Raw genomic sequence first — 57,671 nt, 5'->3', positions numbered from 1 at the left:
GGGCTGAATCTGCTGTTACATAATAAACAAGTCCTTGATATTGACTACTGGAAGTACTTCCTCCATCAGGATCAGGTTTACCGTCTTTACCACCTTTCTTCTCTGGAGAGTGATCTTTAGAAGACACACCTGTCTCCTCTAAATCTGATGTATCTGAGGTGGTATCACTGTCACCTGAACTTACTATAAGATTTTCTCTTTCAACTTTTTGTTGTTCTCTCAATACACTCATAGCCTGAGAAAATAAAAGAGGATGTTGTACTGAAGCTTCTTCATGATGTTTTTCTTGTAACTTTGTTATGTCTTCACCTTTAGAGATTGCTTCTTCAAGTTCCTTCTGATGTCTTGTCTCCATTAATAAACGACGTTTTTTAAAGTCTTTATAAACATCTTGCTGCTGTTGCTGGTGCTTTTCTTCCAATTGTTTTTCTTTTTTTCTTTTTTTCTTCTGTTTATGCTTTAATTTCCTATCAGAATGCTGTTGTACTTCATCTTTCTGCATTGTAGTTGAAGACTTAGAACCATATGATGCCGTACTACCAGTGCCTGACTTACTTTCAGTTTCTTCTTGTGAATGCTTTCTTCCTTTAACTTTTGAAAAGAACTTTTCAAAAAAACTAGATTTCCGTCCAGTAGTACTAGTACTGCTACTTGTATCATCTATACAAGGTTTATTCACTTCCTCTGGGATCGCCTGAGAAAGATATTCTGTAAGACTACCTTGATAAGAAAAGCTTTCATCTTTTACTAACAACTTTTCCTCTGTTACTTCTTCTGCTTCTGTTACTACTACTTCTTGTTCTGTTACTACTTCTTGTTCTGTACTTTCATTTCCACTTGTATAAACCTCTTCTTTAGTTTCAAGATCCATTTCAAGAGAACTATATTCTGTATCAGAATATGTTGTTACACCACTACTTGAGCTCCCTTCAATTGGAGGTAACCCTACACTTTGTCTTTCTTGGTTTTGTCGTTGAAGCAGGTTTCCTAATTCACCTAACATCTGTTCACGGTAAAAATCTTCTTCCTCTTGTCTATGTTTCTTCTTAATATCTTCTAAGTTCTTACCCTGAGCAGAGGCTTCATCTAATTCTTCCTGCTGCCTCTTTTCCATCACCTCTATACCTTTTTGATACTTCTGACGAGCCTCTGCTCTTTCTTTTGCTTGTTGTTCTTCTAGTGATGTTCCATATTTCTTGACTTTCTTCTTACGCTTTCCTTTAAGTAACGCCTCGTGTTTTTTCTTCATCTTTGCATGTTGACTCTCGTGATGATTATAAAATTCTACTTGTCTCTCACGTTGTTCAACTAGCAACAATTCTAAATCTTTACCTGACTGTCTAGCAGCCTCATATTCCTCTTCTTGCTCTTGAAGAAACTGTTTTTTACATTTCTCTCTATTCCTTAAAAAAGCTTCTTCTTCTTCTTTACATTTTTGTTTCAATAGTTCTCTATTTTTTCTTTTCTGTTCAACTTTTTCTTGTAACCTCTTTTTAGCTTCCTCTTCCTCTGTTGTATGCTTCTTTTTATCTTTATGTTTTTTTAGAGAACTTTTTTGATCTTTACCATGACTATCATCTAGTTTCTTAGATTTTTTATCCTCACCATCACCTGGATCACCTGCTCCCCCTGAAGCACCCTCTACTCCAGATGTCCCTTGCCCTTCAAAAGGAGTAGAAGGCCCTTGTCTACTTGATTTCGATGTTTGATCTGAACCAGATGGTTGTTGTCTTTTACTACCAGTATGTTCACTAGAAGAAGACTGAGCGCCAGCAGCAGTTCCCCCCTTACCTGTAAAGACAGAAAGTAAATAAGTTGTAACTTTACTTGATTGATTACCACCAGTTTCTTCTTTTTTATCTGATGATACTGGGACTTCTGGCGATTTATGACCATCAGACTTCATTGTAGCATCAGTGTCTGAAGAAGATGCTCCTCCTATACATTGTGAGTCTGCACCAGATACAGGAGGAGAAGGTGGTGGAGATATAGGTGACGATAGACTTTTGCTATCTTCTTGATCATCACTTTGACTGCCTTCATCTATTATGTCTTCATCTGATGATGAACTAGATATAGAAGAACTAAGCCCTCTCTCTTTCCTCTGTTGTTTTATTAAACTATGTAAGTTTAAGCCCCATTGTCGACTTTGTGCTTGTTGTTCTTGACGATGTTTATCTTGTAATGGTCCAACTTCCTCAGGTGCTACTCCTATGAGTTCTTGTTGTTGTTTAGCTAAAAGAGCATTTCTTGCTGCTTGATGTTGATCAAAAAATTCTTCTCTCTCTTTTCTCTGCTTTTCTTCTATTTCACATTTCTGCTTTTTTTGTTCTTGAATCTCACTTACTTTCTCTGAACATTCTTGTCCTAAGAGTGTTACTTTTGCAAAATATTGTGCCATAAGAGCTCTCTTTGCTCGAGATATTTTTTCCCTTTGACTCCTTTTATGTTTTTTATGTCTCTTTCTTTTCTTTTTCTCTATGTGTGAAACTGCACCCACATCTTCAGATTCAGCCATACTACTCAAAGAATGTGCACCTGCAGAAGGAATCTTTGGCACTTCTTGCTGATCTTTTCCTTCACTATCACTACCTTTGAGTGTTTTTATTTCTCTTGGCATATCTTTTTTAGGCCAAGACCATTCAGTATCTGATGAAGCTGAACTATCTGTACCTTTTTCTTCTATTTCTTGTAATTTTTTATCCATCTCTTGCTGTAAACAAGCAACTTTTGATGAATACTCATCCAAAACTAATTGTACTTCTGGATCTATTGTTGCCTCATCAGTACTAGCTTGTACTTGAGAACTTTCAAATGAGACTTGTTGCTCCTCTACCTGACATGGTTGTTCTTGTAATGGTTCAGAAGAAAAATAACTTAAGAGGCTACTTAATTGTGTAGGTTGAGGTAATACAGTTACTGTAACTTCCTCTAGTGTAAGGCCTTTTACCGTACTAGGTAGTGATGGAATAGGTGTTTCATTTGTAGCTGTTTCTTTTGATTGAACTGGTGTTTCTTGATCACTGCTACTTGGTGTCAGTGTTACTATTTGCTTAGTATCTAAAACTAAATGAGATGTTGACTCCTCTGGATGATAAGGATGAGGAGTATGATGATGCTTACGTTGCTCTCTTTGTGCATTTCGTTCAGCTTTTGTTTTTATAACTTTTTTCTTCTTTCTTCTATCCACATCGCTTTCATCTTCATCTGAGGATGGGAATTGTTGTAATTCTTTTTGCTGCTTTTCCCTCATTTTCTCTAATAATACAGTAAAGTTCCCAACAGCTACTTTAGATTCTTTTTCTTCCTGTTCTTGTAACTCCTCTAATGTACATCCAAGAATATGGCGATTAGCTTTCTTTTCTTTATACTTTTGCTCTATCTTTTGGACTGTAGTTTCATACTGTGACATCCACAGATTAAGTTCTTTCTCATGCTTCCTTTGTACTTCCTCTTTTTTCCTCTTCTTCTCTTCTCTTGTTAAGACTTTCTCTTTATCACTGTCTCCTCTCTCTTCTACAATTTGTACTTTTTCTTCTAGAACCTGAATTTCCTCTTCTTTCACTTCTACAAATTGGCTTGTCTTCTGTTGCACAGCATATGTTTGACTTTCTTCTGTACCTTGTGGACCTGTCTGTTCTGTTTGTATTTCTTGTTCTATCCTTCTAACAGATTGATCATCTGACTTGCCCTCTGTATCTGAATCACTACTACTTATCTCTCTCCTAGGATGTCTGAATCCACCTCCACTAGGTCCATGAGGTTTTCTACTAATACCTTCTGGTACAGAAGATTCTTCTGAACTCTCTTCTGAAACACTTGTATAATCTGACTCAGTAAAACAAAGATCTAACACAAAATCTTCTTGCAAAGCTTCAAGTTCTTTCTGTTGTTCAACCTTTGACAATTGCTGTTTTACGATTGTTGAAGAAGTGAGGTCTTTTTGAAAGATAGAATCTTCTTCACTTAATGCTTCTTTAAGAGCCGTCAGGTGTTTAGACTGAGTTATTAATCGCTCTTGCTGAGCTTTTCTCTCTGGATATGAAGAAACAACATCTCGTTGTTTTTGTCTTTCTTCTTTCTGCCTTTTTTCCAGTTCTTTTGCCTGAACTTCTAATAATTTCTCAAGTTCTTTTGCTTCTTGTTGATGTTTGTGTTGTAAACAGGTTAATTGTTCTTTTTGTTGTTCCCTATACTTTTCTATCTGCTGACGTTGGGATACGAAGTGCTGCTCTTGTGTTTGTCTATCTTCATCACAAAGGAATGGTAATTGTTGAAGAAATATTGCATATGCTGCATCACATTCTTCTTCTAATTGTTTAAGCTCTTTTTCGCACTCTTCTTCTAATTGTTTAAGCTCTTTCTTTTGCTCTATTCCCAATATAAAGCTACAATTTGCCTTATGATTCTCAAAGAAACCTTTTTCTATAGCTTGTTCAGCAGCAAGTCGACCACATGTTTTATGGCTTGGATGTGTATATTTTTGGGGTGAAGAATCATGTAGTGAAGATTGGCTTAAAGATAGACCCTCTTTTTTTCTGACTGAAGGAGTCCGTTGAGTAAAAAAAGCCCCTACTTTAGCTCTGATTAAATCTTGACGTTGTCTTTTTTCCCTTTCTTCTCTCTGTCTTTTTTGTTCATCTAATAGGGCACTCATTTCTCCTTCATGATATAATGCTACAAGTTCTACTAAAGATGTACCTTCTTGCCCTCCATGGTACTCACTGACTTTCTTTAAAAGTACAGAAGGAACTTGCCCTTGAGATATCATCCTTTTTTCTTCTTCTTGTTTTTTCTCCAAATGAGTTTTACGGTTTTGATGAATAATTTTTTGGCGATTTTTTGCTTGTTTGTGTTCTAAAAGAACGGCTTTAACTTTAGGATGTAATTTTCTCTTAGGACCACGTTTGCTTGAAGAACGTTTATGTTTATTTTCAAGATCTTTTTGTTCTTGTTTATGCTTTTTTAATAGTTCCTCTTTTTTCTTTTGATGTTCTGCAGCAAGATCGTCTTCTTCTTGTTTATGAACTTTTTCTAATGTTTCCAACAAGATTGTACCAACTAACGATTCTTTATTTTTCTCATGCATTGTCTGTAAAGCAGTCTTTTCATCCTCACAACAGAACATAAGCACTGCCAACTCTTTACGTTGTTGTCTTCTCAGTTCTTCAACTTCTTGAGTTACTGGTTCTTTATATACGGCAGCTTCACTGCCACTTTCTAAAATTTCTGATACAGAACTTTCATCACTTGTCACTGTAGTATTTGCAGATTCTCCTCCACCTTTAGATATAAGGTATAGTCTACACCGTTCTTTATTTTGTTTATCATGAAGGTCTGCTACCTCTCTTCTATTTCTTACATAATGCTCTTCTTCATCTTGCATGTGTCTTTCTGCTAATGCTTCAAGGTCACCTCCTTTTTTTGCTACTTCTGCACGCTCTTTGTCCTGGAGAGCAAATACTTGTTGAACCCCACGTGTAAACTGCTCTTTATATAACTCTTTTTCTTCTTGATGTTTCCTCCTAAGTTTATTTCGTTCATGAGCTAAACGTTTTCTACAGAATCTTTTGTGGCTATGCTTCTTCTTTTTCTTTTTAGAATCAGAACTACCATCTCTTTTAGATCCTTTATCTTTTTTAAAATGACTATCATCTCCTGATCCATCACCTCCACCTGGAGCACCACTGGATTCAAGTTTTTTACTATCATCTCTACTAACTAAATTCTTTTGGCTATTAACATCTAGTGATTGAAGAACTCCTCCTGTTTGAGGAAAACAAACACCATGTATCATAGAACTTTTACGCGTTCGTAACTCCTTCTTAAAAAATGAAACAACAGGGCCCACAAGATTAGATTCATCACTTTTTTCACACTGTGGGATCTTGCTCTCTCCTATAGAGGTTAATGTTAAGCTAAGCCTACTTGTTGTTGATGTTCTTTTAGGCCTCTTCTTTAATCCTACTAATGGTTCTTCCTCTAGCCTTTTTTGATTTTCATGATGATTTTCTTTTCCTTTTTTAGATGGTTCATCTCCTTCCTGCTTCCTTTTAAAGATACGTTCTAATAGACTTGATTTCCTCCTAGGTTCTTCTTTTTTCTTATTTTCTGACTCTTCTATTGATTGTTGTTCAAGTTCTGTCTGTTCATCCATTGCATCAACTGCTGCTAATGCCTGACGTTCTTCTTCAAGGGTCTGTTCAAATAGACTCAATAGATGTTGTAATTCGTCTTTTAAAAGAAGAATTAACTGATAATCAGCATCCTCTCCTCTTCTATCTTTTTCCTGCTCTGTTCGTAATACATCTTCAAGTTCTATCTCTTTCTTTCGTATCTTCTTATATATATTGTGATAGCTTTGTGTTACATTATGACTCAATGCTTCTTTTTCTTTTTTTGAAAGAAGCATTAATTTTGGAGTGCTTCTAGTAAGTTTTTTCTGTTTTTTTGATGTATCAGATACATCTTTATATTCTTTAGGCTGATATTTTCGTGCACCACCAATAGGACGATGTGTTTCATCTTGTGTATTATTACTATTTTCACTAGTGCCTACGCCAAAATTTTCATCTATTTCAATACCTATTTCCACTTCAGGCTCACCTGAAGGCATAGAACTATAAAAATCACCAGTACTATAAGAAGAGCTTGTAGAATCATAATAAGTGGAGCTAGAAGGGATACTATCAAACTCATCTGATGATTCTACACATTCTTTTTTCTCATCCCCACTTGTAGTATGGGAGGATTGCTGTTGAAGTAATATTTTTATTTGCTCTTCAAGCAACCCTCTATCCTTACTTTGTTTCTCGAATAGCTCTTTTACTTCTTCTTCATGCTGCTCTTCTAAAACCTCAACCTCTTCCATATCGAGAATTTGACCTAACTCTCTTTTATGTTTCTCCTCTAAAAGGTCTCTCTCGTCTATTTGCATGGAATATAAAGTTCTTCTACGCCCAGAACAATATTCTTGAAGTTCCTTTTCTTCTGGTGTTATTGTATGTTTTTTCTTTTTAATTTCTTCCTTTTTCTTTCTCTTCTTTTCTTTTTCTGTTTTTTCTTTGCGATGCTTCTTAGACAGTTTAAGATTCTCTTCTTGATGTTTTCGTATAAGCTTATCTTTCTCTGCAAGCTGTTTGTTATTTAGCTTTACCTTGCTTTTTAAAATATACTGGTTGCCTTCTTTCGTTTGCTGCTGAAGAATTTCTTCTTCCTCTTGTTTTTGTTGTCTACTTGCACCTGGTTGTTGTTGAGAACTCAATTTAGCAAGACATTTCTGTACCTTTGCTGCTTCTTTTTTATATTCTTCTTTTTCTTTCTCTTGTTTTTTCTGAAGCTCTTCTTTCTCTTTTTGTTGACTAGTTACACAATGTATCTTTTCCTCCTGCTGAGAACTACTTAATAAACGCTTATAAGAAATATCAGTTAACAAACATGATGGAACATCCTTTTCTTCCCTCTGTTTTTTACTATCTTTTTTCTCTACTTGTTGTTCCACCTGAGAAGATTGCTTGCCTACTTGTTGACTCTTTTTCTTATGAGACTTTTTGGGTCTTTTAGATGGGAAATGGACTTCTCCATCAGAGTCTGTAGAATGCTCAGCATTTTGTCGTTTATGCTTTGCTTCTAACAATATCCTTTCATGATGTTGATTAGATTCAAACTCTTGCTGTTCTCGTTCTTCCTTTCTTATTTGTTCTGAAAGATCCTCTTTTCTTTGAATACTAAACAATAACGCTCTATTTCTTTGTTTCTCCTGTTGCTTTTTCTTTTCATTCCATTGACTATGTGCAAGACTTTTTTTCTCTAAAAGTTGTCTTTCATGCTGTCTTTGCTTCCTTTTACTAACTTTTTTATGTTTCCTCTTCTTTCTCTGATCTTTTATACCTCCTTCTCCTTCACTATCCCCGTCTTCTGCTTTTGTATCTGTTAAGTCAGTTTCACTTACAAGAAGAATGCTCTCTTCTTCTTCTTCTTCGTTAGAACTATTATCATCTGGAGGATTGTTATCATCATCTGACCCTCCTGAACCTCCTTCTGCCCCTCCTGAACCTCCTGCAGCTCCTGAGCCGCCCTCAGCTCCATTAATATTATCATTACTATGACCATCTGTTCCATCATCATCACTACTATGATGACTTGAATTATCTGTGTATTGAGTACTCTCATTACAACTATTATCGTTACCTGTATTGCCTAACCATTGCTGTGTACCTGTCTTGGTATTACCATTTTCAGTGTCTTCTAAGTCAGTAATTAGAGAAGATGATACTTGAAGCCGAACTAGTGATGACATACTGCCACTACCTTGAGATCCTTCCTCAGTAGTAAAACTACTACGACTACTACTGATCCCTGAGCTAGTTACACCCTGATTAAAACATCTAGAGTCAACCTCAGTATTACCATCTCCAACGTCTTCCAAGTCAGCAGTTAGAGAAGGTGGTACTCGAAGCTTCACTGGTGGTGGTGGCGCTTCATCCCCTTTAGGTTCCCCCTCTCCTTGAACAATTACTGTATGATACCGAAATCCATTTTCATCATCTGAACCATATTGATCTCTGGTTTGCTCAGAAGATGATTGTGTAAAGAATATAAAACTACCCTCTCCATACTTAAATGGATTATAAAAAGTTGAAGGGTCTTCAAGAGGTTTAGGTTCTTCCTCACTATCTTCAGATGAAAGGACTTCATCTATAGATCGAGCACCAGAAGGAGCATCAACTTCATCACCATAAAAACTTGCTTCAAGAGCCTTCATTTCTTGTTCTTGACGATGGAATAAAAGCTTATACTGATCTTTTTGAATTTTGAAGAAAATTTCTGCTTGTGCTTGTAGCTCTTTTACCTTTGCTTCAACATCACCTCCAGAGGCTTCTACTATTAAAAGTTCTTCCTGATCCAACATCTCCATCTTTTCTTTACAATTTTTATAACTCTGTAAAAATTGCTCTCTAGCTTTAATGTGTTGTTGCTGTAGCTTACTTATTTCTTTTTCTTTCTTCTTTTCTTTCTTCTCCTTTTTCTTTTCTTTCTTTTTCTTATGATCTTCCTTTGCTTTTTGTAATTCTTGCTCTTTTCTTACTTTTTCTTCTTCTTGATTCTTACACAAAATCTGAAACTGCTCTTCACACATTGATGTAAATTGTGCATTTTCATCCTCATGTTTCTTTTCTAATGCTTTTAAATCTTGTTTTTTATTCTCTGCAGTAACAAACTCATCTCGCTGTGATTTAAAAAGTTCTTCTTTACAAAAAGTTACTTTAACTTCAAACTCACTTCTTGCTTTTGCTTGCTCTTTTTTTAATTTTTCTAGTTCACTCTCTAACTTACGTTCTTTTTTACTCTTTTTCTTTTTTTTCTTCTCTTTATCTGTATAACTATCTTCTTCTTTTTTTCGACCACCATCTACATCATCAACTGCTTTGCCTTTCTTTTTCTCAGGTTCTTCACCTCCAACAGCACCATAGACACCATCAACACAATCTGACCCTTCATCTAAAGATGTTTCAAAACTGGATACATCTGCTTCATCACCACTACTACTACTACTACTACTACTTTCAATAGAAGAAGTTATGATATCATCGTCTGAAGAAGAGGAAGTATTCCCTAAAGAAAGCTCTTCAGAAGGAGGGCCTGCACCACCAGTATCCCCACTTTGCATTTCACCACTATCGCCTGAAACAAAAGAATAAAATGGGAAAGGCGGTGGTGCCTCATCCCCTTTAGGTTCCCCCTCTCCTTGAACAATTACTGTATGATACCGAAATCCATTTTCATCATCTGAGCCATATTGATCTCTAGTTTGCTCAGAAGATAATTGTGTAAAGAATATAAAACTACCCTCTCCATACTTAGATGGATTATAAAAAGTTGAAGGGTCTTCAAGAGGTTTAAGTTCTTCCTCACTATCTTCAGATAATTGAGGTTTTAACATTCGATCTACAAGAAATTCTTCTATAGATCGAGCGCCAGTAGGAGCATCAACTTCATCACCATAAAAACTTGCTTCAAGAGCCTTCATTTCTTGTTCTTGACGATGGAATAAAAGCTTATACTGATCTTTTTGAATTTTGAAGAAAATTTCTGCTTGTGCTTGTAGCTCTTTTACCTTTGCTTCAACATCACCTCCAGAGGCTTCTACTATTAAAAGTTCTTCCTGATCCAACATCTCCATCTTTTCTTTACAATTTTTATAACTCTGTAAAAATTGCTCTCTAGCTTTAATGTGTTGTTGCTGTAGCTTACTTATTTCTTTTTCTTTCTTCTTTTCTTTCTTCTCCTTTTTCTTTTCTTTCTTTTTCTTATGATCTTCCTTTGCTTTTTGTAATTCTTGCTCTTTTCTTACTTTTTCTTCTTCTTGATTCTTACACAAAATCTGAAACTGCTCTTCACACATTGATGTAAACTGTACATTTTCATCCTCATGCTTCTTTTCTAATGCTTTTAAATCTTGTTTTTTATTCTCTGCAGTAACAAACTCATCTCGCTGTGATTTGAAAAGTTCTTCTCTACAAGAAGTTACTTTAACTTCAAACTCACTTTTTGCTTTTGCTTGCTCTTTTTTTAATTTTTCTAGTTCACTCTCTAACTTACGTTCTTTTTTACTCTTTTTCTTTTTTTTCTTCTCTTTATCTGTATAGCTATCTTCTTCTTTTTTTCGACCAGTATCTACTTCATCAAATGCTTCTACTTGTTGTTCCAATGGATAAATACCAGAAGCTTCTTGGGATCTAACAAAATCACTTCCAACAAATGTAAATATGGGTTCACCTACTCGTCCCATACATCTATCTGGAGAATAAAAACCTTCAAGATCAAACGAGCCTTCATCACTAGAACTTTCATCTCTACCTAAAAGACAAACAGTCTCAGATAAATTTTGGAGTAAACATTGTTCTAATATTCCTTTATGATGGTCAAAAAAGTCTTCTTTCTCTTTTCTATGCTTTTCATCTAGTTTTGAAAGATCTTTACCTAATTTTTCTGCTTCTTGACGTTCTTGTTTTTGTGCATCTTCTAATTGTTTAAGACATGATTCTTGTCTTTGCAGAAGTTTTTCTAATGTCTTAGCATGGCTTTTTTCATGTTCTTTTTGAGAAGAAGAAACATCAGCTCCATGTGAACCTTGAATTAAGGTCTTCATCTCTTGACGTTGTTGATGTAACAACTTTTCATACTGACTTTTTTGAGCTGTTAAAAAACACTCTTTTTCTTTTTCATATTCCTGCATCAAGGATGTATCATCGCTACCCTTTTCATGCACAACTTTAAGGTTTTCTTGATGTAACCTTTGCAGTTGTTCTTTACAAAAATTAAAAGTTGTAACAAAACATTTTCTATCTTGTACATGTTCTTTTTTAAGCTGCTGTTTTTGTCTCTCTAATTCTCTTTCTTTTTCCCTTTTTACTTGCTCCTGTTTCTTTTTCTGCTTTTCTCTTTCTTTTTCTTCTTGCTTCTGTTGCTGTTTCTTTTTATGCTGTTTTCTTTTTTCCTTTGCCTCTGTTAATCTAATTAACTTTTCTGTTCTCTGTCTTTCTTGTTCTTTAAGTAACAATTCCTGCTGACTAGCAACCATACTTTCAAAGGCTCTGCGATCTTCTTCCCCACCTTCTCTGGCACTATCTTTGGGTTTAGCTTTTTGCAAAAATAGGACTTGCTTTCTACAAGCTTCAGTTTGTAACTCAAATGCTTTCCACTCTTCCTCTTGTTTTTCCTCAAGTTCTTCCAACTCTTTTTCTAAACTTTCGATCTCTTCCTCTAAAAGCTTAACTATATTATCTATGCCATGCTCATAACATGTAGGGGTATCCTTTTCTCTAGTAGCTTGTTGTTGTTTCTCTAACTCTTTCTTTCTTTTTTCTTTCTCATTTCTCTGGGATTCATGTTCTTTGATTAATAATTCCTTTTGACTAGTAAACAACTCTTCAACTTTACAGTCCTCTTCTGTATGCTTGTTTTGAAGAGCACAAAGGTCTCCTCCTGCATCTTTTATACTGTTCACTTCTTCTTTTTGAAAAAATAAAATTTGCTGTCTACATGCGTCACTCTTCTGATCAAAATCTTGTAATTCTTTAGTTTGTTGCTCCTTAAGTGCTTCCAACTCTTTTTCTAACTTTTTACTCTCTTTTTTTAACTTACTAGCTTTTTTCTTATACCCTTTAGAAACTCTATGTTTACCGTCAACAGAATCATATTCTTGTATCTTTTGCTTAAGCAGTGCCTTCTTTTCCATCACTGCAGACAACTTATTCAATACTACCTGTTTCTTTGTGTAATAACTTTCTGTTAATTGTTCATATTGACGACGATATCCATCTTCAATTTTTTTTATTTTCTCACTATTCTTTTTACAAAGAGTATCTTGCTCTTCTCTAGATTTACCAATCAATTCTTCTGCTTGAGCCATCAATAGGTTACACTTAACGTCTTGATACCTGTTTTGACAGTCTGCAATTGATTTATGGTACTCCTTTTCAAGTTGTTGCAACTTATCTTTTAGCTTCTTAAGCTTTTGATTTAATGCAACGTTATGGAGTTTTTTCTTAACCTTCTTAAATTTTTTCTTATGATAGCCGTTGCCTTTCTTTTTCTCAGGTTCTTCACCTCCGACAGCACCATAGACACCATCAACACAATCTGGACCTTCATCTGAAGATGTTTCAAAACTAGATACATCTGATTCATCACTACTACTACTACTACTGCTACTACTTTCAGTAGAAGAGACTATGATATTATCATCTTCATCTGAAGACGACAAAATATTCCCAAGAGAAAGCTCTTCAGAAGGAGGACCTGCACCACCAGTATCCCCACTTTGCATTTCACCACTATCACCTAAAACAGGAGGGGGAAATGGGAGAGGTGGTGGTGCCTCATTCCCTGGGGGTTCTCCCTCCCCTTGGACAAATACTGTATGATACCTTATATCATCTTCGTCTTCATCACTATCATCTTTTGTAGAAAACCTACCTTGCCGTTCTTTTTGCCTTGAGCTTTGTTTTTCTTCAAAGTATTTTTTTCTTTCTAACTCCTCTAACATCTGCATCTTATCTTGAAAAAATATTTCTTCTTCTTCAGCCAATAGTTGCTCTAACACTACTAGAGATTTTCCAGATTCTTCCCATTCTTTACGACGCATATCATGATTTTCTCTCATTCGAGCTTGATCATCTTTAAAAGCCTTCCAAAATGGAGATAACTGTTTTTCTAATTCTGCTATCCTTTTCTGTTCTTCTCTCCTTTCTTTCTCTTCTCTTTCTTTCTTTTGTCGCTCTTGCAATGATTCCCAAAAAAGCATTTTTGTTTCAAAAACTGCTTGTTGCTCCTCAATAAAAATCTCTTCTAATGAGGCTATTGGTTTCCCCTGTTTTCTCCACCGATCTCGTCTTTCACTTTGTTCTTGTTCAATAAACTTACTATCAACCCTACATTTTTCCCAAAAACTCTTCCTTTCTTGTTGATGTTTTCTATCAAGAGGAGATTCAATTTTATCTTCATCCTCTGGCTCTACACCTCCAACAGCTCCTTGCATATTTTCCAATGTCCAACCTAACTCTTCTAGTTCCTCTTCTTTCTTTTGTTGTTGTTTTAACTCAGCAAAAGTGTTCATCTGGCTTTTATACATAGCTTCTTGTTCTGCAAGAAACATCTCTTCCATTGCTTGTTTCTCTTTGCTATCCTCACTGCTCTGATCACGACGTTCTTGCTGAATCTCTTTTAGTGTCGACAATTTTTTCTTATAATTACGCCAAAAGTCAGCTAGTTCTTGAGTATGCTTTTCATGAAGTCTATCACTTTTCTCATATGACTCATCTGAAGACCATATGAAACATATCTCTTCATCTGAAGAAACATCTTCACCTTCTTCCCATCTATTTCTCTTGTCTTCTTGACGACGTTCCAACTTCTTAAACTGGGCTTCACTAGTAGAATCTAATTTCTGATTTTGCTTTATAAATTTTTTTTCTAGTTCTAGCAGTTCATCCAATGAAGCAGAACAACAAGCTTCGCCATACTTTTCTTCTAATTCATTTTTTGCTTGCTGAACCTGTCCTAAAAAACAATCCTTCTGTTCAGCTTGTTTTCTGTTAAAATCATCAAGCTCTTTTTCTGATCTCTTCTTCTTTGCACTTTTGTCTTCTGTTTGCTTAACTTCATTTATAGATAACAATGGTGAAGAAGTAACAACACTAGAAGTTTCATCTACACTTTCTTCTTCCTGCTGTGGTGAAGGACTTTCATTAGACCCACTAGGACTATTTTCTTTTTTTTCTTCTTCTTCTTGCTGCGGCTGTTGACTTTCTTCTATGGTTTCACCAGATGAATCTCCTAATGTTGCTTTTTGTTCCTGTTCTTCTTTATCATCCTTTTTTGGCTTATCTTCTTCAGATATTCCATCAAAAACTTCTCCTTCTACTCCCTCTACTTTAACCTCTGCATGCTCTTCTTTAGTCCCTTCTTCTGCCTCATTATCTAGTGTGTCCCATAACAAAATAAGATCTTCTTCTTCAGCAACGTCCTCACCTTCTTCCCAACGTCTTCTTTGCTCGTTTTGCTTTTGTTCTAATGTTTCATATTGGTAACAACTTACACAGAGGAAATCCTCCATTGTTACTTTTTGTTCTTTTACTAACTTGTCTTTTTTATATGAAGGAAGCCCAGGAGGACATTGTTTCTCAAAGGTTAAAAGTAATTCTTTCTTTTTCTCTTCAATACTCTGTAATAAATTATGCCGTTGTTGAACTTGTTTTTCTTCAAAAGCCTTACATTCCTCTGGAGATCTTTTACTTTGTTTATTTGAAGAACTAGCCTTTTCTCCATTACCGTCACCACCAAAAGATAGAATGCCAGATGAAACCATTAGAGAATAAAGAGTACTAGTTTTTCCTCCACCTTGTGATAACGACCCTTCTTCCATAGTCACTGGCATAGATATACTGGATTCAAGCCATTTATGTATTGCTCTTTCTCCACTTGATGATAAATAAACAACTTCCTCTTTACTTCCTGGAGATGAGACCTCTCCTGTTGCTCCTTGATTAGAGTCTAAATCTTCAGAAGCTCCAGGAGCCTCCTCCACTTCTTCTTCAATCGTAGATAATCCTACCATTCCTTGAGTAGCGCCTGAACCCTGTACATCCTCTAAATTTTGTTCTGTCTCTTCTTCAATTGGAAATAATCCTTCAGCTCCTTCTACAGAAGTAACAAGAGTAGTAGTTGTTGTTATTGTTGATTGCCCTATAGGACGAGCTTGCTTTATATTACCTGAAAGCAATGTAACTATGTCTTCATCTTCAGATGATGAAGATGTATCTTCTGTTGAACTTTCGGAGGGAGATTCCTGCTGAGAAGAACCTTCTGGATTTGGATTAATCTCGCTAGAATCCTCTCCATTTTGTGGGGAATCTTGAGGAGGATCATATGGGAAAGGTGGTGGGGCATTATTATCATCAAATTGTGTGGGAGGACCAAAAAAAGTAAGTGAAAAAACTTTTTCTCCGTCTGTCTCATCTCCTAACTCATCACTCTCTTTTTCTTTTGCTCCTGATATACCCCCTTTTGAAGGTTGTCCTTCTTCCTGCCGTCTTCTTTCTTCTTCCTCTTCTTGCTTATGTTTTTCTTGTAAATTCTGCCATTCTTTTTTCTTCTTTTTACGAAAATCCTCACGTTCTTTATCTAATTGATTTTCCAATGCTTCAGCAGTATTTCTTAAGCCTTTACTTTGGCGTTGAGCATCTTGGAAATCTCGTAATAATCTACACTGTATACCATATTCACCCCAAAAACATTCTATTTCACTTTCATGCTTTTCTTGAAGTTCTTTACTTTTTACATAACAACTCTCTGTAACAATTCCCCCAACAGCTCCTTCTTCTTTATTGAAGCTACTTCCGACAGACTGGAAAAAGGATATTACTTTTTGCAATAATCCATTAGAACTTTTAGATTCACTTGTCTGTTCTTCAGATGAATCTTTTTTATCTTCTTTGTTTATCTCTTCTTCACCTGATTCAACACCTAACTCTTTAAAAGTCACTAATGAAGTGTTTTCCCTATGAGGAGTATCTCCTTGGCTAGATGTTATAGAGTCCCTAGAGGCTGGTGTTTCTTCATTCTGCTCTTCTAATGGGCCTTGTATTATACTAGACTCACTATCCTTATCTTTTTGTTCTTTTTGTTTACGTTCCTCTTCCTCTTCTCTTTTGTGCTTTTCTTGTATACTTGCTAAAAGACATTTTTGCATTTGATGTAATGCTTCTTCTTCCTTTTCAAAAGTATCCTTTAACTCATCTTCTGGTTTACCACTCTCTACCCACTCTTGATGATGCTGTTTTTGCTTTTCTCGTAAAATAGTTAACTTTTCTTTATATCCTACCCAAAAACACTGCATCTCACTTGCATGCTTTTCTTGCAAAACCTTACTTTTAGATTTGCTTGTAGGCTGCTCTAAACTAGTTCCACTATCCTCTTGTCCTTTTTGTCTACGCTCTTCTTCCTCTTCTCTTTTATGCTTTTCTTGTAAACTTTTTAAAAAACATCCTTGTGTTTGATGTAATGCTGCTTCTTCTTCTCCAAAAGTATTTTTTAAATCATGCTCTGGCTTACCATCATTTATCCACTTTTGAAGACGTTGTTCTTGATTATCATGCAATGTAACTAGTTGTTCTTTATATTCTTCCCAAAAACACTGTATCTCACACTCATGCTTTTCTTGCAGCTCTTTACTTTTAGAAGACACTGTACCGCTAGATTCACCTTCTAAAGGATCATTCTCTCCTCCTGTTCTGACCTCTTTAGGTTGTCCTTTAGTATCAGTTTCAGTGTTTGTACCAGCATCAACGATTACTTCAACTGCTACATTGGTTTCATCTTCTGAAGATATTGTATCTGAATCATCTCCACGTGGTTCAAACACAAAATTACACCAAAGTGAACATTCTTCTTCAGATGAAACATCCTCTCCTTTTAACCAACGTTTTTTCTTTTTCCCAAGTTTTTCTTGCAAAAATAAATGTTGAGCCATTCCCATATGAGAAAGTGCCCCAAATTTTCTTTCATGTTGTTTTGCTAGTTCCTGTTGTTCCTCTAATGATGTTGCATTGTTATGCTCTTCTTTACAAATTGCTTTTAAACACTCATAAGCTGCATTGTATTTTCTTTTACAATCCTCTATATACTGCCTTTGTTTTTCTACAAATGCATCATATTCTTCAGTAGTTCTTTTTTTCCTTTTTTTCCTTTTTTTCTTCTTCTCTTTTTCTTTGGATTTAACTACTACCTCTTCTTCTCCTCCTCCACAACTTGCAGTAGAACTTGCTATAACACTAACTACATCTGCACCTCCTATAGCACCTGTAATAATATCTGTAGTGCTACTTGGTTGTCCTATTACCTCTTCTTCCCCTTTCCCTTTTGCATCACCATAAGATATTCCTACATCATGGAGAGGAAACCAACTTGGTATCAAATCATCATCTTTATCATCTTCATAATCACCATCTGAGAAATCAAACAGATCACCACTTTCACTACTGTTGCCATTACTATCTAAATCTTCATCAGCTTCTTGGGCTATTTCATCAACATCTTGGTCTTCACTTGTAGCATCTGTAAAGGATGCTCCTTGTACCTCCCTTGGTAATGGATCAAATGGGAACATATTATCTGTTCCTTCTCCGTTATCAGAGAAATCTAATCTAAGAAACATCCAGCTACTATTTGTAGTTCCTTGGCTTTGACTATCAAATGTATCTTGTGGTACTGCTGCTGTACCCTCATGTTGTTGGACAACTGCTTGTTGTAACCCTATGGTTGAAGAGATAGACTGTAATAATGCTCGTTTATTTCCTCTATATTGTTTTCTTTCTTCTTTCTGTTGTTGTAACAACTTTTCATATTCTTCCTTCTGTTGAAGAATAAGCACTTCTACTTGATCTCCATCTTTACGGTAAAGGCTACAAGCTTGAGCCTCACTGTCTTCCTTACATGTAAGGTAAAGTTTGTTTACCTCCTCTTTACAGATAGTTTCTAACTTCTCTTTTGTTTCTTGGTCAGCATTTTCCATTTCTTCTTGAAATTTTTGTTGTAACTCTTTCTTTTTCTTTTTGTAATCCTTAATATTTTTTCTAAGTGTTTTATTCTTTTTCTGTAACTGACTTTCTCTTAACTCTTCTAGCTGCTGTTTATGTTTTCTTCCCAGAGCTTTAACGGCTTCAGATTGTCTCTGTTTCAATATGCTATACTGGTTAGATATATGTTGAGCCTTTTTAGAACTTCCTATTGCTCCCTCTATTACACCTTCTAAAAAAATATCTGAACTACTGGCAGATTCTTCCAACCCTTCATCCAAAAGTTTCATAGCATCAATAGCAAATCCACATTCAAGCTCATCTTCAAGAGACAATGGAATCCCTTCTAATACTGGCGAGCCAGTCAATAAACTTAAAGGATGTGTAAGCCATGGAGGTGGAGCATAATTGCCTTCAGGCTTTCTATCTCCTTTGACAATTATTGTATGATGTTTCCAAGCACCTTCTTCACTATCACTTACTGTATTATTATCTTTGTCATGTTTACCATCTTGGCCTCCTTTCTTGACTAGTGGTTCCTTTTCCTCTTGACTATCTTCAGATGTTATTTGTTCACATTGATGAGACGAACTTGTTTGACTTTCTTTATTTTGTTGCTCTTGTGTCTGAGTTTCAGTACTAGTCCCCTGTTCTTTCTTTTTTCTTTTATGTTTCTTCTTTTTTTTCTTTTTATGTCCAGATGACTCCTTTTTATCCTTATCATCATCTGGCTCTCCAAGACTTTCACCTGAACCTCCCCCTGTAGCACCACTAGGACTTTGACCAGATCCATCTGAATCACTTAGAGAATCTTGATTTCCTTCTATTGATGTATTTCCACTATTCTCTCCGAGAATATCTATATCCTTAGAATTTTTATTTTTGGATTCATTAGGATCAGAAGTTACAGCGGCTTCAACGTTTGTTACCCCCCAGCCACTAAATAAAACTTTCAAATATGAACTAGAAAATAAAGAAGTTACACTTGCAGTTAGAGCCTCAGGACAACGACTTGAGCTAACTGATTGATCTACGCCTTCTGTTTTAAGCGTACTCTTTTTAGTGGAGATATTTTTATCAGTTATACTGGATGGTAATAGATATCCTAACAATGAAGATTGAAGACTACTGTCCTGAGCATTTTCTATCAATGAAGATTGGCATGTTTGAACGCCAGTAGAAGATGTAGATGAAGAAGGCTGTGTAGAATCAGAGGGGACTGGAGGATCATTATTTCCTCCTCCGCCTTCACCAGCTCTCCCTTGCCCATAATGATCTGAGGCATCATGATATCCACCACTCACTCCAGTGCCTAGAGGTGTACTATCCTTCTCTTGCTCTTTTTTCCTATTCTCACCATCAAAAAGAGATGTATCTTGTTTATTTTCATCAGTATGTTGTATTTCTTCTGGATCTTGTGATGTTACTATGCTTGAAGAAGACGATTGTAGCAGAACTGATGATGTTTCTTTAGTAAGGGCTGTAGAAGTAGTGTCTCCTGGACAAGTTATATTAGAAGGTTCAACTGTTGTGGCACTAGCTTTATCACTAGACTGTCCCTCTTGTGTTTCAGGGTGACTACCATGCATTGATGAGGCTGCATTTGCAGAAGAAGATTGTGCTGTAAATTGAAAGCATAAAGGTTTTCCAGACTCTCTTGCAGAAGCTAATAAGGCAGCACGTCTTGCTCTTTCATTCTTTTTCCATTCAATAATGTATTCTTCCTCTGATTCTTCTACATCTTGTATATCACCTGCGGCTTCTTCAATAAGTGCTACAAGAAGATCTCGCTCTTCTTTCTTTTTCTGTTTAACCTCTGGATCAGAAATATCTTCGCTGTCTTGTTGACAGCTCTCCTCAAACTCTTTTTTTAATGCAGCTTGAAGAGACAACCTTTCTTGTGCTTGCTTCTGCTCCAACTCTGCACGTAACTTATTAAATGGTTCAAATGATGTTTTATATTCATCTTCCTCCAGTTTATCTAAAAAATCTTCACTGATATGATAACCAAACATAAGATTTTTTCTACGCCGCTCTTGCTGTCTTTGTTCTAATTGTAATCTTATCTTTTCTTCTGGTTCTTTTAATTGTTTCTCTAATTGTGCCTTCTCCTTTAAATGTATCTTCCGTAGTTTTCTTCGTTTTTCAACTCCGTAATAACGATTTCTGTAAGAACTAGATTTTCTTTCTTCTGAAGAAAAATCTCCTTCCTTTCCACTAGAACTATCTTTATCTACAAATGTTGCCCGCTCAAAAAGTCGCATAATCTTTTCAGGAACATGACTTTCATCCATGGGCTCTCCTATCTCATCACATTCAGAACCTCTACTTACTACACCTTTATATTCTACCTGCTCTGTTACTTGTTCTATATCATTACTCAACTCTGAATCAGACATAACTTGAAGAATAGTACTACTGAAATCCGCTCCATCAGAAAATATACCTTCTTCTAACTCTGCATCACTTCCTAAAGTTCCAATCCCAGCAACAGCTTTCACCTTCTCTTCAGTGATTTTTTCTGGAGTTTGTTCAACATCATTTTCCTCTTTCCCACTAGAAACTTTTTGTGAACCCCAACCAAATAAATATCCAAAAATTCCACTATAACAACTTGTATACATAGTACTTTCAGACATAGTTGGCTGATGTAATGAAGCTAACAGTTCATTCATTTGCTGACGTTGTCTTTCTACCAATCTATTAACTTGCTGTTGTTGCTGGTTATGCAACATTTCTTTCTGTTCTTGCTGCATTAGGTTTAACTCTACAAGAGACATCCCTAACCTCTTAGCTTTCCTTCTTCTTTCCTCCTGAATTTCATCCAATTGCTCTTGTTTTGTCCTCTGCATTGCCAATAATGTTTTTCTTTCCCTTTGTTGCTTCTTTTGAAGTTTACTTATTTGTTTATCTCTAGCTCTCTTATTGCTTGTTTCTTGATCTACATCAGATTCTATATCATACCCACCTCTTGAACGTATATCTGATGAAACTATACTCCCACTACTTTCACTACTAGAAGAGGCCTGTGCTTCTCTTGTTTGCTTCCATAACTCTTCGAGTTCAGAACGAAGACATTCTTGCTCTTGAGACTGCTTCTCTAATAATAACTCTATATTAGATGCGTTTTTCTCTGCTTCTTTATATTCCTTTTCATGACGATTATGTAATTCTAACAAGTTATCACAACAAATAGACCAATATTTTTCTTTAGTTAAAATTGGACATTTCTTTTGGTCAGCTTTAAACGTTAACCATTTCTTTTTTTTCTTATCAGACCATTTCTTTTGATCCTTCTTCTGTTCCTTCTCCTGCTCATGACTACCTTTATCTTTACCAAGAGGGTCTTCATCTCCTCCTGTTGCACCACTTAATACTGAAAGCTCAAATGTTATATCGCCTACAGATAGACCTTCATCTGATTTAAGGTTCTCTTCAAACGCAGATACTTCTTTTTTACCATCTACTGTAGATTCTTTTGTTACTTGAGGAGATTCGTTACCTTGAGATACCTTTTTATCATCATCTGATTTTTCATCTTTTTTGTCCTGGTACATAATTTGTCTTGGAGCACCTAATGATAACCCAGCAGTAAGCCTACTATCTCTTTGTAGACTCTTCTTATGTCTTTTATTTCTTTCTTTTGTACTTATATAACATTTAGGCTTACTCTTATCGTATTCATAATTATCACTATGATCAAACTCTGAATGTTCTTTATCAGAAAGACTAACAACCTCTTTTATCTCTAGTTCACTATCTGAAGATGTTTTAAAGTCCTCACTAGAACTTTTCTCTTTTTCTGATTCAGACGCTGCTTTTTTCCATCCAAATAGCCACCCCAAGTAACTTTGCTTGGCTGCTTTTTCCTGCTTATATTTCTTAAGATTTTCTTTTTTTTCTGCTTCTATTTTTTCTCTTTCTTTTTCTTTTTCATTATAAAATGCCCATAACTCCTCAGTTTGTAGCATCAAACATTGTGAAAAAGGGCCTTTTTTAGTAGTCCAATGACATCTTTCTTGAGCATGACGTTTATCTATTTTGGTAGTAGTTTCTTCAACTGATTGTCGGTGATTCCGACCAATTGTATAATTTTCAACTAATAGTTTTTTAAGCTTTTTATTTAACCGTTTCTTTTTAGCCTGATGCTTCCTTTCTAAGTCAGACTCACTACTTTCAGCATCTTCAATATTCCCTTCAGAAATTTCTGATAAACTCTCTTCACTAGGATGAGTATTTCTTGCTATTAACTGTTGATGTTTTGTTAAAAGGTCTAAATATTGTTCATTAAGTGTTGCTTGGAGCCTCTCTTTATCTTTTGCTTGCTTCTTTTCTAAAGAACAAAGGTCATCTCCTGTTTTTTTTGCTACTTCATATTGGTGCTTATGCAACTTCTCTAATCGAAGAAGACAGTCAGTTATATAATATTGATGCTTCTGTAGCTCCATTTTACTTTGAGCTCGTTGTTTATCGTCAACAACATATGAAGACTTCCACTTTTTATTCTTTTTACAGGATGTTCTTTTCTGAAGTGGTAACGTAGATTTTTTCTTGCCATATTGTAACTCCTCTGGAGGAGATACTCTATTAAACAAAAAAGTATTGTTCTCTGTTTCGAGGTTAGAAGAATAAAAGCCTTGTTCACTACTTTCACTCTTTGCGTCAGAGCCAGAAGGATAGTAACATGAAGTGGATTCGAAAGGATCTCTCATAATACAATATCCAGGTTCAGAGCCTTGTGTCCCAAGTGTAAAAAGATATATTTTCCCTTGAGGGCCTGATGGACATAATTCGCTTTCCTGCTCTTCTTCACTAGAAGGTAGGCTTCTAAAAATCTTTTCAATTTTACAAAAATCAGGGATTTCTGGCGATTGTAGTATTCCTCCTACACGTTTTTTACGATACTTTACATGCTTAAGGGAGTGTGGTGTATCATCCCCTGCCCCTACTTCTTTAGTATAATATACACTAGGACGTTTATGCTGAAGAAGCGGTGGATATATTCCATCCTCTCTTAACGATTTTGGAGGCGAACTTTCTTGTAAACTCTCATCTTGAAGATCAGTTTTTGTTTTAGAAGAAAGATTAAATCTCTTGAGCCATGGGAGTCGAATACCAGAATGTTTTCTTTTGTGTTCTTTTTTAGCTGTCTGATAAACAGCACAACCAGGAAGATACAAATCATCTCTATAATATTTTTGTATAGAGCCAAATCCTTCTTCATTCATGACTCTATTAAAATATTTAAGTAATGATGTTTTACTTGGGAAAGGTCCTACTTGAATACTTGTCTCTGTTAAACTTTCACTTGCTGAGACCTCAACAGTTGCTTCTTCATCTGGATTTATTAATGATAAAGGGATACTACTTACAACGTCTCTGTTATTATATACATCTAAATCAGACGATAAGCTTTTAGGCTCATTTGATATATTGCTATATGAGTCTTGATGTTCTAACCTCCCTGGTGTGCTTTTTGAACTATCTTCTATAAAAATATTTAATGCTGTTACAGGGATAGAAGGCGTTGAATGTCGTCTATCTTTGTTAATATCACTATAATCTTCTTGTCTACCTTCTACTGTCCCTTTTTCTGTAGAATCACTTACAGGTATAAAAAAAATATCACGCTCTTGTTTATGCAACATTAACAATTCTTCTAATTTTTTTTCTTTTTCCCTATGGCAATCTTGCTCTTCGTTATATTGTTGGCTAAACAATGTATACATATCAGTACCATTGTTTAATGCTTCTAAACGCTGTGACGCTTGTTGACTCTGTAATGCTTGCAACTTTTCTTCATATTGCTTTAATAGTGCTACTTTCTCTTCTTGTTGCCTCTTTTCAATTCTTCTTTGTTGTTCCTTTATATTCCTTTTATCGTATTTTTTACTTTTTTTCTTTTTCTCTTTCTGTTTAACTGTTTCTTCATGTCCTCTAATTATAGACTCTATAGTTAAACAAATATTTGTACATCTCTTAGACTCACTATTTTTATCATATATACATTTTTCTAACAGGACTGGAACACTTAATGATCCACTTTTCTCATGCTCATTCTTTCTTTCAAAATTACAATTAATATCTGGGGAGCTGTAACTTCTTCTAACTCCCATATTTGGAATAGGAATATAACTCATGGCAGGAGGACCATAAAGTGTTAATGGGGCACATAAAAAGGAAGGAGAGAAAATTGTAGAAGAAGGAGGAGGAGGAGGAGGAGGAGAAAAAAGATCTAAAACAACTTGTGAACCAGAAGTAACTGGCATCCCTGAAGGACTGGTAGGTACTTGAGGTTGTTGTGTATTACTTGATGTTTCAGCCTGTTGAAAATCTTCAGTATTACCACTTTCCCCTAATGGTGCTGCAATATTTTCTTTTGAAGAATTTATATTTTTTTCAGAATCTTTATCAGCAGAAATAGTAACAGTTACACTATTTAAAATAATACATATACATAGGAACAAAGCTACTATAGCTCTCCACTTACTTAAAAAAGTATTAATGACGTATTTAGTAATATAAATGGACATAAAATACTTATTTATTAATAAAAATTATTATAAAATATTACTATAAACTTACATATATTTAATGTATTCCTAATTAACAAATGAATTTAAATTTTAATAGTACATATAATTATATATTATTTTTTTTCTAAATACATTAGAAATAAAATAAAATAAATATACTATATATATATATATAACTTTTTTATTAAAAAGTATTAATATAGTTAATTGAATAACAATTAAAATTTAATAAATAAAACATTTTTTGCATTTATAAAAATATATAACTAATATTACTATAATATATGTACATTAATAATGCATATAGTTATTTATGTATTAAATTAGTAGTAGACAATAATAGATTTAATATAAGATATTAGTTCAGTAATGAAAAAATATTAAAATACGACACAATAGATAACAGTATATTCATATATCTAGCTATATGAACCCCTTTATATATCATGAACGATAGTTCATACTATATTTAAAAAGGGTTAGAGTAAATAGGGATAGTGGTAATAAAAAATGGTTATTATGGGTTGATTTAATGACTTTGAGTTCTTATATATTAGAAAAGTTCTAATTATATCCTACATTGCTTACCTATTTGTTCCAACAAAAAATCTAATCTCTTTTTTTATTACTCAATATCCATTAAAAGTTACTGATCAACACATGGAGAACTATCATGTCTTCTTCCATATCCAAATATTTCCCCCCAGCTTTTAAACTCATTTTTTTTGTAGAACTATGGGAACGTTTTGGGTTTTATGGTATTCAAGCTATTTTTGTCCTCTTCATGATTCAAGACTTACGTATGTCTGATGCTACTGCTGAAAATCTATTTAGTGCCTTTATTGGTCTTGCATATACTTTTATGTTCATTGGCGGATGGATTGGAGACAAAATTATTGGAACCCAACGTACGCTTTTAGCAGGAGCTATTACTCTACTATGTGGTTATCTAATCCTTTTTATAGGTACAAATGGAACCATCACAATGGCACTTAGTATTATTATCGCAGGGAATACACTTTTTAAAGCAAACCCTTCAACATTAATAGCAAAAATATTCCCTTATGAACATCCAAAGGCCGAAAGCGCATTCACATTATATTATATGTCTATTAATTTAGGCTCGTTTATTTCCATGCTTATTGTGCCATATCTTTATACAGCATTTGGATTCCATATGGCTTTTGGAAGCAGCGTCATAGGGCTCACTCTTGCTATCTTAGCCTTTATAATTAAACGAAAATGGCTTGTAGGTCTTGATTCACCTCCAGGATTTGAACCACTATCCCTAGGTGATATTGTTGTTCTTCTCAGTATAGTAATAGGTATCAGTGGTATTTCCATGGTTTTACTTAGTCACCTTTATATTGCCTATACCATGTTATACTGTGCTGCAATTATAGTATTACTTATGATCTTTCGAGAAATCAAACTTTCCAATAGTCAAGAAAGAAAAAAACTTATTGTTTGCCTTTTTCTTATTGTCGAAGCTGTTGGTTTTTATATTCTCTATCAACAAATGCCAACCTCCCTTAATCTCTTTGTTATCCGTTGCACAGACCATATGATTTTAGACTTTCCTATAGAACCTGCAGCCTTCCAAAGTCTCAATCCTGTATGGATTATTGCTGCAAGCCCTATCATGGCATATATTTTTAGCCACTCAGCAAAATACGTCTCTTTACCTTCTAAATTTGCTGCAGGAATGTTCTGTTGTGCTCTTGCCTTTTTATCGTTAGGTGTTGCTGCAAGTTATACACAATCATGCGAAGGTATTATCTCTGGAAACTGGGTTGTTATTACATACTTTTTCCTTAGTATTGGAGAATTATTAATCAGTGGCCTAGGACTTGCTATGATAGCAAAACTTGCTCCTCAAAGAAGTACAGGATTCATGATGGGTGCTTGGTTTATTTCACAAGCACTTGCTACAATTTTTGGAGGATTTATAGCAGCTCAAGTTGGTATCCATCCAGAAATGAATATTCCTACTTCACAACTAACCAATAATTATGCAGCGCTTTTCCTTGCTCTTGGAAGTGCTTCACTGTTTGGAACTCTTTGTATGGCTGCTATTGCACCAACGCTCACTAAAAAACTTAGCTTAAAAAAATGACTGGATACCTAATAAATAGTAATAGTGAAAAAAATAGTTGCTAAAAATAAAAAAAAAGTATAGTTATTAATATTAGTTTACTAATATTTTAGTAAACTGCTTATATAATACTGCTTAATACTAAAAATATTAAACTAATATTTTTAGTTGTTATCACTACTAAATGAAAAATACTTTCCTAAAAAATTAACAAAAAATATAGCAAAGTTATTAATGAAAAGGATATCCCTTTAATGGTAACAAATACACAAAATAATGTTTGTAGACTAACAAATCTTAGAAAAATGACAAATATAGCTATCTATACTATTTATAAATCTATTTGTAATAACTTCCTATCATGTTCAGGAAAGAGTAACGCTCTATAAGCCAACTACTACTTTCTCACTTAATAGTATTTATTCTTTAAATAGTATTACAAATTCCCCAAGGGGGTAACACCCTTTTGTGTAACCTCTGTGAAGACTCTTCAACCCCCTCCCTAAAAATGAAGAGCTCATTGAAAACAATAGTAGGAGAGGAGGAAACCCTATGTTTTCAAGAAATCACAACAACACAAAATATCCCCTTGGTTCATTTATAATCCTTCCTAGCAACCTTTAACCTTCTTCTTATTTTTATCTCTATTAGAACAATATTCCATCCATATCTCTTTATAATAATTCTTAATAGTTATATAAGGAAGATAATAAATAATAATAATAATAATAATAATAATAATAATATATCAACACTGATACAGTCATGATATGCATCAAATATAAGATAATCTATTTAATCTAGATAAGTTAAGAACCTAATCAAAAGAAAAGAAGTAGATAACTAAAATAAAAGAGCTGTAACTTTAGTTACTACCATAAATTAAAAGATGGGATGCATGAATATTCTCAATCAGTATAAGCAAAAAAAGCAACACTGTGTGCTGGTTTATACTTTTCAATAACAGATTCTAATAGTTCATTTCCCCAAACAGAAAGCTGCTCACCAGTTTTTGAACATCCTGAACGAAAACGTTTAGAAATATTCCCTGATGCATGTACAGTAAAAGCATATAACCAATCTGTATTTGTTAATTTTTCTCCTACTTGTGAGCCTGCTCTAAAAGGTCGATATTCACTAATAGTTATAGGATATCCAACAAGTAAAGCTATGCGTTTAAGCCAATCACGAGAAATACCTGACCGCTCTTGAAACGCCAACACTAAAAGTTGAATACGTTCTTGATACATCATTTTTTTATTAAAATATTTTCCAGGTAACGCATAAATACGTTCCCAATTTGCTATCCACTGCTGATTTTTGAAAGGTTCCAATCCACCAACCACAGATGTACAATCAGCAAAAGCTTGATCAAGAATCCTCCCTTCAACATGTAAAGAAAGAGCAAGACGTTTTTCTAATGGATTATAACTCTTTATAGGAAGTAACTTTGAAAGCAATTCTGTATAGGACATTCTCCTATAACCCCCTTAGCCTAACTTCACCTAAAATAGGTATTTTAACAGGGTTAGCAGTTATATTACTTTCAGGAGAAATAATAACAGCATCAGAAACACCAGGAACGCTGGTTAGTGCAGCTATTAAATGAGATAAGACTACACCACTTCCTGGCTCATAATCATTATACACGTGTTGTAATGCATCTTTAACAACTGGTAATATTGTTTGAAGTGTTTCAGAGCCACTTAATGTTAATCCAATTTCCATATTTACAATAAATGGTGTTGCAGCAAAAACAACAGCTGATCGTGCTGTAACAGGCCTCATTGTATCAATATGTGATTGAGCCATAGTAATCACCTCTGTAGAAGGTGTACCATTTTCACCTGTAATAACAATATCCACAGTACCTATCCCTCTTCGAAGAGGATATACATAGGCCTTGCTAACACCAGGAACCTCCATAGCCCAACGTTTATAATCAAGAGCTGTTCCTCCTCCTGGTGGATCGCGCATATAGTCAAGAAGTCTTGCTAATAGAGAAGCATCTGTTTCTACATTACTACCACCTGTAATAGTAAGAAGCACATTTGTATCAATACCTATAGGAGGGGCAACAAGTTTTGCTAAAACATCTTGACATGAAGGAATAAGACCTGGTTTTTGAGCTTGACATGCAACAACTTGCATAACTTGTAATTGCTCACCATGACTAGCTGTTTCTGATGTAAGCACAACATGTTGAGTTGTTACATAAAGGACCCCTTGGGTATCTTTGATCTGTGTGCCTAAAGGAACAACACTGCCCGATAAACCAGAAATAATAACATGTCCTGTAGCTCTTGTAGCTGGTTTCCTTACAATACCCCTTAGACGTGCATGAACTTCTAAAAATTCAGAGTCTTATGTATCTGGAAAAATTTGTCTTGTTATCCAACTTTGATGATCATAAAGCCCTTCTACAGCAGATGCTGTCGCTGATGCTCTTATATAATGATCACTATCTGGTGTTATATGTGCATCACGGTCAAAGTTACGAGTGTCTCTTAAAATACGATTACGGATCTCTTCAAAATCTGGTATATCATATGGCATCAGGAAACTCTCATAGTATGGCTGAATGTGTAAGGACGGCCAGTAGCATCTTCAACATTTATATATAATGTACATTGCCCAGCAGTCGGTATTTCTGCTGACACAACAATATGTTTAGCTCTTTTCTCTTTTAATAAAGGTGCTAGAGCTTCTTCAGCATATTGCTTAGCAAGTATTCGTACACGTTGAACATCTTTCTCACGCTCAAGTTCATGCAATCGTGAGCCAAGAGTTATGTCCTGCCACCAAGTCCCAAGAGGGGTCATCAATCGAATATATACCGCATTTGCAAGGGTATTGATTTGATGTGACGTGTAATCACCTGTTCTAACGTCAAGTTCTGCATCCATTCGTAAATATTACATAAAATATTTATAAAAAAAAAGATTGAGTAATGTCAGCATATGCCAATCTTATTATATTTTCCATACAACCATCTAAAATAATTAATATATTTTTTTTATTTTTATTTATACAATATTCTAATCCTGCCTAAAATTTTTACTAAAATTAAAGATGATTTTTAAGACTATATCGTATAGTATTTATCAACAGATGAAAGACGTTTAACCTATTATAACTACTGTATGCTGTTATACTCTTATGCTATTTAGAATAACAGTATAGATACTTATTTTTATGACATATTCATCTTCACCAGAAATCAGTATTATTGTCCTCACATACAATCAACATGCATCATATACAATCCCCTGTATAGAAAGCCTACTGCAAACAACACCAAACAATTGTGAAATTATTCTAGTAGATAATGGTTCAACTGATGGGACAGTGGAATGGATGCAACAGTTATCATATCCACATCTCACAGTTATAGATAATAAAAAAAATCTAGGATATGCAGCTGGAAATAATGTTGGACTTAAAAAAGCAAAAGGAGAATTTATCATCCTGCTTAATAATGATACATTACTTCCTCCAGGGTGGTTAGAACCTCTTATTGAACCTCTTAAACATAATAAAAAACTTGGTCTTATTGGGCCTGTAACAAATCGTATTGGTAGTCCTCAACAGATTGTACTTCCTGGGTACCTTAATAATACTAATAATAGATCATCTAAAAAACCTATTAAACCCAATGATTCATGGGAAGAGGCTGCTATTGCCTATATGAACCACCAGAAAGGCACATTAACTTATACAACAATGCTTTGCTTTTTCTGTGTAGCTATTAGTAGGCAATGCATTGAAACTGTTGGCTTGCTTGATGAGCAATTCCAGAAAGGAAACTTTGAAGATGACGATTATTGTATAAGAGTTAAGCAACATGGATTTCAGATTGCTTATACAGATGCTTCATTTGTATGGCATTATGGAGAAGGAACACTTTCTCAACTTCCATCAAGAGAATTATCATCAATATGGTTCAAAAACCAAAAATACTTTAAAGAAAAACATGGTTATCTTTCACTTATTGCAGATCGTGCCAATAACTGCTTAAATAGCATTCAAAAAGCATTGGAAGAATTAAACACAGAAACACACTTTGATCACATAATTATTGAACGTTGTTTAGCACACTTACCGTATCTTCATGACATTCTTACACAACTTGAGCGTCTTGAAAAAGAATCACGTACTATTAAAGGAACGCTATTACGAATGGCAAAACATGTTGATGCTGCCTATTTTGGATCATTTTTCAAATCAATGCTCTATAATTTTCAAACCAAACAATGAGCCCTACTTCGCCAATAATATCCATTATTATACCTACCTATAATATGGAGCCATGGATTACGGACACTATTCATAGTGTGTTAAAGCAATCCTTCTCTAATTTTGAGTGTATCATTATTGATGATGGCTCTACTGATAATACTGTACCTACTATTCAACAAATACATGATCCAAGATTGCATATTCTTCAACAGACAAATCAAGGTGTCTCTGCTGCTAGGAATACAGGTCTTAGTCATGCAAAAGGACAATATATTGCATTTCTTGATGGAGATGATCTTTGGGACTCCCAATTTCTCCAAATAATGCTTAATGCACTTCAAACATCACCAGGGTCTAAGCTTAGTTGGTGTAATACTGTCATGTTCATGGACGTAACCTACAAAAAAAAACCACAACCTTGGGGGGATATCCATAAAACAGGAAATATATGGTGGGACTTTCTTCAACATACCTATTTCACAATGGGAGCATTTCTTGTTGAAACACAGCTTATAAAACATATTGGAGTATTTGATACGACACTTCTTGTAGGAGAAGATAGAGATTTTATCTTAAGAATCCTTGCATATCTTTATTCAAAGTCATCATCTTTTACACAAGTTATTCATATCCCAATCCCATTAAAATATTATCGTATTCATACAAGAAATTCTGTAAAAAAGTATGCCTCCCAAGCGCTCCAAGATGAATGGTATTATATGAAAAAACACATAGAACATCCTACTATTCCTGAACATATCAAAAAAAAGAGCTACTCAAATCTTGCATTTAAACTTGCTGTTATTGCTGCTTTTGGAACAAAAAATATTTCTAGTGCCTTATCTTGGTATGGCAAAGCAATAAAGATTCATCCATGGAACCTTAACCTTTATCTTCTTCCTCTTAAAAAATGTCTTCTTTCTCTTATGCCTCAACTAAAAGTAAATATCCCTGGATCTCTCAAAAACTACTTACAATAAATTCGATTAAAATATGTTATAAAAAGTAGGGAGAGGAGTATGTGTTAACATATGTTAGACGCTAACATACACGTCCTGCTGTTAACGCCTAACAAAAAACTTATAATCCTAAACTTACAGCTAACATTGTTCCTACAACAATAGCTGCTTGACGTAACATAGCCGTACAAAAACTTTTTTGATATTCTATCACTATTGGGTAATCAGCACGTCCAGTTTGACACCCATTAATATGTTCTTTCCAATCTTCACATAGATAGCCACTAGGATTAGCAAAAGGAAAAAGTACACGATCAAGCCAATAACCAGCCAAACCAGCTAAAAGACATAATGCAAATTTATAATGGATAACAGGTAGTTGCCTTGGTGAAAAAATAACTAAAGCTAAAAATAATAACACCGTAAGGATAACACATATACTAAACCATCTTCTAGCACTACATACTTTATTAACAAACTTTACGTTACAATGCATAGTTCCTCTTCCTTTTTTCAAAAAACTTACTAAAGGAAAAAAGAATAGGTCTTCTTTTGATAAAAAAAAGACTGACGAAATTCAGTCTTTTTTTTTATTATCAAAAAAACCATCCATTAACTAAATTAATACTATCAACTATAACTATTAATAATGTTAAGACATTGTATTACGTATTTTATTCTTTTTAGGCCGTCCAACTTTCTTAATTGGTAGTACTTCAAGAAGAAAGTCTGGTAAACTACCATGTTCTAATGTATAATTAAGATATTCTATAAGTTGTATAATTGGTATATCCAAAGCGTTTGCTAATGGGAAAAGATTTATAACAGTTATATTTCGTTCTCCTCTTTCAATCATCTGGATATAACGTTTTGTTAATCCTGAGAGTTCTGCAAGTCTATCTAATACTATTTCATCTTTATGTTTAGTTCTAATAGCTCTAATAATAAGGCCTAAATTTTTAGAAAAATTATTATTCATTCTTTCATTTGGCCTATTCTATACTCATTGAAAATAGAACTATATTTCTATATAATGTCAAATAACACCTATAAAATAAGAGTTAATTTGTTATAGTATATACCTAATAAAGAAATTAATAGGCTTATCTATTTAAAAATACAATATAAAAATCTTATATGTTTATTCATAATAATATTTATACATTACATATATACTTAAAAATGTCTTAATTTATATTATACTATTTTGTAGAAAAAAATATAGAGTAAACTATGTTAGCAGATTACATATTGAAATTTATAACTATATATTATATGATTAACAGTAATATACGGTATAACATTTAGACTAAATATAATATACTAACATTCTGAATAAAAGTAATAACTAAATAATAGACATGTAGTGTTACTCATCATGATTAAATGCCTTAAAGCCAGCAATCTTACAAACGGCATCGCGGGTAGCTAGTGATATATCTTCTTGGAGCATTTCTGTCACCATTGATTCAAAAGAAATCATTGGCTTCCATCCAAGCTTTTGCTGTGCTTTTGAAGCATCTCCAATTAAAGAGTCTACTTCTGTTGGCCTAAACTGACGAGGATCAATTTTTATAATAACCTGTCCAACTTTTAATGGCGCTTCTGACACAGGACGTCTAAGCATTTGAGCAAGCTTTGTAGCATCAATAGTTTCAATAATAGCCTGCTCATCTACCCCTGATCCTTTCCAAGAAAGTGTAATACCTAACTCGTTAGCAGCAATATTTACAAACTCTCTTACTGATATCTGACGTCCTGTTGCAATAACATAGTCTTCTGGTTTATCCTGCTGCAACATAAGCCACTGCATTTGTATATAATCTCGAGAATGTCCCCAGTCTCTTAATGCATCAAGGTTTCCAAGATACAATGTTGACATAAGTCCAAGTGCAATTCTTGCTAATCCTCGGGTAATCTTACGTGTAACAAATGTCTCCCCACGTAATGGAGACTCATGATTAAACAAAATACCATTACAAGCATACATTCCATATGCTTCACGATAATTGACTGTTATCCAATAAGCATAGAGTTTTGCACATGCATATGGAGAACGTGGATAAAAAGGCGTCTTCTCTGTCTGAGGTATCTCTTGAGCAAGCCCATACAATTCTGATGTCGAAGCCTGATAATAACGAGTTTTATCTATAAGATTCAAAATACGAATGGCTTCAAGAAGCCTCAAAGCACCAAGGCCATCCACATTAGCTGTATATTCTGGAGATTCAAAAGAAACTTTTACATGACTTTGAGCTGCTAAATTATATAACTCATCTGGTTGGACTTCTTGAATAACACGGATAAGATTTGTAGCATCTGTAAGATCACCATAGTGAAGGATTAACTTCCTATTCTCTACCTGAGGATCTTGATAAAGATGATCAATACGATCTGTATTAAAAAGGGACGAGCGACGCTTAATACCATGAACTTCATATCCTTTACGGATAAGGAATTCTGCAAGATATGCCCCATCCTGACCTGTTATTCCTGTAATAAGTGCACGCTTCATAAAGTAACCTACCATAGTTATTTATTTTAACCTACAGCTAAACCTGATTCCTATTAGATACTACAATTATCATAATAATGAAGCAAAATAAGAACTATTTCAATAACTATACAAGATAAATAAACATACCTCAAAAAAATATCCTGTAAAAACATATCAAGATACATTATCACAAATAGTAAGACCACGTCATCTTCCCTAAGGTTGACGTGGTCTTAAAATAGACTTCAGTTTTTCCAAGGCTACTTAAAAAACATAGTCTCTTAAAAGGTTTAAAAGTTTTTTAACTAAAGTTACCTAAGGGACAAGACCTCTTAAAAAAAGTTTAAGGATTTTTCCAAGGCTACTTAAAAAACATAGTCTCTTAAAAGGTTTAAAAGTTTTTTAACTAAAGTTACCTAAAGGACAAGACCTCTTAAAAAAAGTTTAAAGGTTTTTCCAAGGCTACTTAAAAAACATAGTCTCTTAAAAGGGTTAAAAGTTTTTAATTAAAATTACCTATTAGATATAATAAACAAGAAAAAAAAGTTGGCAAGTTCTTCAGAACATAATAATATATTTTGTATCTAACCTATTTAAAATACAAAATAAAATATATTAAACCTCTTATTTCAATCATTATAGCTTTACCATATAAGGTTATAAGTAGGATTTAAATTCTTTGAAATTAAAAACGGTTACTCCTTATCTAACTATAATTAAAATAACTACCCTATGACTATACCAGATCTTGGCTGTTTATCTTTCAAATGATATACATATAGACATGGATATACTTTCAAAAAATATATACATACTACTTGTTGTTTATTATATCCATATAATGGGAAGTATCTATGGCTAAAACAAAGGAACGTCTTCAAAAAGCTACACAAGATCTTACACTACGTGTTCCTCCACATAGCCTTGAAGCAGAACAAGCCGTTCTTGCAGGACTATTATTACGTAAATCTATAGCACCACAAATGGCTATCGACTTACAAGCAGAAGATTTTTATTTCCCTCAGCATCAAATTCTTTTCTTTACAGCCATTACTTTATATAGCCAGAACCAACCTATAGATCTAGTAACATTAGCTCAAAAGCTCCGTGATAAAAATCAACTTGAAGCTATAGGTGGAGCATCATATCTAAGTGAACTTGTTCAATTAGGTGTTAGTGCTGCCAATGCTGAATTTTATGCAAAAATTGTTCATGAAAAAGCTATACAACGTAGTCTTATTGAAGCTGGCTCAAGTATTGTTACGTCAGGATTTGATACAACTCAAGAACTTTCAACCCTTTTAGATAAAGCAGAACAATCCATCATGAATGTATCTGCTAGAAAAAATGTAGGTGTCTTTAAGCCTGTACATTCACTTATTAATGATCTCCTTAATACAGCCATGCAACCAGCAACACATGGCGTCACAGGGCTCCCTACCGGATACAAAGCTCTTGATCAAATTACAAGAGGTTTACAGCCTTCAGATCTCATTATTATTGCAGCCAGACCTGCAATGGGGAAGACAGCTCTAGCACTAAACCTTGCTATGCGAGCAGCAATCACACAAAAAGCAACTGTAGGTATTTTTTCCCTTGAAATGTCAGATAAACAACTTATACAACGCATGGCCAGCTTATGGGGGAAAATTCCATATGATAACCTTTGCAGTGGACGCTTGAGTCCAGAAGAAGGAGAGCGTCTATTCCAAACCACAGAATTGCTTAATAACGCACCTCTTTATATCAATGAAACACCAGCACTCACTATGTTAGAACTTCGCTCACAAGCACGTAGACTTAAAATAGAACATAACCTTGATCTTATAGTTGTAGACTACCTTCAACTGCTACGTTCTCCACGAAAAGCAGACTCACGGGAACTTGAAATCTCTGATATTTCTCGTTCTCTTAAAGCTCTAGCAAAAGAGTTAAATATTCCTGTTGTCGCCCTCTCACAACTTAATAGAAGACTTGAAGAACGTGCAGATAAAAGACCTTTACTTTCAGATTTACGAGAATCTGGAGCTATAGAACAAGACTCTGATCTTGTTATGTTTATCTATCGAGATGAAGTGTATAATAAAAAAGAAGATAATCCTAAAAAAGGTATTGCTGAACTCATTATTGGAAAACACCGTAATGGTCGGACAGGTACAGTCGAACTTTCCTTCCTTCCTCGATATACTGCCTTTGAAGAACTTTCAAAATAATTATATCAACATATTTATACATTGGCCCCAACTTTTATTAGAAACACATTACATTATCTAAAAAATACACTCATACGTCCTGTGAATATAATATAACCCATTACCTCAACATACACCATGTTAATGGTACTCTATTTATTAGTATAAGCCACTATCACTTTATGCTATAATCCATACTTACTCACGCCAGTATCTGTATACCCAACTTTATTTTCTATTAACTAACACCTTAAAGGCTTGCTTGTTGAATATACCACAAGTACAGAACAAAGCATATTTCTATGATATCTACTACACTTGCTATATCTTCATTCTAGTATAATATAGAATACATCTTACCAATCTATATACAAAGTGTTATTATGAAAAAAAATGCTTGTATTTATATTGCCGGACATCGTGGTTTAGTAGGAAGTGCGCTTGTCCAAACATTACAATCTGCTGGATATACCAATCTTATTACACGTACAAAAGAAGAACTTGATTTACGAAATCAAGCAGCTGTAGAATCCTTTTTTGCAACAGAACGTCCTGAATATGTCTTTTTTTCTGCCGCTAAAGTTGGAGGCATTCAGGCAAATAATATTTATCCAGCAACATTTATCTCTGATAATCTCCAAATACAAACAAATGTTATCCAAACAGCATATACATATGGTGTAAAAAAATTTTTATTTTTAGGTTCATCTTGTATCTATCCACGAGACTGTCCTCAACCAATTAAAGAAGAATACTTACTTACTGGTCCTCTTGAACCCACCAATGAATGGTATGCTATTGCCAAAATTGCAGGGATAAAACTCTGTCAGGCATATAGAAAACAATATGGTTTTGATGCCATCAGTATTATGCCTACAAACCTTTATGGACCTCGAGACAACTTCCATCTTACAGAAAGTCATGTTTTACCTGCTCTTTTAAGACGCTTCCATGAAGCCATGGTTAATAATTTACCATATGTAACTATTTGGGGAACTGGCACTCCACGAAGAGAATTTTTATATGTAGAAGACGTAGCTTCTGCCTGTCTACTCTTAATGGAGAAATACTCAGAACTAGAGCCTATCAATGTAGGCTATGGGGAAGATTGTACTATCTATAGTCTTTCAAAAACTATTGCAGATGTTGTAGGATTTAAGGGAGAAATTGTAACCGATCCATCAAAACCAGATGGCACTCCTCAAAAATGGTTAGATATTTCAAAAATTAAAAGCCTTGGTTGGAAACCAACAATATCTCTCTATGAAGGAATCAAAAAAACATATAATTGGTATTTACAACATATAATAAATAACAATATATAATATGGTATAATACTATTTTTTATAATCTATGTTTATTAGTGTCTACTTTAGTAGGGTTTGTAAAAAAAAAAAAAGATAACCAACTATGTGTATAATCTACTTTGTTATTCCCCGACATCATCAAGCTAAATGGTCAAACCAGCTCAAAAAAGCAGCAAAAGGTGAATGCTCTATAGAGGAGATTGCTCCAGAACTTACAAGTGGTGTAGATGTATGGCTTTTACAAACATGGATTATTCTCTCTCATTTATCTGATACAAAAGGATATACATTTAAAATTGTAGAACATGGAATGCCTGACGCTATATCCATTTTCCATTACGATCATGCAAAACCGTGTTATGGTCTTTTTAATTGTTATCCTATTGTTGTCCAAGCAGATAGACCAAAAGTCCCTTATTCCGGAATACGTATTATACAAAATCCTGCCATCCCTCAAACACAACGTGTCCATTATATCCCACTATGGATACAACCAGGCCTCATACCAAGAAATCCTCTTAGAGGAACAACAATCGAACGAATATCTATTCCTGGTAGTGCACAATATTTACCCCCTGCTATCCATTCTCCAGCTTTTATCCAAAGATTAAAAGATATCAATATCAAACTGCATGTAATGAATGCAGGCAATTGGATGGATTACTCCAATACAGATCTTATTCTTGCTTGGCGGCCTAAAGTTTCTAAATATGTATTGAATACAAAACCTCCTTCAAAATTATTTAATGCTTGGCATGCAAATACTCCTGCGCTTCTTGGAGCAGAACCTGCCTATCAAGCATTACGAAAACATCCCGATGACTACTTTGAGGTTCAATCAACAAACGATATTATTCAATACATTCAAAGAATGAAACAACATCCTGAAGAATATACACGCATTCTTAATCATTATAAAATACAAGCAAATACTTTTACAAGACAACATATTATAGATAAATGGTTTTCTCTTTTTAATATAGCCCAACAAGCTAAGCAGATATCAACAAAAGCGACTCTAAAGAAACTCTCTAGTTATGCCTATCGCAAAACATATAATCAACTATTGAAACATATAAAAATTTGGGATGATTAATACAACAATTATCTTGTTCTACTAACTGCTTATTAACTTATCCTTTATTTCCTTCTAAAAAGAACTATCTACTATATATACTACTAAAAAAAATAGCTAGTAATTATTAGTAATACATAACAAAAAAGCTCTTACCCTCTTGTCAATCTTTTATTCTGTCATATATATTAAAGTACAAGCATCTTAATAATACCACATTTCCCCTTCTTACAATGCCTTTATCTTCCTTTTCCACTCTATGACATACTCACCCAGTTAGTCTATAAGGATAAAACTATGATTAATGCTATTTCAGCTATTACTCCTGTACGGCCTATAGATCCATATCCACAAAATATTCTAACAAACGAGTGTATCTATCTCTGTGAATTACCAAGAGATCCATCAACAAATACTATCCCTGAAACAATTGAAGAGCAAACCCAACAAGTCATGAAAAATATAGAGGCTTCACTAGCAGCCTCTGGCCTTGGCTTCCATCATGTAACAAAAGTAAGTATTACTCTTGTTAACCCATCAAACTACAAACTTGTTAAACGCATATACGATCACTTCTTCTTAGGATACAACCCTGAGTGTAGATTTCATGCTGCTAGTATGCTCCGTGAGCACTCTCAAATTGAAGTTGAAGTTGTTGCTGTTAAAACAAATGATCCCATGTAATACCCCCTCCAATTAGATACAACTACATTAAATAGGGTATCTAAACAAAAAATATTGGTACTACATGTTCACTATGTAATATCCAATAACAATAACGACAAACAACTCCTCCATTATAAAAACTACTCTTGAATCCTAGATATCCTATTCCTTAATTAGACATGAAAGATATTCCTTTATACTGGTATACTAGAGCTAATGACATTTACAAATAAAAAATAAATATCCCCTAGACATTATACAACGATATCTTATAATAAGATATTCTACTTGATTCTGATTGAGTAAAGAGAAAAAACCTATAAATAATAATATTCTTGAACTCCAATGACAAAAGCAGAAAAAGTATACACTGGTCTTTGTGGATTGTTTTCTATCCTTATTGTTCTAAGTAACCTTACCTATCAAAAATTTGTTGCATTACCTATTTTGCCATTCCATACATTTGAAATTTCGGTAGGTGCCATACTCTATCCATTAACATTCCTTCTTACAGACCTTATCACTGAGTTTTATAGTAAAGAGCGAGCTAATTTTTGTGTAAAGTTTGCCATCATAATTAATATTGTTGTTGCTGGTATCCTTATGTTTATGGATTCTCTTACTGCTACTGAATGGTCAAAGCTTGATAATGATACATTCCATAATGTCTTTGGATTTTATAGTGTAGCTTTTATTGGTTCAATTCTAGCTTGTTATATCTCCCAAGCTTTTGATATTATCTTTTATTTATGGATACGTAAAATAACAAAAGGTAAATATCTGTGGTTAAGAAGTAGTGGTAGTACGTCTATATCCCTTCTAATTGATACATCTATTGTTATCAGTGTGATGTCGCTATTTGGGATTCTACCTCCAGAACAGATTCTTCCACTTATTGGTAACAGCTATTCCTGGAAACTCTTTTTTACAGTTTCTATGATCCCTGTTTTTTATGGACTTGTTGGTATTATGAGATTTACTCTTACTGGAAAAAAGATACGTATACAAACAGACCCAATATCAACGACAACAAGTATCTGATCCTTCATTAATATAACTTAATATAATATGTAGTACTTTTCTGTTAGGTCAAAAAAGGTCATAAACCTGTGGGGACTAGAAACTCTATCACCAAAAACGCTATTTCCCCTGAATAGCGATTGTATCTTTGTCCCCACCCCACACTTACTTAGAGGGAGGTTGAGTATTTGAGCCTCCTGACTCCACACCACCATGTGTATGCTGTAAAAGAGAAATCCCTGCAGCAACCTGATCGCCATCTGATTCTAGCTTACCTGATAGAGAGACATCTCCTTCAACATGAAGATTTGTCTTCATCTTTGCTTCAGACGCAGAGAGAGAAAATGACTCTGTCTGCATTGTGATACCTTTTGTTGCCTTAATTTGAAGTTGTTCACAGTCGATTTCAACAATCTTTTCTTTTTTAAGAACAACCTTTGCTCCCCATTGATTGTAAATAGCTGTTTCACCATGTTCAACATGGACACGAAATGCTGTATTTTCTGTTGCAATGATAACTGAATGAACAGTCTTTCCCCCTATTGGAAGAACAATTAATTGAGAGTCTATGGGGACACCTGACGTAAACCCAAACTGTTGCAGAAGTTCTACAGATTGTAGTTGTTCTTGTGAAAGACCTTCTCCCTGTACAAGTTGCAATGGTGTTTTTGTCTGAAGTTTTGTCAAACGGGCACGAAATGGAAGTCTTACAGCAACAAGTGCTTTATTAATTTGCTTGTTCACTGCATCATAAAAAGACATAAAGATTCCTTTTTTTTGTGATACATGGTACTATTATAATCTACCATCTTTTTGAATATCTCACTATGTACTCAACCATACATTGTCTTGCTGTAACTTCAACAGTGTAAACGTTCCAAAGCGACCACCTATAAATGTTCTCTTTGTAAGAAAAAACGTTTCATCTATTTCATGAGGTTCACTAAAAATAGTAACTCGTTGTCCTGGTTCCCATAATACTCCAGGCTCAACAAAATGCCCCTGAACTTTTGCCATCACTGTAACACTACAAAGTTTCCCTTCATGAATAATATTCTCTGCTATGTTTGTTAAAAACTGTGTATTATCAATATGTCCTTTCCTGAGAACTAATGGACGAGATGGTGTGTCTGAATCTGTAGCAACAGATTTAAGGATAGGTATTGCCTGTGAAATTTCATTCCCTTGAGATTGAGAAAGAGCAGTTACAGTAGAGTATTGCTTACTGATATCATAGGTTACACTTAATTCAAGGACATTATTACCTACGCCTGAACATCTAAGGTTTAAACAAGCGACAGGTGCTTTTGAATAATCTGGACGAGCAATCTTTAGCGTTCCATCTGGAGTAAACCATGGCCATAATCCATTAGCTGATGCAGCATCCTGAATAGCTTCCCATGCTGTCATTCCTGGCTCTACTGTACTTTTCTGAAACAATAAAGTTGAAAGTGTATCAACATCGATAGTATCAATCCCTAACGGTCTTACAACAGTAGCAATCAACTCAGGAAGCGTTATCTGTTGTGTAACAAAAATAGGCGCTGAACAATCTAGGAGTATCCCTGCTTTATCACGTCCAGCAAGTTCCAAAGAGTGTCCTTTAGTGTTCACACTATGACGGATATGATCAATACGTCCTGTTAATGCAACAATTCCATCAAAAGCAAGTTCTACTTCAGCCCATAATGCAAGCCATGAAGGGAGTTTACCATCTGGAAGACCAAGACTTACACTCCATCCATCAGCAGGAGTAAAGAAACCTGAATCCACTGAATATCGTAACCAGTCTCTATGCATATGACCAGCAACACACAAGGTAGGACAAACATCACGAATAGTTGTTACTGTATTCATACAGTGTTCCCATCGGCTGCATAAATAAGGAGTTCCTGTCCAGCAGGAAGAAAATTTGGATCATATATCTGTGGATTTAAATGGAGGATCTCTCTAGCACGCTTATAATCACCATATAGTCTATGTGCTAATAAATAAATGAAGGCTCTCCTCATGCTGAACAGTATATGTGATCAATGGTGGACGTATATTGAGAGCTATTGTCCCAAGTGACTGAATAGCTTCTGCAGCTGTTCTTAATGGTTCTGAAAACCCATGGACATCTTGTGTTGGAACATTCTTTCTGACTGCAACAAGACAATCTTGAATACGTGCACGAATATTACCTACAATTGTATCAAGTTGAAGAGGTGTAAGGGTGGGGGTAGTACACTCATCCAAAAACAATTGACTTGCTGTAAGAATAGCTAAAGCTGTCTGACTCAGTATCACGTGTAATATAATACCTATAGCTATGATATGTTGAGAAGACATACTTACATCGCACCCTGAGGCTATTTCATCCTGAACAACGTATTTCTCTATAGTACTATTAGGAGGAATAGCTAAAGAAGGCACTTGAGGATGTACTCCTGGACTTCCATTAGACGTCCATTGAACACTGCAATTACCTACTCCTGTAGGATACTTTTCATTGTATTCAAACGTTTTCATTCCACAACTTGGTGTAATTTTTGGGAAACAATCAGACCAATAAGGAAATCCTTTCATTACTGATGACACTGGGATATGTTCTAAGATAGCCTTTTGAACAGCAAGAAGTTCAGCAAGATATGCTTCTGGATGCAAAACAAAAATAGTAGTTGAACGTGGCACATCACCCGATGGATCATAAAAATCTAATATGTCCATTAATAGTTGCATTGTCTGAGATTGTACTCTAGGTGATGTAAAGTTTGTTTGGATATGCCTAGTTACATGTTGAGATGAATGCTCTAATAAGACTGTAGCAGCATTTTTAGCAGTAAGAGACGATTGTTCTGCCTGTGTTCTTTGTGTAGTATGTGTAAAAAAATTTGTATCTAATGCTGAAACAATAGCTTCAAATACAACTTCTGCATAATCAGGATGTTGTGCTGTATGATCAATCTGCCATGTTTTAATAACAACAGTTACACTCCCAAAAACTGGATGTATAAGCTCTCCTGGTCCTGGTTGTTCTAGTGCTTCAATAAGCTTTTGGAGATTGCTAAGATAATTCTCTCCCCAAAAAATAGCACGAATAGGGATAGTTCTTGCTGAACTGCCCATATCTTCCACGGCTCCACCTGAACGATATGGATATTCATGCACAACTAAAGACTTACTACCTTTATCTGTAATTGATTGTACATAAAAAGGAATGCCTCTAAATTGTGCATCAAGTAAATCTGTATTCCAACCCATCTATCGACAACCTCCAAAGAGCTTCACCACAACACAATAGTTACTCTATCATTATTTCAATCAACCAAAATAGGATACATCATTATAATAAAAAATAATTATCTACTATACTATCCTTAATATTTACTATTAAACGTATCCTATTTTTTTTAAGATTGTTTTCATATGAAATGTATAACTCTATAGTATTATTTTTGTGTACTAAAAAAATAAAAAAGGTACATTTTATTACTATAATTTGGGAAATAATATAAATATATAAAAAAATTTTTTTATATAGATAAAAAAATAGTTACATTCAATATATAGATACTAGGTTCGTAATGATTGGTTAGAGATATAGCGTTCAAAAAATTCACCTAATACTTGTCCATCAATTTCTATAGTTGTCATTAAATGTATTTGCTGTTCCAATGCATCTGTATTAGATGATTGTTCTATATCTTCAAACAAGGTATTTGTATTTTGTGTTTGAGATAAAAAAGGAATAAAATTCTCTTTGTCTCTATCACTAGTATATTTATCAACTATTCTATCTTCCTGTGAAAAAAAAGAACTCTTTAATGTAGTGTAATCTATATTATTACCAATCATTGAGGAGTTCTTACTTATGGGAACATAGTCAAGTTCTTCATGAGGCATAACTAACGCTATCTGTGGACTAGTAGTTACCTGCGGGAGCTGGCATTGTTGTTCAGTAAATAATGGATGTTGTGAGTTAGTAGTATTCTCTGTTGTGGCCTGCACCATAGATACCTCATTATACAATAATGGTGTTGGTGCTAATTGTGGATATTCTTTATATGGAGATAACCTGCTCTCTTTTATATAACCACTACCATCCATAGATGTAGAAAAGTCAAAAGAAAAACGTGGGACAACATTTCTCAATGGTTCTGAAGAAAGAGAACTCACCCTGCTATAGGTTTCTGTATTAATGAAAGATGCTTCTTTTACTTGCTTATTATATTTATTATGTATTGTTGCATCTCCAAAATCTGAGGGCTGTGTATTCTCTATTCTCTCAAAAGGGACATCACTATAATCTTCTATAGGTAATGGGAAATATTGTTTAGCAACGACTCTCTCTATATCCAATGCAGAACCTGGATGTAACTTGGCATCTTCTTTTTGGTTTTCATCCATAAGAGTAATAGTGTCTAACGCATTAGTATTCTTCATATTCTCTTCACCTAACCTACACTATGTTAACACAAAAACCACAGAAGTATCCCATCCATTACCAAAAACAAAACTAGGATTATAAGTAGCATACTAACAATAGATCCTATCGTTGCCGCAAGCTTAGATAGGTTGTTGGCATTTTTTGCTGTCTGACTTGTTGGTGTCTGCATTCAAGAAATCCCTCTGCTTCTTGGACTGACATAGAACGAATCTCAGATAAGCTAAAACCCATTTGCCGTAAGCAAAGCTCTAACACTCTGTATTCTTTGAGGCATTGCTCACGGCTTTTAGCTTTCCCCTTAGTGTTTCCTGTGCATCCTCAAGGATACCAAACTCTGTCGAAGCAAGAGTAGCTAACATTTCAGGAGTAATTGCCTCATCCTTAAATGAACCAAGTTGTGTTAACGTTCTTGCCCATTCATAACGACGGATTCGTGCTGTCGATGCACCTATTCCTGCTGCTTCAATAGCCTTTTCAATATCTTCAAGTGTAGCTAATCGCATAGTAAAGGTTTTATGAAAACATCCTTGATCATCTTGGTATCCAATTTCCAACTGACCGCTTATTTCCATATTATTCCTCAATCATATCTGTTGCGAACAAAGAAATTGTCCGTCTTGCCTCTCCTTCAACTTTATATGCTTCACCAACAGATGTAACGACACACCCTGTATAAGCAATACGTCCTTGTCCAGCAGCATTTGTTACATCCTTTGCTGGATAAATAACTAATTTTGCACCAGTAACTCCATCCCAACGAATCTGATTGTCAGATACAACAGGAACTTCTACCTTTAACTCATATTCCATGACGCCAGAAGCATAACCAGCAATCTTACCATTTCTATTCATTGTACGTACAGGAATACGACCTGTTGTAATTGTTGGAGAAAAAGCGGTACATTCAACCTCTTGGCCATCCACTTCAAGTATAATTGCTCCCACATATTGCTGTAATGCCATTTTTCACTCCTTTAGACTGATCCATTTCCCTGAAAGCATCGTTATGAACAAATATCTCTTTATCTTACTTAAGTTCTTTTCATTTTTTTGAATGGTACTAAAAAAAATTTAGTACCATTCAGAACTACTATCACTAGAAGTCAACAACACACCCTTACTATCCAATTATACTGTCTTTTTCTTACATCATGTTATAAAATGGGCTATATTTTCGCATTATTCTATAGTCAGTTAACTGCTAATGATAGTTAATGACAGCTTATTATAGTATTAAATCAATTCTGCCTGCAAAAATGTGTAAACCATTGACTACATCAGCAGGAATACGGGCATTTAAACGATTTGGATCTTCAATATCCCTTTCAACAATAACACCCTCTGCATTACTGGCTACTTCTTCAAGAATTTCTAACTCTTCCATCTTCCGCAAGACATCCAAAACTTCACTACGAACTTTTGGTAATGTCCGTGTAGAAAGTTTTTCTCTTGGGAATCTTAGACTCATACGTTCACGTATAGCTTTACGTAAATAATCCAATGTCCGAATGGTTGTAATATCAAGTAGTGCACTATCAGGAGAACCTTCACTATTCTTGGTATATGTACTAATAGCTCGGACAATAGAAACAACTTCACCAGTACCTACTTCAAGAGGTGTAACACCACTTTTCAAAGCTACTTCTTGCTGTGTGCGTGAAAGACGCTGACTTATTGGGGATGGAATAATACCTTTAAGGGTTAATCCATTTAACGGACGAGCTGGATCTTCTTCTGAAGCAATTGTTGCAGCATAAGAAGCTGCCACCTCATATGATAACGATGGGGTCCCTGGTAATACAGCACCTGTGAGACGTCCGCTATTCGTAGATTCAGCTAATGTAATAGCATCCTCTAGTGTCCCTGCAAAAGCGTACACACCTATAGCCCCTCGTTGTTCTAAAGGAGCACCCATAGATGCTAAATGATCGCTCAATGCTTTAAGATGTTCTGATTGTGTTGTCCCAACACAATAAATTGTATAATCTCCTGAAAAGACTTTAGCTAATGCTGCTTGAAAATCAGGTTCACCTTGTCCACCACTCATAGGTGTCAATGTGCATTTCATCCCAGGGACAGAAGACTGCACAGACACTGTAATACCATTGCCACATGTCCCTTTATTCTTAGCCGTAAGTGTTAATACCCCTGACTCTGTTACAGAAGCAACTACAGGGAGTTCTTCAACAAGATTTACAGCTTGGGCAAGTGTCACAGCGCAGTCTGAAGGTGTATCATCTTTAGCAAGAGCCATAGAAACTGTCTTTCCAGCAATAGTAATACTTACAACGCCAGCACTTTGTGCTTCTCCACTAGGTGTTACTACTGCTGTTGCAGCTAAACCACTTTCAGGATCTGCTAATGGCAACACGGTAAGATCAAGATATGGATTTGCATGCATGGCAGCCAAAACCATTGAATGGATTTGTGAACCAAAACCAAATAATAACCCTGCAGTATCTGCATCAAAAATCCGTCTTGGCTCGCATGGCTCTGTTCCGGTTTGCTGTGCAATAATAAGTAAAGACTGAGGATTACCTGGGAGGGTCCGTACAGCCAGTCGTGTATTAAACTCAAAATACTTTCCTGGTTTACGTATGTTGACAGGAATAGCGTCAAATTGAATATTTGGACTTGCCATAGCTTTTCCTTTTTTCGGGCTCAAAACCTAAAAACTGTCCCGATAGTTATATCTACCGCTTAATCAAGCGGTGTTGTTTATAAAGTACGTCCTTTTTCAAGAAGAGCCTGATCACATGCTTCCTCTTCTCCACCTATATAATAGCAAAGTTTCAATCTTTGCAGGGGAGGCAAGTATGGAACCTGAGTATTGCCTATCATTGTCCCTTCTGGCATAAGATAGCCTGAATATGGTTCATCTAATTGGCGCTTCCCAGGTTCACGAACGTAAAAACCATATGGTACAATCCACTCTTGAGCAAAAACAGATAGGCCCTGTTGTTTTGTCTTCCCATTAAAGAGACTTGTTGTTTCTCCTGGGACTAAACATTCTACTGAATTAATCCCAAGATCTCTAAATGCAAAGATTGACCGCATATCTGCCAACATTTGATATGTTCCTACATGGATCTTTGTACTATGACGGCTATCTGCCTCATTACGGATGCCTCGAGCTGCTACAAGCAACAATAACCGTGCTTCTACTTTGTATCGCTCATGCGTTACATCTACAGCAACTGGTGCACTCTCTCCTTTGAAAGCTAGCCATATACCTGGAAGTGAGCGCACAACATGAGGAACTTCTCCATCAAACTCGCCACCATATGAACCCACAAATCGCAAATATGGTAACTGTGCCTTGGTGATACAAGTAATCATTGCATCTTCTATCTGTGACAACATATAGACTCCATATATGCTATGCTCATATAGTCAATCTTGCTGGTAATGGTGTCTCTTGAGCTTTCTTATACCGTGCTCCTGTGACCTTCCAAAGCCTTGTACCAGCGTCAATGACGACCATTTGCTCTTCACTATTCACTGTAGGTAAAGGCAGTACAATCTCCCCTTGAGAAACCTTTATAAGCCATGCTATGGCTTGCTGATATCGTTGAACAATCAACGACGTCTCCAAAGCTTCTGCACTGGTCAACCGATAACGGACCATATCTCCTACTATAAATCGAAGAACAGGTGGTACTGGCTCAACTGGCACAATATAACGTTTACCCAGATATGAATCTGCTTCTGAACTTGCTTGATTGATAACCTCTGTGAGACGAGGCATATCTATATTCCCATCTTCATCACCACATAAGGCAAGCATTTCTGCTTCGCCAAACTGTGTCTGAAGATCTTTATATTGGACGTACATAGTTATCCCAACCAAGGACAATCAATGATTGTTGCAGAGTCATACCAGATATTTGAAGAGCCATTATCTAATCTTTCAGCTACAATAACCTTACGTGCACTTGATAAATGAACAGATGGAACAACCAATACAAGACCTTCTTTCCCTCCACGACCAAGACCAAGAGGACGTCCTCCATCAGCTGTAAAACTACGGATAGTCATTAATGCCCGCTCAAAGGATTCTGCATTCAAAGGTTCTGTTGAACGAACAGCCATTTGCCAAAAACCGTATCCAGCATTACAACGATAGCGAACACCAAAAGGAATGCTATCGGTTGTAAAAACATGTTCATTTTCAGGATTTGTAATTACTTGGAGTTCTGGGAGACTACGCTCTTGAAATAACAAAGGACGCAATGGACGAGACACGTCCAACAAAAACCAAGGAGCAACAGGGTCAACAACAACAACAACATTTTTAACTCCACTAACTGTAGGTGATAAACTATTAGAAACAGTTGTTTCAGCACCAGAACCATCTTCATTTTCATAGATGACATGTGCTGTATCAAAAAAATTATGACCATCAGAACATTTTGTTGTATGTCCTTCAGCAAGAAGTTTAAATACAAGCTCATCAGGATGAACAGCTGCTGCATATCCCATTTCTAAATAGAGTGGTTTATATACACCAAGTTCATCATCTTCAATAGCTGTAAGAGGGATACTTACTGTGGCTTCATAAAGCTTATTTGCAACTGTGTATTCATGTTCAGCAATATCTTGAAAGACCCTATTCCCTATCCACTCTTTAAGTTTAGGGAACTGTCCAAGCCAGCCATATGTATTGGAAGCACTAGAGCTAGGAACATGTGTTGCTGCCAATTGCTACTGAGGCTGTGCCTTAGCTTTACCTTCTTCAAAATCTGCACGAAAGCCTACGCGAAGCGCTTCCAACATTGTATTTGTTACAATAGCCATTATTGGCACTCCTTCTTATGTTTAATAAACGTTTCCACACTCATGCCCAGTTGTGACCGAACATGCTCCTCCTCTGTGGATAACAAAGCAGATTGTCCATACCCACTTTGACTTATATGAGACCCCTGACGTGTCTGCATAGACACAAGCGCAGCCATAGAAGTAGATGCTTCAAGAAAAGCACGTAACACTTCAGGATAACTCACCGCACACGCACGAGCCCAAGCTTCACAACTATGCTGTAGTCTACCATCAGACAATGCTTTCTCTATACATTGTTCTAGCTTTAGTGATTCTTCCTTACATTCGTATTCTTTGATACGTTCTTTTAATGATACAACTTCTTTTTGTGCTTCATGGTATAGTCCCATAAGCTCTGAGAAACGATCACTTGAAGCCTCTTGCTGTATATTAGATTTGGTAGAAACACTTCTATTCTTTTTAGAACGTTTTTGTTGTCCCTGGGTTTTTTTTATCTCTTCAAGAAATGCTGTTGCAGAAGCTTCTAAAGAAGAAACATTCTCTTTAAACAGATCGGTTTCTCCCTTTTCACAAAATTCCATTGCTAAGTGAAGAGCTCCACCTTTTTCCTGTAGAGGGTTAGACCCAGTATGTGAATATTTCTTCTTAGGAAGTTGTATTGTAGTATGTGTTTTAGCTTTTACAGGTTCCATTCCATCTAAAGCAGGCATATTTGTCAGTGCTGCACTACAAAGCTCTAATACTTCTCCTGTTGTTGCATCAAAAAGAAATGTGGGAGAAATATATTTATATTCCCCTGCTCGTATGTATTCTTTAGCCCTTGAGGTCCATTCTACACCTGCAAACATTCCATTCTCACGAAGAAGTAAACGTGTTATCCAACCAGCAGCAGGTGCTGGTTGACCGTTTCCTTTTGTTTCATATGTTTGGTGTTCATAATCAATCACAAGAGGTGTCTTACGTGTCTCCCAACGTCGTATAACCTCCTGTGCTCCAGACAAAGTAAGCTGCCATGACGTTGCTGGCACGCCTAATGTCCCAGGAGGTCCATCACGAGCTGTAAAGCTTCCCAAAGGAAACACATGTATTAAACCCTGCTCGTCTTCTATGGAATCCACTGGAACTTCAGCCATTAGAGAAACTAATGTCCTGTTCATACACCCCCCAATACTAAAATTAACAAGATAATTTCTTTCAATAATTGTCTGCTAGTTAGATATCTTGTCTATATTTAATGAGCCTTGGATATTTGAATATAGTGTTATGTGTTACATCTTTTGTAACTAGTTCATGTTTGACACCATAAAACGATTACTGTTTTAAAAAAGATTGAAGAATGTCAGCTGATATAAAAAAACTATAAAGATAAAGAGTGGCTAATGGATAAGTTAATCTATATTTTTTAGTGTATCTACTATATAGATACGTAATATGAATCTACTATAATAGAGGTATATTAGTAAAAATGTTGTGTATTTTGTTATAGAAGTATTTAAAAAATATTTTCTACATAAAAAAGATAATAGTAATAAATAAGATACTATCCTTAAAGGACTATAACATATCTATTATATCTACAATATATCGTATTACATCATTATAGCTATGTGAAATATTCAAATACCATATACCAATCTTCTTTAATTTTTAGGATACCATAATTCTACTGTATATATTGATATAATAAATTTTATATATTCTATTTATAAAATACATTATTTACAACAAGTTATGTTTATAGCCTTCATAGGGAAGCTAAAAAACCTCCTACAACTACTTGAATAAATTATCCTTTAAATATAGATAATTAACACGCTGATTGTACTGCGCCTTTATTTATTATGTAGATAGAAACTTCCATATATTATGGTTGGAGTTATGAAGTGAAATGTTTGATAAAAACATTTGCTATACTCATTTTTTCTTAAAAAAGAGGAATACTACCAATAGTCATAATCCGACTTATGACTTCTTCTTTTTTATCTATCTCATAGAGCATTCATAAACAAAAAACAAAAGAGGATACCCTACACTACGTAACATATTATTACCTAATAGTAACACGTTTTAAATAAAAGTAATATAATATGCTTAGTAATATATCAAAAAATAAAATCACAACTACACACTAATATTAACCATTATACTAAGGGAACCAAATATGAAAAACCTTATATCACAATATATTATGAACTTATCAGATACCTTTCAACAGCTGATAAGAAACATATGTATATATAAGGCCCAAACATTTAATACAATATTACATACAGTATATGATAAAAAAATACATAAAATTTTTAGAATACCAAAACATATAAAGCTAACCAAAACACTTTTACAACAAACAATAGCTATATTACTATTACCTTTTTTTTGCTTATTTTGTGGAAGCAGTGAACTCCTAGCTATGAACAATGGTAATGGTAAATCACCTAAACCCCTATGCCTTAAACTTGGTCCTGATGGTGGTACTCATCACTCAGGAGGAAGCTCTGGTGGCTCTTCACCAATTACAAGTCAGCCACAATCTTCAGGCTTTGGTTCATCTAGTCCATCAGTAAGTTCTGGGAGTAGTTCCGTAGAAGTTACAAGAGGACTTTCTAGTCCTCAAGAATGTTGTCCTCCCTGTGATAAAAATAGTCTTGACGCCTGCCTGAAAGGAGCATGTATTGGTGCTGGTCTTGGTATTGGAGCAGGGATGATTCCATTTGGTGCAATGACAAGCTGTGCTTGTCCTGCGACAGGGTCTGTGGGAGCTGGAACTTGTCTTGGTGGTTCTGTTGCTGGCGCAGCATTAGGAACAGCATGTTCACTTTGTAAAACACATGGATGTCAACAAGATTCTCCCTATGTTACATGTGATAAAGACATGGTTAAAGTTACAGGTTTAGGGATTTCAGCTGGTGGACTCCTTGGCGCTGGAGTTGGTCTTGTCACTAGTGCAGCAACAGGTGCTCCCTGCCCAGACATGGCTGCAGCATGTGGAATTGGAGCTGGAATTGGGGCTGCAATAGGTGGTCCATTAAGTTCATGTTTATATGCTACTTCAGCAATGTGTTGCCAATCATCAAGCAGAATAACAAGCAATATTAGCGAACATCAGTCAAGTCGATTAGCTCAACACCATTTGACCTCAAGTACATCACACCTCCCAATCACAACACAACCTCAATCATTTTCTGGACAAGCTACTGATCCACATATGACAAATGAAGATATTGATAGAGGAACTTGTCCTTCCCCATGTTGTACTATGACAGACTATACTGTTAGGGTTTGCACGTATCCAGATCCATGTGATCATTTTGCAGGGTGGGCAACTTTTGGATCATGTCTTGGTACACTCTTTGGCTCACTGGGCGCTTATCTCCTTGGTGCTGATGTTTCAACAACTGCTAGCTTTGTTTCCTCAGGGAGTTTATGTACATGTGGTCTCTTAGGTATGGGTTATTATTGTAAAAAATATGGGAATCAACACTTAAGGGAAGATGGACATACAACAAGGGAAATAAATGATACAGAAGAATGTAAGACATGCTGTAAAAGTATATGTGAAAAAATGGCATTAGGAGCTGCTGTTGGTACAGGGGCTGGTTGTATTGCAGGCACTTGTGCAGGAGGCATTATGTCTCACTGGGACCTTAGTAAAATGATAGAAAGTGCTGCTGCAGGTGCAGGTTCAGGTTGTTGTACTGGTAGTCTTTGTGGATTTTTATGGTGGTTCCTTGGCGAATTAGAAAGAGATGGCTTTTTGGACTGCTGTTTAAAAAAACATGGCATAAAATCAAAAAAAGAGGGACAACCAATCACAGAACAACCACAACGACAACCACAAGTTTCATCAGAATTTTCAACAGAAGATAAACAATGCATTAAAGAAGTATGTTGTGGTGCCACAAGTAGTGGTTTATGTAATTGTTGTATAGGAGGAGCTAGTAGTGCTATGGCACATGGTTGTGGCTCATCAGCAGCAGTAACCGCTATAACAAGTGGTGCTACTGGCTGTGCCACAGGTGCAGCTTGTGCTCTTCTTACACACTGTTTAAAAAAACACCATCCTAAAAAATGGGCAAAAATACAACAAGCTATGCATTCTCTTGTAACATGTGTGGCAGCGCCTGTAACCTCCCAACCACAGCCAAGAGAGGAAAATGATAATGATGACGAAAGACCTGGACCATCATCAGGAGGCCATGGCTTAGGATTTGGTCCAGAAGATTATCCACTATTATCAGCAAATCAACAGAATAATAGTGATACTGATAGTGATGATGATAATGATGACAAGAGACAACAGAATAGTGGTAGTTCATCTCAACATGATGGAGGTAGTAATGATGGTCCCTCAGATGATGAACAAAGTAAAAAAAGTAAAGGAAAAGGCAAAGGTAAGGGGAAAGGCAAAGGACAAAAAAATGGAGAGCAACAACAGCAGCCAACAGCTCTAACAAGAGGACCTTTAGGTGGCATGGGTGGAAGACATGGGTACAAATGTTATGACACATTTATACCAGGATATAATCGTGCTGGACAAATAAGCTCTCTTCAAAGTATGCAAAGTATATTGTTAGGCTCTTCAGAACAAGTTCTATATTCATTACGGCTACTTGCACTAAAAGCATATACAAATACCTCATATGAAGATGATAGCCTTCAACTTATGACAAGGTTCACATCAAAACGTCATATACTTTCAGGTCCTCATCAGAAAAACACACAAAATACACTTACATCAGCATTCAAATCATATGCTATGTTTGGTTTTATAGATAACTATACAGCAAACTTAGAACGCAAATGTCGTGGAGGTCGAATTGGTATTATAACAAACCTTATGCCAAATGTACGACTCGGATTGGCTTATAATCGTAATAAAGAAGTAGCAAAAGAACATATAGGTATGCGCTTTGGAACAGCAAGTGGTTCTGTAAAAGCACAAACAACAACAGATAGTCTTTCAGCTGTTATTAGTTGGAATACAGACAAATTTGGCTTCACAGGACATCTTGCAAGTTGTTATGGATGGGGTAAAGTAAAAACAAATCGTTACTTTACACACGGAGACTCAGAGGTCGGGGCTAAAGGAAAACCAGATATCAGTTTAGGTGGAGGCCTTTTCCAATTAGGCTATAACCTTCCTATTACAAAACGCTTCTCCTTTACACCATACATAGAGTACATGATCTCAACAGTATCATGGAGTTCTTATAGCGAAAAAACTGGTCCGCTTCCTTGCAAAATCAGTCAAAATAAAGAATATGTTATGGAACAAAGTATTGGTCTTCGTAATCAATGGAAAGTAACAACAAACAGTCAACTTCAATCATGGGTTTCCGCTATCTCTGGGAAACGTACTTTAGAAGGTATCCATTCAAAACCATTAATTGCACAAATTGATAGGTATAAGGCATCCATTCCTACATATAAAAAACGTTATGTAAGAACAGAGTTGGGTCTTTCTTATGAAGCAAACATTATAGATACTATTAATATTGGTATAAACACATCCGTACGTCTTGAAAAAACAAAACGTTTTGAAGGACAGCAAATAAATACATATATCCAATATACATACTAGTATGTAACATATACAATTAGGATATATCTATTTGTTATCACAACATATACCAGGGCTTACTTGCCCTGGTATATGTTTATGGACTATATATCTATTTCGTAGAAAAACTATCTAACTTAGAAAAACTTATGTAAAAAAACAAGGGATATTACAATAATAATTCTCTCAACATATTATCTATAATAAAAAGTAGATGATATGTTTTAACTTATAAGCTATTCGGCAAAATGTCCACCTTTCGGTAAAATAATCACTCATTAACGACAAAACAATCACTATTTTTCGTTAAAATGCCCACTTAATAACGGTAAAATATCCACTTAGATAGATATAAAACCTTTATATATGTAGGACTCACAAACTACTCTAAGGATCTTAAGGAAAACAAAAAAAGAAAAAGAAAAGACATCATGTTATCTATTACTAATAAATAATACCTCAAAAATATCTTTATTAAAAAAATAAAAATAATAGAGATAATAAGTAAAAATATAGTAAAAATGGACTATTCTAAGCCTTCTGGTTCATCGTAATCTGTTGGACGTGGATATTTGCCCTGTTGCTGCATGGTTTGTATCCATTGCTGAAGGATGGCTGTTGCTTGATTTTCATCTTGAGCTTCTTTTTCTATCTTCCAGTTAAGATAACGAAGGTAACATGCAACATGTGCATCATCAAACTGTTGAATTTGAAATGCTTTCCTAAGATGTTCTAAGTGGATGCGTTTTAATCCTGCTGCAAAAGCATATGGCCAGAGCATACTAAGCATATCAGAATCAACATCCCAAATAGGATTTGTGTGTATTGTTGATGTCTGTTGAGAAGTAGAAGGTTGATGAGAAGGTATATGTTGTGCATAGGTTGGTTGAGTGACTGTCACTGACGGTAATAAAGAAGACCCATCAGCAAATTCTATATATACACCATGTGCATCACCAGTACGGATTTGAGTTGTATAAATAACTCCTTCTCTTACAAGTCTGCTAATGGTATTTCGCACTGTCCCATAAGAGAGTCCAAGAACAGTGGCAAGACGTTTAAGGTTTATTGTTACATGAGAAAATTCTTGCTTTAGTTGTGTAAGGGCATCTAATACAATTTGTCTTGCTCCACCAATAGTTGCGGTATTAATTTGAACAGTACTGAGTGCATCAGAAGAAAAATGACCCCAAGGGATAGATTGTGATTGTTTTTTTGTGTCACAAGCTGTCATTGTCTGTTTTAAACTATCATTATCTATTAATGGCTGAGTAGATGTAGTAGGTGTACCTATAAAAGAAGTATTGATATGGTTGTCTTCAGGTGAAGGAATATCTTGATGAGATATATTTTCTTGTAATATATCCGTTTCAAAAAGCATGCTCTTTGAAGGCTGGGTATATTGTAGGGATTCAGATGGGAGTACAGATAATGGGCTGTCATTAGCTGCCATTAAATTATTGTTGTCTACTAATGTTTGTTGATGACTGTCTGATGACTGATCGATGACTGTTGTTGATAGTTTAGTAGAGGGTATATCAACACTTTCTGGATCTGCTAATAGATTATTACTATATTTTTGTTGATTGTTTTTAGACTGTAGCAGCTGACTAGAATCAGTAGTGTCAATTGATGACAGTTGATGGCTGTATAGTACAGTTTGATCTATACTGTTGGTTGATTGTTCTTCCGGAGAAATTGATATGGATACATTGATAGATGGCTCTTTTTGAGTAGGAGCTATTTGGCCATCTTTTGGTTTTGCAGGCTGCTTTTGGGAAGTCTGTTGCGTTTGTTCTTTTTTGTTAGATACTTTTTTTGTCAATTGTTTCGTATCTGTTACTAGTTGTATGGTATTTTTATGTTTTTTAGGAATAGAGCGATTTTTTTTAGTTGTTGTAGAGTCTATTTGTTCATTTTGTGGATGCTCTGGAGGAGTCCTCATATTACGCATTTGTTCAGCAGCATCTTTTAATTGTGCGGTAAGTGTTGCTGCAAAGTCATCCAGTTGATTTTTTGCCATGGTGTATTATCCTACTCTGATTCTAATGGATGTGTGTCTGTAATGAGGGCATGTGGATTTTTTAGTCGAACTTCAATTTCTTGTGTCAATTCTCTGTAGCTTCTGCATGATGAGCAACTGTCATCATAGTCACATACTGCTCGATTACTCATGACAGCTTTGTTTAGTGTTGTATTTCGGGGAATTGTTGTTTGAAAAACCATATCTTCGCCAA

At 35.2% G+C, this 57,671-nt stretch carries 31 protein-coding genes (2 of these 31 running past the window's edge); 9 read left to right on the top strand and 22 right to left on the bottom strand.

Translation table 11 applies throughout. The features are described 5' to 3' along the window. Positions 1–24,613, bottom strand: partial view of a hypothetical protein gene (locus LI_RS07245; RefSeq protein ID WP_011527410.1) — the 5' portion only. Its footprint begins 1,628 nt before the window's first position; the window shows 24,613 of its 26,241 coding nt (coding positions 1–24,613); it begins with the start codon at positions 24,611–24,613; the stop codon falls past the left edge of the window. 676 nt (positions 24,614–25,289) lie between these two features. Here LI_RS07245 and LI_RS07240 point away from each other — a divergent pair. After that, positions 25,290–26,732 (top strand): oligopeptide:H+ symporter, encoded by a 1,443-nt coding sequence (locus LI_RS07240; RefSeq protein WP_011527409.1) that lies wholly within the window; start codon positions 25,290–25,292, stop codon positions 26,730–26,732. Between the two features lie 887 nt (positions 26,733–27,619). Here LI_RS07240 and LI_RS07235 read toward each other — a convergent pair. The 4 genes from LI_RS07235 to LI_RS07225 are packed head-to-tail and all read right to left on the bottom strand — an operon-like array spanning position 27,620 to position 29,617. Beyond that, on the bottom strand, positions 27,620–28,186 hold the full coding sequence (locus LI_RS07235) for a YmfQ family protein (RefSeq protein WP_011527408.1): 567 nt from the start codon (positions 28,184–28,186) through the stop codon (positions 27,620–27,622). A 4-nt stretch (positions 28,187–28,190) separates the two neighbouring features. Further along, positions 28,191–29,036, bottom strand: coding sequence for a baseplate J/gp47 family protein (locus tag LI_RS07230; RefSeq protein WP_081475784.1), 846 nt, complete (start codon positions 29,034–29,036; stop codon positions 28,191–28,193). 39 nt (positions 29,037–29,075) lie between these two features. After that, positions 29,076–29,267, bottom strand: coding sequence for a hypothetical protein (locus tag LI_RS07385; RefSeq protein ID WP_050812180.1), 192 nt, complete (start codon positions 29,265–29,267; stop codon positions 29,076–29,078). After that, complete coding sequence (locus LI_RS07225; protein ID WP_011527406.1) at positions 29,267–29,617, bottom strand: phage GP46 family protein; 351 nt, start codon at positions 29,615–29,617, stop codon at positions 29,267–29,269. The genes LI_RS07385 and LI_RS07225 overlap by 1 nt, the downstream gene beginning before the upstream one ends. A 289-nt stretch (positions 29,618–29,906) precedes the next feature. Here LI_RS07225 and LI_RS07220 point away from each other — a divergent pair, with 289 nt between their 5' ends. Together LI_RS07220 and LI_RS07215 are read left to right on the top strand one after the other, a co-directional pair. Further along, positions 29,907–30,968, top strand: coding sequence for a glycosyltransferase family 2 protein (locus LI_RS07220; RefSeq protein WP_011527405.1), 1,062 nt, complete (start codon positions 29,907–29,909; stop codon positions 30,966–30,968). After that, positions 30,965–31,930 carry a glycosyltransferase family 2 protein gene (locus LI_RS07215; protein ID WP_011527404.1) on the top strand — a complete coding sequence of 322 codons (966 nt, stop codon included), beginning with the start codon at positions 30,965–30,967 and terminating at the stop codon, positions 31,928–31,930. The genes LI_RS07220 and LI_RS07215 overlap by 4 nt, the downstream gene beginning before the upstream one ends. 100 nt (positions 31,931–32,030) lie before the next feature. Here LI_RS07215 and LI_RS07210 read toward each other — a convergent pair whose 3' ends face one another. From LI_RS07210 to gmd, 3 genes are all read right to left on the bottom strand, one after another. Continuing rightward, entirely contained in the window at positions 32,031–32,405 is a 375-nt protein-coding gene (locus LI_RS07210; RefSeq protein ID WP_011527403.1) for a putative holin, read from the bottom strand. Positions 32,406–32,561: 156 nt separating this feature from the next. Beyond that, positions 32,562–32,888 (bottom strand): helix-turn-helix domain-containing protein, encoded by a 327-nt coding sequence (locus LI_RS07205; RefSeq protein WP_011527402.1) that lies wholly within the window; start codon positions 32,886–32,888, stop codon positions 32,562–32,564. 390 nt (positions 32,889–33,278) lie between these two features. Beyond that, positions 33,279–34,424, bottom strand: a complete 1,146-nt coding sequence (gene gmd, locus LI_RS07200; protein WP_041817127.1) for a GDP-mannose 4,6-dehydratase — start codon at positions 34,422–34,424, stop codon at positions 33,279–33,281. An 836-nt stretch (positions 34,425–35,260) separates the two neighbouring features. Between gmd and dnaB the strand changes: the two genes are divergently transcribed. The 5 genes from dnaB (at position 35,261) to LI_RS07175 (ending at position 40,687) form a co-directional block, all read left to right on the top strand. Next, positions 35,261–36,619 carry a replicative DNA helicase gene (dnaB, locus tag LI_RS07195; RefSeq protein ID WP_011527400.1) on the top strand — a complete coding sequence of 453 codons (1,359 nt, stop codon included), beginning with the start codon at positions 35,261–35,263 and terminating at the stop codon, positions 36,617–36,619. Positions 36,620–36,981: 362 nt separating this feature from the next. Then, positions 36,982–37,923: a GDP-L-fucose synthase family protein gene (locus LI_RS07190; RefSeq protein WP_011527399.1), complete on the top strand. Its 942-nt coding sequence runs from the start codon at positions 36,982–36,984 to the stop codon at positions 37,921–37,923. An 85-nt stretch (positions 37,924–38,008) separates the two neighbouring features. Further along, positions 38,009–39,001, top strand: a complete 993-nt coding sequence (locus LI_RS07185; RefSeq protein ID WP_011527398.1) for a hypothetical protein — start codon at positions 38,009–38,011, stop codon at positions 38,999–39,001. A 276-nt stretch (positions 39,002–39,277) separates the two neighbouring features. Continuing rightward, complete coding sequence (locus tag LI_RS07180) at positions 39,278–39,664, top strand: RidA family protein (protein ID WP_011527397.1); 387 nt, start codon at positions 39,278–39,280, stop codon at positions 39,662–39,664. Positions 39,665–39,991: 327 nt separating this feature from the next. Beyond that, positions 39,992–40,687, top strand: coding sequence for a queuosine precursor transporter (locus tag LI_RS07175; RefSeq protein WP_011527396.1), 696 nt, complete (start codon positions 39,992–39,994; stop codon positions 40,685–40,687). A 144-nt stretch (positions 40,688–40,831) separates the two neighbouring features. On the opposite strand, the gene LI_RS07170 is transcribed toward LI_RS07175, so the two are convergent. The 12 genes from LI_RS07170 to LI_RS07120 all read right to left on the bottom strand — a co-directional run bounded on the left by LI_RS07170 (position 40,832) and on the right by LI_RS07120 (position 51,031). Further along, positions 40,832–41,428: a phage baseplate assembly protein V gene (locus LI_RS07170; RefSeq protein ID WP_011527395.1), complete on the bottom strand. Its 597-nt coding sequence runs from the start codon at positions 41,426–41,428 to the stop codon at positions 40,832–40,834. 63 nt (positions 41,429–41,491) lie between these two features. Continuing rightward, entirely contained in the window at positions 41,492–42,523 is a 1,032-nt protein-coding gene (locus LI_RS07165; protein WP_011527394.1) for a phage baseplate assembly protein, read from the bottom strand. Between the two features lie 120 nt (positions 42,524–42,643). After that, positions 42,644–43,909, bottom strand: a complete 1,266-nt coding sequence (locus tag LI_RS07160; protein ID WP_011527393.1) for a DNA circularization protein — start codon at positions 43,907–43,909, stop codon at positions 42,644–42,646. 312 nt (positions 43,910–44,221) lie between these two features. Then, entirely contained in the window at positions 44,222–45,091 is an 870-nt protein-coding gene (locus LI_RS07155) for a hypothetical protein (protein WP_011527392.1), read from the bottom strand. A 106-nt stretch (positions 45,092–45,197) separates the two neighbouring features. Next, positions 45,198–45,350, bottom strand: a complete 153-nt coding sequence (locus LI_RS07560) for a hypothetical protein (RefSeq protein WP_155800204.1) — start codon at positions 45,348–45,350, stop codon at positions 45,198–45,200. Next, the gene (locus LI_RS07150; RefSeq protein WP_011527391.1) at positions 45,344–45,667 is read right to left on the bottom strand and encodes a hypothetical protein; all 324 of its coding nucleotides are present in this window, start codon (positions 45,665–45,667) and stop codon (positions 45,344–45,346) included. Before LI_RS07150 ends, LI_RS07560 begins: the two co-directional genes overlap by 7 nt. Before the next feature lies 1 nt (position 45,668). Then, the gene (locus LI_RS07145; protein WP_011527390.1) at positions 45,669–46,058 is read right to left on the bottom strand and encodes a hypothetical protein; all 390 of its coding nucleotides are present in this window, start codon (positions 46,056–46,058) and stop codon (positions 45,669–45,671) included. A 262-nt stretch (positions 46,059–46,320) separates the two neighbouring features. Then, the gene (locus LI_RS07140) at positions 46,321–47,736 is read right to left on the bottom strand and encodes a phage tail sheath C-terminal domain-containing protein (RefSeq protein ID WP_011527389.1); all 1,416 of its coding nucleotides are present in this window, start codon (positions 47,734–47,736) and stop codon (positions 46,321–46,323) included. Between the two features lie 77 nt (positions 47,737–47,813). After that, complete coding sequence (locus tag LI_RS07135; RefSeq protein ID WP_011527388.1) at positions 47,814–48,458, bottom strand: DUF1834 family protein; 645 nt, start codon at positions 48,456–48,458, stop codon at positions 47,814–47,816. 22 nt (positions 48,459–48,480) lie between these two features. Beyond that, positions 48,481–48,930, bottom strand: coding sequence for a gp436 family protein (locus LI_RS07130; protein WP_011527387.1), 450 nt, complete (start codon positions 48,928–48,930; stop codon positions 48,481–48,483). 2 nt (positions 48,931–48,932) lie between these two features. Continuing rightward, positions 48,933–49,796 carry a Mu-like prophage major head subunit gpT family protein gene (locus LI_RS07125; protein ID WP_011527386.1) on the bottom strand — a complete coding sequence of 288 codons (864 nt, stop codon included), beginning with the start codon at positions 49,794–49,796 and terminating at the stop codon, positions 48,933–48,935. A gap of 95 nt (positions 49,797–49,891) precedes the next feature. Then, positions 49,892–51,031 carry a phage protease gene (locus tag LI_RS07120; protein ID WP_011527385.1) on the bottom strand — a complete coding sequence of 380 codons (1,140 nt, stop codon included), beginning with the start codon at positions 51,029–51,031 and terminating at the stop codon, positions 49,892–49,894. Between the two features lie 1,004 nt (positions 51,032–52,035). On the opposite strand from LI_RS07120, the gene LI_RS07115 reads away from it, so the two are divergent. After that, a complete protein-coding gene (locus LI_RS07115) occupies positions 52,036–55,455 on the top strand; it encodes an autotransporter outer membrane beta-barrel domain-containing protein (protein WP_011527384.1) in 3,420 nt (1,139 codons plus the stop codon). 505 nt (positions 55,456–55,960) lie between these two features. Here LI_RS07115 and LI_RS07110 read toward each other — a convergent pair. Further along, on the bottom strand, positions 55,961–57,457 hold the full coding sequence (locus tag LI_RS07110; RefSeq protein WP_011527383.1) for a hypothetical protein: 1,497 nt from the start codon (positions 57,455–57,457) through the stop codon (positions 55,961–55,963). 11 nt (positions 57,458–57,468) lie between these two features. After that, positions 57,469–57,671, bottom strand: partial view of a ParA family protein gene (locus LI_RS07105; protein WP_011527382.1) — the final stretch only. It continues 622 nt past the right edge of the window; 203 of the gene's 825 nt are visible here — the last part of the coding sequence; its start codon lies beyond the right edge, outside the window — the gene reads right to left on this strand; its stop codon occupies positions 57,469–57,471.

This window comes from Lawsonia intracellularis PHE/MN1-00 (assembly GCF_000055945.1).
In the GTDB taxonomy this organism is placed as follows: Bacteria; Desulfobacterota; Desulfovibrionia; order Desulfovibrionales; family Desulfovibrionaceae; genus Bilophila; species Bilophila intracellularis.
This window is presented reverse-complemented; position numbering and strand designations above follow the sequence as displayed.

Excerpts from the sequence above, each read along its gene's own strand:
- LI_RS07240 (WP_011527409.1), top strand. The coding sequence starts at position 25,290 with ATGTCTTCTTCCATATCCAAATATTTCCCCCCAGCTTTTAAACTCATT.
- LI_RS07235 (WP_011527408.1), bottom strand. The coding sequence starts at position 28,186 with ATGTCCTATACAGAATTGCTTTCAAAGTTACTTCCTATAAAGAGTTAT.
- LI_RS07385 (WP_050812180.1), bottom strand. The coding sequence starts at position 29,267 with ATGCCATATGATATACCAGATTTTGAAGAGATCCGTAATCGTATTTTA.
- LI_RS07225 (WP_011527406.1), bottom strand. The coding sequence starts at position 29,617 with ATGGATGCAGAACTTGACGTTAGAACAGGTGATTACACGTCACATCAA.
- LI_RS07220 (WP_011527405.1), top strand. The coding sequence starts at position 29,907 with ATGACATATTCATCTTCACCAGAAATCAGTATTATTGTCCTCACATAC.
- LI_RS07215 (WP_011527404.1), top strand. The coding sequence starts at position 30,965 with ATGAGCCCTACTTCGCCAATAATATCCATTATTATACCTACCTATAAT.
- LI_RS07210 (WP_011527403.1), bottom strand. The coding sequence starts at position 32,405 with ATGCATTGTAACGTAAAGTTTGTTAATAAAGTATGTAGTGCTAGAAGA.
- LI_RS07205 (WP_011527402.1), bottom strand. The coding sequence starts at position 32,888 with ATGAATAATAATTTTTCTAAAAATTTAGGCCTTATTATTAGAGCTATT.
- gmd (WP_041817127.1), bottom strand. The coding sequence starts at position 34,424 with ATGAAGCGTGCACTTATTACAGGAATAACAGGTCAGGATGGGGCATAT.
- dnaB (WP_011527400.1), top strand. The coding sequence starts at position 35,261 with ATGGCTAAAACAAAGGAACGTCTTCAAAAAGCTACACAAGATCTTACA.
- LI_RS07190 (WP_011527399.1), top strand. The coding sequence starts at position 36,982 with ATGAAAAAAAATGCTTGTATTTATATTGCCGGACATCGTGGTTTAGTA.
- LI_RS07185 (WP_011527398.1), top strand. The coding sequence starts at position 38,009 with ATGTGTATAATCTACTTTGTTATTCCCCGACATCATCAAGCTAAATGG.
- LI_RS07180 (WP_011527397.1), top strand. The coding sequence starts at position 39,278 with ATGATTAATGCTATTTCAGCTATTACTCCTGTACGGCCTATAGATCCA.
- LI_RS07175 (WP_011527396.1), top strand. The coding sequence starts at position 39,992 with ATGACAAAAGCAGAAAAAGTATACACTGGTCTTTGTGGATTGTTTTCT.
- LI_RS07170 (WP_011527395.1), bottom strand. The coding sequence starts at position 41,428 with ATGTCTTTTTATGATGCAGTGAACAAGCAAATTAATAAAGCACTTGTT.
- LI_RS07165 (WP_011527394.1), bottom strand. The coding sequence starts at position 42,523 with ATGAATACAGTAACAACTATTCGTGATGTTTGTCCTACCTTGTGTGTT.
- LI_RS07160 (WP_011527393.1), bottom strand. The coding sequence starts at position 43,909 with ATGGGTTGGAATACAGATTTACTTGATGCACAATTTAGAGGCATTCCT.
- LI_RS07155 (WP_011527392.1), bottom strand. The coding sequence starts at position 45,091 with ATGAAGAATACTAATGCGTTAGACACTATTACTCTTATGGATGAAAAC.
- LI_RS07150 (WP_011527391.1), bottom strand. The coding sequence starts at position 45,667 with ATGGAAATAAGCGGTCAGTTGGAAATTGGATACCAAGATGATCAAGGA.
- LI_RS07145 (WP_011527390.1), bottom strand. The coding sequence starts at position 46,058 with ATGGCATTACAGCAATATGTGGGAGCAATTATACTTGAAGTGGATGGC.
- LI_RS07140 (WP_011527389.1), bottom strand. The coding sequence starts at position 47,736 with ATGGCAAGTCCAAATATTCAATTTGACGCTATTCCTGTCAACATACGT.
- LI_RS07135 (WP_011527388.1), bottom strand. The coding sequence starts at position 48,458 with ATGTTGTCACAGATAGAAGATGCAATGATTACTTGTATCACCAAGGCA.
- LI_RS07130 (WP_011527387.1), bottom strand. The coding sequence starts at position 48,930 with ATGTACGTCCAATATAAAGATCTTCAGACACAGTTTGGCGAAGCAGAA.
- LI_RS07120 (WP_011527385.1), bottom strand. The coding sequence starts at position 51,031 with ATGAACAGGACATTAGTTTCTCTAATGGCTGAAGTTCCAGTGGATTCC.
- LI_RS07115 (WP_011527384.1), top strand. The coding sequence starts at position 52,036 with ATGAAAAACCTTATATCACAATATATTATGAACTTATCAGATACCTTT.
- LI_RS07110 (WP_011527383.1), bottom strand. The coding sequence starts at position 57,457 with ATGGCAAAAAATCAACTGGATGACTTTGCAGCAACACTTACCGCACAA.